51 protein-coding genes (1 of these 51 running past the window's edge) are annotated in these 57,671 nt (G+C 59.8%); 27 read left to right on the top strand and 24 right to left on the bottom strand.

Translation table 11 applies throughout. The features are described 5' to 3' along the window. Window positions 1–254: 254 nt before the first annotated feature. The 4 genes from AC0IXS_RS20640 to AC0IXS_RS20625 all read left to right on the top strand — a co-directional run bounded on the left by AC0IXS_RS20640 (window position 255) and on the right by AC0IXS_RS20625 (window position 2,892). Window positions 255–1,151 carry a chemotaxis protein gene (locus tag AC0IXS_RS20640; protein ID WP_004878620.1) on the top strand — a complete coding sequence of 299 codons (897 nt, stop codon included), beginning with the start codon at window positions 255–257 and terminating at the stop codon, window positions 1,149–1,151. 62 nt (window positions 1,152–1,213) lie between these two features. Further along, a complete protein-coding gene (locus AC0IXS_RS20635) occupies window positions 1,214–1,675 on the top strand; it encodes a GNAT family N-acetyltransferase (protein WP_449121897.1) in 462 nt (153 codons plus the stop codon). A gap of 43 nt (window positions 1,676–1,718) precedes the next feature. Next, on the top strand, window positions 1,719–2,042 hold the full coding sequence (locus AC0IXS_RS20630) for a hypothetical protein (protein WP_057409333.1): 324 nt from the start codon (window positions 1,719–1,721) through the stop codon (window positions 2,040–2,042). 97 nt (window positions 2,043–2,139) lie between these two features. Beyond that, window positions 2,140–2,892 (top strand): YkgJ family cysteine cluster protein, encoded by a 753-nt coding sequence (locus AC0IXS_RS20625; protein ID WP_122669156.1) that lies wholly within the window; start codon window positions 2,140–2,142, stop codon window positions 2,890–2,892. Window position 2,893: 1 nt separating this feature from the next. On the opposite strand, the gene AC0IXS_RS20620 is transcribed toward AC0IXS_RS20625, so the two are convergent. The 7 genes from AC0IXS_RS20620 to AC0IXS_RS20590 form a co-directional block, all read right to left on the bottom strand. After that, complete coding sequence (locus AC0IXS_RS20620) at window positions 2,894–3,124, bottom strand: hypothetical protein (protein ID WP_025995033.1); 231 nt, start codon at window positions 3,122–3,124, stop codon at window positions 2,894–2,896. A 93-nt stretch (window positions 3,125–3,217) separates the two neighbouring features. Next, window positions 3,218–4,222 carry a fimbrial protein gene (locus AC0IXS_RS20615; RefSeq protein WP_122669155.1) on the bottom strand — a complete coding sequence of 335 codons (1,005 nt, stop codon included), beginning with the start codon at window positions 4,220–4,222 and terminating at the stop codon, window positions 3,218–3,220. Window position 4,223: 1 nt separating this feature from the next. Then, a complete protein-coding gene (locus tag AC0IXS_RS20610) occupies window positions 4,224–5,003 on the bottom strand; it encodes a fimbrial biogenesis chaperone (RefSeq protein WP_412778820.1) in 780 nt (259 codons plus the stop codon). Next, window positions 4,994–7,558 (bottom strand): fimbria/pilus outer membrane usher protein, encoded by a 2,565-nt coding sequence (locus tag AC0IXS_RS20605; RefSeq protein WP_191954014.1) that lies wholly within the window; start codon window positions 7,556–7,558, stop codon window positions 4,994–4,996. The genes AC0IXS_RS20610 and AC0IXS_RS20605 overlap by 10 nt, the downstream gene beginning before the upstream one ends. A 79-nt stretch (window positions 7,559–7,637) precedes the next feature. Beyond that, window positions 7,638–8,384 carry a fimbrial biogenesis chaperone gene (locus AC0IXS_RS20600; protein ID WP_057409338.1) on the bottom strand — a complete coding sequence of 249 codons (747 nt, stop codon included), beginning with the start codon at window positions 8,382–8,384 and terminating at the stop codon, window positions 7,638–7,640. A gap of 61 nt (window positions 8,385–8,445) precedes the next feature. Next, on the bottom strand, window positions 8,446–9,030 hold the full coding sequence (locus AC0IXS_RS20595) for a fimbrial protein (RefSeq protein ID WP_057409339.1): 585 nt from the start codon (window positions 9,028–9,030) through the stop codon (window positions 8,446–8,448). Window positions 9,031–9,366: 336 nt separating this feature from the next. After that, window positions 9,367–9,753, bottom strand: a complete 387-nt coding sequence (locus tag AC0IXS_RS20590; RefSeq protein WP_122669153.1) for a hypothetical protein — start codon at window positions 9,751–9,753, stop codon at window positions 9,367–9,369. A gap of 279 nt (window positions 9,754–10,032) precedes the next feature. Here AC0IXS_RS20590 and AC0IXS_RS20585 point away from each other — a divergent pair, with 279 nt between their 5' ends. The 5 genes from AC0IXS_RS20585 (at window position 10,033) to AC0IXS_RS20565 (ending at window position 18,065) form a co-directional block, all read left to right on the top strand. After that, window positions 10,033–11,199: an efflux RND transporter periplasmic adaptor subunit gene (locus tag AC0IXS_RS20585; protein ID WP_137202182.1), complete on the top strand. Its 1,167-nt coding sequence runs from the start codon at window positions 10,033–10,035 to the stop codon at window positions 11,197–11,199. Beyond that, window positions 11,196–14,297 (top strand): multidrug efflux RND transporter permease subunit, encoded by a 3,102-nt coding sequence (locus AC0IXS_RS20580; protein ID WP_004878592.1) that lies wholly within the window; start codon window positions 11,196–11,198, stop codon window positions 14,295–14,297. The genes AC0IXS_RS20585 and AC0IXS_RS20580 overlap by 4 nt, the downstream gene beginning before the upstream one ends. 10 nt (window positions 14,298–14,307) lie before the next feature. Beyond that, on the top strand, window positions 14,308–14,985 hold the full coding sequence (locus AC0IXS_RS20575) for a heavy metal response regulator transcription factor (protein ID WP_057411026.1): 678 nt from the start codon (window positions 14,308–14,310) through the stop codon (window positions 14,983–14,985). Beyond that, window positions 14,975–16,339: a heavy metal sensor histidine kinase gene (locus AC0IXS_RS20570; RefSeq protein ID WP_122419943.1), complete on the top strand. Its 1,365-nt coding sequence runs from the start codon at window positions 14,975–14,977 to the stop codon at window positions 16,337–16,339. The genes AC0IXS_RS20575 and AC0IXS_RS20570 overlap by 11 nt, the downstream gene beginning before the upstream one ends. 199 nt (window positions 16,340–16,538) lie before the next feature. Beyond that, window positions 16,539–18,065, top strand: coding sequence for a sensor domain-containing diguanylate cyclase (locus tag AC0IXS_RS20565; protein ID WP_057411024.1), 1,527 nt, complete (start codon window positions 16,539–16,541; stop codon window positions 18,063–18,065). A 65-nt stretch (window positions 18,066–18,130) separates the two neighbouring features. On the opposite strand, the gene AC0IXS_RS20560 is transcribed toward AC0IXS_RS20565, so the two are convergent. Next, entirely contained in the window at window positions 18,131–18,601 is a 471-nt protein-coding gene (locus tag AC0IXS_RS20560) for a PA2169 family four-helix-bundle protein (RefSeq protein WP_025995021.1), read from the bottom strand. 218 nt (window positions 18,602–18,819) lie between these two features. On the opposite strand from AC0IXS_RS20560, the gene AC0IXS_RS20555 reads away from it, so the two are divergent. Next, on the top strand, window positions 18,820–19,062 hold the full coding sequence (locus AC0IXS_RS20555) for a DUF3820 family protein (protein ID WP_081021882.1): 243 nt from the start codon (window positions 18,820–18,822) through the stop codon (window positions 19,060–19,062). A gap of 306 nt (window positions 19,063–19,368) precedes the next feature. Here the strand turns inward: AC0IXS_RS20555 and AC0IXS_RS20550 are convergent, their stop codons facing one another. From AC0IXS_RS20550 to zwf, 3 genes are read right to left on the bottom strand one after another with little or no spacing between them, the layout of a single operon-like run. Then, window positions 19,369–20,040, bottom strand: a complete 672-nt coding sequence (locus AC0IXS_RS20550; RefSeq protein WP_004878580.1) for a bifunctional 4-hydroxy-2-oxoglutarate aldolase/2-dehydro-3-deoxy-phosphogluconate aldolase — start codon at window positions 20,038–20,040, stop codon at window positions 19,369–19,371. A 17-nt stretch (window positions 20,041–20,057) separates the two neighbouring features. After that, the gene (gene pgl, locus AC0IXS_RS20545) at window positions 20,058–20,771 is read right to left on the bottom strand and encodes a 6-phosphogluconolactonase (protein WP_122669151.1); all 714 of its coding nucleotides are present in this window, start codon (window positions 20,769–20,771) and stop codon (window positions 20,058–20,060) included. Next, window positions 20,758–22,227, bottom strand: a complete 1,470-nt coding sequence (gene zwf, locus AC0IXS_RS20540) for a glucose-6-phosphate dehydrogenase (RefSeq protein WP_004878578.1) — start codon at window positions 22,225–22,227, stop codon at window positions 20,758–20,760. Before zwf ends, pgl begins: the two co-directional genes overlap by 14 nt. Before the next feature lie 227 nt (window positions 22,228–22,454). On the opposite strand from zwf, the gene AC0IXS_RS20535 reads away from it, so the two are divergent. Then, a complete protein-coding gene (locus AC0IXS_RS20535; RefSeq protein WP_170969002.1) occupies window positions 22,455–23,312 on the top strand; it encodes a MurR/RpiR family transcriptional regulator in 858 nt (285 codons plus the stop codon). Window positions 23,313–23,750: 438 nt separating this feature from the next. Further along, window positions 23,751–24,773, top strand: coding sequence for an IS110 family RNA-guided transposase (locus AC0IXS_RS20530; RefSeq protein WP_122667755.1), 1,023 nt, complete (start codon window positions 23,751–23,753; stop codon window positions 24,771–24,773). Window positions 24,774–25,238: 465 nt separating this feature from the next. On the opposite strand, the gene AC0IXS_RS20525 is transcribed toward AC0IXS_RS20530, so the two are convergent. The 10 genes from AC0IXS_RS20525 to edd form a co-directional block, all read right to left on the bottom strand. Next, window positions 25,239–26,114 (bottom strand): D-hexose-6-phosphate mutarotase, encoded by an 876-nt coding sequence (locus tag AC0IXS_RS20525; RefSeq protein WP_122422756.1) that lies wholly within the window; start codon window positions 26,112–26,114, stop codon window positions 25,239–25,241. 124 nt (window positions 26,115–26,238) lie between these two features. After that, on the bottom strand, window positions 26,239–27,600 hold the full coding sequence (locus tag AC0IXS_RS20520; protein WP_471825551.1) for a carbohydrate porin: 1,362 nt from the start codon (window positions 27,598–27,600) through the stop codon (window positions 26,239–26,241). Between the two features lie 127 nt (window positions 27,601–27,727). Further along, on the bottom strand, window positions 27,728–28,888 hold the full coding sequence (locus tag AC0IXS_RS20515) for an ABC transporter ATP-binding protein (protein WP_029241967.1): 1,161 nt from the start codon (window positions 28,886–28,888) through the stop codon (window positions 27,728–27,730). Window positions 28,889–28,890: 2 nt separating this feature from the next. After that, complete coding sequence (locus tag AC0IXS_RS20510; RefSeq protein ID WP_004878567.1) at window positions 28,891–29,736, bottom strand: carbohydrate ABC transporter permease; 846 nt, start codon at window positions 29,734–29,736, stop codon at window positions 28,891–28,893. Further along, window positions 29,729–30,637 carry a carbohydrate ABC transporter permease gene (locus AC0IXS_RS20505; RefSeq protein ID WP_004878565.1) on the bottom strand — a complete coding sequence of 303 codons (909 nt, stop codon included), beginning with the start codon at window positions 30,635–30,637 and terminating at the stop codon, window positions 29,729–29,731. The genes AC0IXS_RS20510 and AC0IXS_RS20505 overlap by 8 nt, the downstream gene beginning before the upstream one ends. A 104-nt stretch (window positions 30,638–30,741) precedes the next feature. After that, window positions 30,742–32,028: an ABC transporter substrate-binding protein gene (locus AC0IXS_RS20500; RefSeq protein ID WP_191954010.1), complete on the bottom strand. Its 1,287-nt coding sequence runs from the start codon at window positions 32,026–32,028 to the stop codon at window positions 30,742–30,744. A gap of 129 nt (window positions 32,029–32,157) precedes the next feature. Next, a complete protein-coding gene (locus AC0IXS_RS20495; RefSeq protein ID WP_194732929.1) occupies window positions 32,158–33,564 on the bottom strand; it encodes an ATP-binding protein in 1,407 nt (468 codons plus the stop codon). A gap of 61 nt (window positions 33,565–33,625) precedes the next feature. After that, window positions 33,626–34,363 carry a response regulator gene (locus AC0IXS_RS20490; protein WP_004878560.1) on the bottom strand — a complete coding sequence of 246 codons (738 nt, stop codon included), beginning with the start codon at window positions 34,361–34,363 and terminating at the stop codon, window positions 33,626–33,628. A 49-nt stretch (window positions 34,364–34,412) separates the two neighbouring features. Then, window positions 34,413–35,378, bottom strand: a complete 966-nt coding sequence (locus tag AC0IXS_RS20485; RefSeq protein ID WP_004878557.1) for a glucokinase — start codon at window positions 35,376–35,378, stop codon at window positions 34,413–34,415. Continuing rightward, window positions 35,375–37,201, bottom strand: coding sequence for a phosphogluconate dehydratase (gene edd, locus AC0IXS_RS20480; protein WP_057409672.1), 1,827 nt, complete (start codon window positions 37,199–37,201; stop codon window positions 35,375–35,377). The genes AC0IXS_RS20485 and edd overlap by 4 nt, the downstream gene beginning before the upstream one ends. Before the next feature lie 219 nt (window positions 37,202–37,420). Here edd and gap point away from each other — a divergent pair, with 219 nt between their 5' ends. The 12 genes from gap to AC0IXS_RS20420 all read left to right on the top strand — a co-directional run bounded on the left by gap (window position 37,421) and on the right by AC0IXS_RS20420 (window position 51,642). Next, a complete protein-coding gene (gene gap, locus AC0IXS_RS20475; protein WP_025995014.1) occupies window positions 37,421–38,422 on the top strand; it encodes a type I glyceraldehyde-3-phosphate dehydrogenase in 1,002 nt (333 codons plus the stop codon). Between the two features lie 201 nt (window positions 38,423–38,623). Continuing rightward, window positions 38,624–39,094 carry a YbaN family protein gene (locus AC0IXS_RS20470; protein ID WP_122669207.1) on the top strand — a complete coding sequence of 157 codons (471 nt, stop codon included), beginning with the start codon at window positions 38,624–38,626 and terminating at the stop codon, window positions 39,092–39,094. 81 nt (window positions 39,095–39,175) lie between these two features. Beyond that, window positions 39,176–39,532 (top strand): DUF5064 family protein, encoded by a 357-nt coding sequence (locus AC0IXS_RS20465; RefSeq protein WP_057409670.1) that lies wholly within the window; start codon window positions 39,176–39,178, stop codon window positions 39,530–39,532. Between the two features lie 265 nt (window positions 39,533–39,797). Beyond that, window positions 39,798–41,306: a sigma-54-dependent transcriptional regulator gene (locus AC0IXS_RS20460; RefSeq protein WP_057409301.1), complete on the top strand. Its 1,509-nt coding sequence runs from the start codon at window positions 39,798–39,800 to the stop codon at window positions 41,304–41,306. A 185-nt stretch (window positions 41,307–41,491) separates the two neighbouring features. Further along, the gene (locus AC0IXS_RS20455) at window positions 41,492–43,207 is read left to right on the top strand and encodes a PAS domain-containing sensor histidine kinase (protein ID WP_161987276.1); all 1,716 of its coding nucleotides are present in this window, start codon (window positions 41,492–41,494) and stop codon (window positions 43,205–43,207) included. Then, entirely contained in the window at window positions 43,192–43,581 is a 390-nt protein-coding gene (locus tag AC0IXS_RS20450; protein ID WP_057409299.1) for a response regulator, read from the top strand. Before AC0IXS_RS20455 ends, AC0IXS_RS20450 begins: the two co-directional genes overlap by 16 nt. Window positions 43,582–43,590: 9 nt before the next feature. Beyond that, window positions 43,591–45,708 carry an EAL domain-containing response regulator gene (locus AC0IXS_RS20445; protein ID WP_471825546.1) on the top strand — a complete coding sequence of 706 codons (2,118 nt, stop codon included), beginning with the start codon at window positions 43,591–43,593 and terminating at the stop codon, window positions 45,706–45,708. A 298-nt stretch (window positions 45,709–46,006) separates the two neighbouring features. Further along, entirely contained in the window at window positions 46,007–46,390 is a 384-nt protein-coding gene (gene gcvH, locus AC0IXS_RS20440; RefSeq protein WP_191957193.1) for a glycine cleavage system protein GcvH, read from the top strand. A gap of 10 nt (window positions 46,391–46,400) precedes the next feature. Then, window positions 46,401–49,265 carry an aminomethyl-transferring glycine dehydrogenase gene (gene gcvP / locus AC0IXS_RS20435; protein WP_471825544.1) on the top strand — a complete coding sequence of 955 codons (2,865 nt, stop codon included), beginning with the start codon at window positions 46,401–46,403 and terminating at the stop codon, window positions 49,263–49,265. A gap of 74 nt (window positions 49,266–49,339) precedes the next feature. Beyond that, complete coding sequence (gene gcvT, locus AC0IXS_RS20430; protein WP_471825542.1) at window positions 49,340–50,464, top strand: glycine cleavage system aminomethyltransferase GcvT; 1,125 nt, start codon at window positions 49,340–49,342, stop codon at window positions 50,462–50,464. Window positions 50,465–50,858: 394 nt separating this feature from the next. Continuing rightward, entirely contained in the window at window positions 50,859–51,071 is a 213-nt protein-coding gene (locus tag AC0IXS_RS20425; RefSeq protein WP_003237709.1) for a cold-shock protein, read from the top strand. Window positions 51,072–51,156: 85 nt separating this feature from the next. Continuing rightward, complete coding sequence (locus AC0IXS_RS20420) at window positions 51,157–51,642, top strand: RDD family protein (RefSeq protein ID WP_449117262.1); 486 nt, start codon at window positions 51,157–51,159, stop codon at window positions 51,640–51,642. Between the two features lie 58 nt (window positions 51,643–51,700). On the opposite strand, the gene lptG is transcribed toward AC0IXS_RS20420, so the two are convergent. After that, window positions 51,701–52,762 (bottom strand): LPS export ABC transporter permease LptG, encoded by a 1,062-nt coding sequence (lptG, locus tag AC0IXS_RS20415; RefSeq protein WP_025994659.1) that lies wholly within the window; start codon window positions 52,760–52,762, stop codon window positions 51,701–51,703. Further along, window positions 52,755–53,876 (bottom strand): LPS export ABC transporter permease LptF, encoded by a 1,122-nt coding sequence (gene lptF / locus AC0IXS_RS20410; protein WP_122669199.1) that lies wholly within the window; start codon window positions 53,874–53,876, stop codon window positions 52,755–52,757. Before lptF ends, lptG begins: the two co-directional genes overlap by 8 nt. Before the next feature lie 318 nt (window positions 53,877–54,194). On the opposite strand from lptF, the gene AC0IXS_RS20405 reads away from it, so the two are divergent. The 3 genes from AC0IXS_RS20405 to AC0IXS_RS20395 are packed head-to-tail and all read left to right on the top strand — an operon-like array spanning window position 54,195 to window position 56,628. After that, window positions 54,195–55,685: a leucyl aminopeptidase gene (locus tag AC0IXS_RS20405; protein ID WP_471825539.1), complete on the top strand. Its 1,491-nt coding sequence runs from the start codon at window positions 54,195–54,197 to the stop codon at window positions 55,683–55,685. A gap of 57 nt (window positions 55,686–55,742) precedes the next feature. Further along, entirely contained in the window at window positions 55,743–56,171 is a 429-nt protein-coding gene (locus AC0IXS_RS20400) for a DNA polymerase III subunit chi (protein WP_004887984.1), read from the top strand. Window positions 56,172–56,178: 7 nt separating this feature from the next. After that, complete coding sequence (locus AC0IXS_RS20395; RefSeq protein WP_057409290.1) at window positions 56,179–56,628, top strand: hypothetical protein; 450 nt, start codon at window positions 56,179–56,181, stop codon at window positions 56,626–56,628. Window positions 56,629–56,674: 46 nt separating this feature from the next. Here the strand turns inward: AC0IXS_RS20395 and AC0IXS_RS20390 are convergent, their stop codons facing one another. Then, window positions 56,675–57,671 carry the 3' portion of an RHS repeat-associated core domain-containing protein gene (locus tag AC0IXS_RS20390; RefSeq protein ID WP_057409289.1) on the bottom strand. The gene runs 104 nt beyond the window's last position, so 997 of the gene's 1,101 nt are visible here — the last part of the coding sequence; its start codon lies off the right edge, out of view; its stop codon occupies window positions 56,675–56,677.

Raw genomic sequence — 57,671 nt, 5'->3', positions numbered from 1 at the left:
ACGTTGCCGCCGCATCATGCAGACGGTTTCTGCGCAGCGATCGAATCTCTTCCTTATATACAGAAGCGTGCGTCAGTTTGTCGCACCCCCTCTATATATAGAAGGGCGCGGTATTTTGTCGCACCTCGGGTTTTGACCCTGTGAAGCGCTATCCTTTAAAAATCCTAAAGCCACACCGACGCGGGTCGATAACCTCTCAGAGAAAGATGTTTGTCGCCTCCAGGCGACGAAACACCTATAGCCAGAAGGTTCATATGTCCAAGAACGTCCGAGCAGATTCACTTTCGCTGCTCCTCTTCACGTTGCGCAGCGGCAAGCTGATGGCGATCAACCTGCTCAAGGTCAGCGAAATCATCCCCTGCCCTGCCCTGACTCACCTGCCGGAATCGCACCCGCACGTCAAAGGCATCGCAACACTGCGCGGCTCATCGCTATCGGTCATCGACCTGAGCCGGGCCATCGGCGAACGGCCGCTGGCCGATCCGGATGGCGGCTGCCTGATCGTCACCGACGTCAGCCGCTCCAAGCAAGGTCTGCATGTGCAGGCGGTCAGCAAGATCGTGCACTGTCTGACCACCGATATCCGCCCGCCGCCCTACGGATCGAGCAGCAAGTCGTTCATCACTGGCGTCACCCAGGTCGACGGCGTGCTGGTGCAGGTCCTGGACATCGAAAAAGTGATCCACGGCATCGCCCCCGCACAGATCGTCGTGCAGTCGACCGAACTGGCCAGGGAAGACGCCGAAGTACTGGCGCAAGCGCGCATTCTGGTGGTCGATGACAGCCAGGTCGCCCTGCAGCAGTCGATCATCACGCTGCGCAATCTGGGCATCAACTGCCACACGGCCCGCAGCGCGAAGGAAGCCATCGATGTCCTGCTGGAACTGCAAGGCACGGCAGCGCAGATCAATGTCGTGGTGTCCGATATCGAAATGTCGGAGATGGACGGTTACGCCCTGACCCGGACCTTACGCGATACGCCGGACTTCAACGACCTGTACATCCTGCTGCACACGTCGCTGGACAGTGCGATGAACAGCGAGAAGGCCAGGATCGCCGGCGCCAACGCCGTGTTGACCAAGTTCTCTTCACCCGAGCTGACCAAATGCCTGATCGAGGCCGCCCGCACGGTCGTGGCTCAGGGCATCTGATCCACAGACCGCTCGCCACTGCGCCGGGTCCCGACGATGCCTCGCCAGACCATTGCTGGCTGATGCGTCGGGATCTGACCGTAGCGCTACCGCTCGCGCCCTGGCCGCCGGGCGTCACTTGCGTCAGCCTGACGCCCCTACACAGTCTTCAGGCTCACAGCCTTCTGACGCTGGGTCATCTGTTGGAAGACGGGCAGTGGCTGCACCACCAGGACTGGCTCGGTGCTTTCGAGCACAACCCGGAGTTCGACCGGTCACGCTGTTTTCTGGCGATCGACAGCGATCAAGTCGTAGGGGTTATTACCTGCTGGACCAGTGCCTTCATCAAGGATCTGGCCGTGCACCCGGATTACCGGAACAGAGGGATTGGCGCAGCGCTGCTCAACCATCTATTCGTCCATCTGAAGCGTTGTGGCGAGGCGGCAGTCGATCTGAAAGTGATGGAAAACCATCGGGTCGCAAGGCGTCTTTATGAAAAATCAGACCTGTCCTACGTCGCTCGTCTGGCAGCTATGCGGAACTGATCTGGCATAATTTGCGCCCGAAACATTTCACGTGGAGACCGAGATGAAAGCATCCCTTCTGTTGCTGGCAGGTCTGGCCGTTGTCGCCACTCAAGCCAGTGCCTCGACACCACAAGCCTGGAGCGCGTTGGACAAGGCGATGCTCGACAGTTGCCTGAAAGCCAGCCAGCTCAAGAACGTTTCAGCCGTCGGCAACAGCGCCCAGTTTGATGACCGGGTCGGCTACAGCGCGCTACTGTTGAAAGGTCGCTATCCACAAAAACACATGAACAACCGCCCCGGCACCGAGCTGTGTCTGTACAACCGTAAAAGCAGGCAGGCCAGCGTGACTGAGTGGGACAGCATCACCCCGTCGCCTGCCCGCTAGACCTGTGGCGCGCAACTTGCTTCATGGCCTGCATCAGTCGGAACGATGACAGCCTTGTCGTCACCCCGGCGCCCGTCATGGACAGGTTACCGACCCAATGAACACCCAGTTTTCCTGCACAGGTTGCGGCGGCTGCTGCACCGATCATCACGTACCGCTGACACTCACCGAAGCCACGCAGTGGGCGGCGGACGGCGGCACGGTGATCATCCTGACCGAAGCCTTTCTCGGTAACGGTTATGGCGTTCCCGAAGCGCAACTGACGCACGCCACCCGACGCTCGACCGAAGTGAACAGTGGCCTGACCACGGCGTACGTCGCCATCACCTTCGCCGCCTACAACGTGGGCCGCTGCCGGAATCTTGACGAACAGAACCTCTGCGGCATTTACGAGCGTCGCCCGCTGGTGTGCCGGATCTACCCGATGGAAATCAATCCGCACATCCCGCTGCGTCCTGAAACCAAGGGCTGTCCGCCGGAGGCCTGGGAACAGGGTCCCGATCTGATCGTCGGCAACACGCTGGTCGATACGCAACTGATGGCGCTGATCGAGCAGTCACGCCAGGCAGACCGCGATGAAATCGAGGCCAAGCGGGCGATCTGTCAGACGCTGGGAATTCGCACCACGGCCCTCAAGGGCAACGGGTTCGTGGCGTATCTGCCGGACATGGCCGCCTTCGCGGCAGCCATCGAGCAGGTTGCCAGCCACGAGAGCGAATTATCGGCAAAAGCCAACTGGGAATTTCATGTCGCAGGCCAGACGGTCATCGACACGCTGAAGGCGGCAGGTGCCGACGTGACACTGAGAGAACCGGTTTCCTACCTGTTCATTCCGCTGCAGGCAGCCTGACTCAGCGCTTGCCCATGGAACGACGGGTTCCGGACGGCGCGGCACCTGGCGTTTTGTGATGGCCGGATTTGTTCGACTTCTGATACCAGGCCTGATCCTTGTCTTTTTTGGCCTGTGCGAACTCCGACGGCTTGAACGGAAAGCTGAACGGGGCAATCGCAGCCTTCTTGTCGGCAGCGTCTACGGAGTCGGTTGCGGCTTCTTGAACAGAGGGTTGTTCAGGAGTGGTCATGGTGTCACCAGAAAGTCGAAATGGCCGGGCGAACGCCCGCGGTCGCGCAGCATACAGCAAACCTCGAACGCCCGCCCGAGCCTCCTGTCGCCCTTACCGATAGAACAAATCAACCATGATTTGCGCATCAAAGGGCCCGACTTGCGGCCGAGTGCTGTTCCAGACCAGTTCGGCATTGAAATCCGCTCTTGAAGCCTGGGTATCGCCCAGCAATTCAGCCATGTGGAACGGTTCGTTGTAGCGCAACGCCTTGCCTCCCAACGCACCGCTGATGCGGATGCCCAGCGACTGATTGTCGGCTGGCAGCAACAGATCGCCCGCGCCCGAAATCATGCCGCTCACCGGACGAAAACGCGCATTGATGCTGAAAGGTGAATCGCAGTTGCGACGGGTCAGCAGTGAAAATGGCTGAGTGGCGAAAACCTTGCCAACGGCGACGTTCTTGATGGGTATCGCACCGAACTCCACGGTCTGTGGTATCACTTGCAGATCGGCGTCGCAGGCCACGAAGCGCAGACCGGTGAGGCTGTCGATCACATAACTGAGACTGCGCCCCGGCAACGGTTGCAGACCCGCACCGCTGTCGAGCTGGAAGAAACGGTAATCGAGCAGAGTGCTCGCAACACCCGATGGCGGGGTTGCGCCGAACTTCTGGATGAACACCGAAAACGGCAGATTGAAACGGATTTTGGGGCAATCGTCGATGTTCGCATCGCCTTCATGGCACGCAGGCAGGTACTGCCCGGTGGCAACCCGTCCGCTGCCTTGCACATAATCAATTCCCCTGTAGGTCAGACCCGCACGAATGCCCTGTCCGATCATGATGTTGTCCGGGTTCAGGTAGAGGGCAATCTCCTCCTGAAGTGCCTGTTGACCATCCTTGGCACACTCGACCTGGACGTTCATAGGCTCGGAGCGCCAGACCACTTCGCCGTTCGGGACCGTGGCGGGAATGGCCACCGTACTGCTCAACTGACCATGAACGAGGGTTTCGCCCGCACCCTGTGTCTTGCAGACCAGCGCAAACGCGGGCGCAGGGCTCAGCAGCATCAGCAATGCGGCAGCGCTGAACCGGCGGCGCACGAAGAAAGATTTCATATCAACAGGATTCCTGAGGAGAGTGGTTTTCCAGAAGACGGGCGCGGGCCGATGCCTGGCCGTTCAGATGCACGCAGTAGCCACGCAGGCCGCCGTAGTCGGTCAGCGCCTTGAACGCGAGACGGCGCAGGACGGACCGTTGCGTGCTCGCCGGGACCGGCAATTCGATCCGCGCGCCGGGGGCCAGCAACAGGTGGTCGCTGACCTGAACACCCTCCAGGCTCAGGGATTCAAGGGAGACGTGGTAAGCCGTAGGGTTGCTGACCTGCAACTGCGTCATGCCCGTTCCGTTATGCGTCATCGTCCAGTTCAGTCGCTCGGTGGACTCGGCCGGATCGCCCGGCAGCCCGACGGGTCGGTAAAACACGTTGATGCGCTGACGTACGGCGATCGTGAGTTGTCGGTTGCCGCTTTCACGCCTGGGAATTTCAAGCACCGACAGGTGCAGCAGGGATTCCCGGTCATCCGGCATCCCTGCCCCTTGATACAACACACGCAAATCATGCCTGCCGCCCGCACCGACCCGCGAAAGAGGTGGCGTCACCACAAAGGGCAGAAGCCGGGGCGACACCGATGACGTTTCATCATCCGAAGGATCACTGAGCCAGGCCTGAACAAGAACCTCTTCCTGCCCGGGGTTGCGCATCTCCAGGCTGACTTCCCGGTACCGGCCATCGAAGATGAGCCGCGTCCCGGTCAGCGACAGTGCACCCTGCGCGCAGACACTGATCAGTGACAGCACCGCCAGAAGCAAGAGTCGGTAAGCGCACGTCATTGGCAGATCACCTTGAGCCGTTCATAGGCCCGTGCCGGGTCTCTGGGCGGCAGCACGAAAGGCGCTTCGCAACGCTGATCAGACCAGCGAACGTGCAAACGGCCACTGTCCTGATCACTCAACACCAACGCCTGACTGCTCGGGTCCACCACCGCGAGCGCCCTGCCCTGCCCGTCCTCGACACTGGCCCCCAGCGGCACCTTGCTGCCATCGGCACGCACCAGTTCAAACTGCACGCGGCGACCCACCGCCGCTTTGAAGCTCACCAACGGTACGGCTCCGCGTCGAGGCACGATCTGGGTGATGGCGCTTTCCAGATCGATGTCGGCACCCAGTTGCCGGGTGTCCAGGCTGACCCAGTTGGTGCGATAGGGCTGCGCATAGGGCATCACCGCATAACCGTTGGCGGCGGTGGCCACGTTGTTGAATGACCTGAGCCGAGCCCCGCTGACATCCGGCACATGCACCAGCGCGAAGGTTTCGCCCAGCGGCTGGCCCAGATTGATGCCGCCAGCGTGAGCGACGACAGAACCGGTAGCACTCAGGGTCAACGCGTCATAGTCCTGGCCCTGGCTGTAACCGGCTTCGAACCGGCCGTAAGGCAGAGTGGTATTGACCTTACCCGCACCGTAACTCCCGGAACTGCTGTCACGTCCGGTCTGCACGGAATAGAACGTGTCGCGGTCATCAAGCACCTGACCATTGAGGCCCGCCTGCACGCTGTAATCGCCAGCACTGCTGCGCACCCCATTGAACGAAAGACGTGACGAACCCGGACTCGTGCCCAGCGGCAGGGTCACACTGAAAGCGATCCGAGTGTCCGGGGTCGCATCGCCCGAACGGCTGAAGTCCTGATTACGCTCCACGGACAGGCTGTAATTGATACTGCGCCAGGCCGCGTTGTACGACAGATAAAGCTGCCGGGTCTTGCCGGGCAGGTTCCAGTAGCGCTGCTCGGAAGCCGTCAGGCTCAGGGAGGCATTTTGCGCAGGCAGCACCTGAGTGACGTTGAGCTCCAGCCGGTCCCTGGGCTGGCCGCCCGGGAGTCCGTTCACTGGATCCCCCGTCTCGCTGACGTGCTGATTGAGCGTCCGGTATTGTTCGGTGGAATAGCGATACCCGGCGATGGCCAGGGTGGTGTCCGTCACATCCAGTGTATTGGCATAGCGAACCCGCAGGCTCTGGCCCGCGAGCGTCTGCGGCTTCTGCTGACTGACCGAATGGGTGATATCCAGAGAGACCGCGCCGACACCGGTGTTCACCCCGGTGCCGATGTTCGTGGCCTGATAATCCTCGGCCAGTTGCAGTCCGCCAAAGCCGGTCATTCGCTCTGACAGACCGTAGATCAGCGCGGCGCTGGTGAAGGCCGGAGAATCCTGACCGTCGTTGTCGACCTGCCCGGCAGCCAGGCTGAAGCGCAACGCACCTGCTGGCACCATGATCGGCAGCGACGCATACGCCTGGGTGAATGAACGTCGGCGGCCATCGGCTTCAATGATCGTGACATCAAGATCGCCGTTGGAACCGCTGGGGTAAATGTCCGTGATTTCGAAAGGGCCGGGTGAAACATTGCCGCTGTACAGCAGGAATCCGTTCTGGCGAACCTCGACCGTGGCGTTGGTCTCGGCGGTTCCGCGGACGACCGGCGCATAATTGCGCTCACTGTCAGGCAGCATGCCGTCATCCGAGGCAATCGACGCGCCTCTGAAGCGAACGCTGTCGAACACCTGCGAATCGCTGAACGTCTCACCCAACGTCAACTGGCTTTTCAGGGCGGTGATGTCGCGCTGAGCGAACGTACGATTGCCCCGATAACGCCATGAGCGATCTGCGCCATACAGCAGTGAAGACTCGTTGCGCAGCCGCCAGGCGCCCAGATTCACACCGTTGCGCAGTCCCATGTAGTACTGGTCGGTATCGAGGTTCTGATTGCGCCGTCTGACGGCATTGGCGTTGTAATTGACGAACGCTGCAGGCTCGCCCTCGTCCCACAACTGCGGTGAGACATAACCTCGGGCACTGCGCGCCATAACCGCCTGCGGAACGCTGATGTTCAGGCGCAAGGCGCCTGGATGGTATTCGACCCTTGCAAACTCGACCTGCGCGGGCAGATCGAAACACGCTTCGTCCGGCTCGCCGGTGGCAGGCAAACGGGCCGGATCGAGTCCGAAACCCTGCAACATCTCAAGCGTCAGACAAGGCTCGATCTGGCCGGAACGCCGGTTTTTTGAAAATGCCACATCACGCCGTCCGCTCAGCGTCCGGTTCACGTAGATGTCCACACGGTAGATACCCGGCAGAACGCTGTTGGCGCGCAGGAACTCTTTCAGGTCCGGGGGCTGCTCGCTGCCCTGAATGAACGCGGTATTGAACTTGACCGGGGTCGTGATGGCCGGGCCATCCGGTCCGGCCGCGAAGGCGGTGCAAGAACAGCTCAGCACCAGACTGATACAGACCCGACTGCGGCGCGATACCCACGTGGTACCGGGTCTCGAGCAATGTCCGGGATACAGGCGAACAGACTGTGCAATGACGCCCATGTCTTTTTTGTGCCATTCCATAGCGATCTTTACTCTACTTCGGATATATCGCACGCCGCGCAATCCTTCGCACAGACGCAGGGCGACAGGACCGGCCCGGCTAGCGCGCCGCAGCCTTGCTTGCGTAAATGACTCCGCCGTCGTCGAGTCGGGCCTGATAAGGGTCCTGTCCGCCGAAATCGTTGATGCTGATAAAGCTCAGATCCAGTGGCACCGCAGCGCTCTTGCCCCGCAACGGCAGGCTAAGGCTCTGATGAGGCGCAAGCATCTGGCGGTCCAGACTGGCCAGTTCGGCGCCGCGCTGACGAACCGAAACCCGCAACATCGACACGTGATAGGGCCCTGGGTTTTCAATGGACAGAACATCACCTCCGGCCCAGCGCCAGCGCAGTTTTTCGGGTGCCTGCAACGGATCACCGCCCAGTCCCTGGGGCCGAAAAAACACTTTGATGCGCTGGCGTATTGCGATTTGCAGCGTGTTTTCTGCGGCGGTCTGGGGTATTTCCTGAACATTGAGCCAAAGCACCGACTCGCGGTCGGTCGGCAGACCGGCGCCGGAATGGATGATGCGCAGCAACTGTTTGCTGCCACCGGCCATACGCGCCAGGGCTGGCGTGACGATGAAAGGCAGATCCGGAGTCGCCTGTGCACCGACCGCGCCAGGCGTCTCAAGCCAGGACTGCAGAAGAATTTCTCCACCGCCGCTGTTCTGAACCCCCAGGCTCGCCTCCTTGTCGCCTCCCTGATAAATGACGCGCGTCGTATTCAGCACGATGCCCGCCTGAACGGAAGACATGGTCAATCCCATCGCAAGCAGCACGATGTAACGAAAAAAGTCGAGAAGCATACTGGGCACCCGCCTCTGATGAGCATGAAACAGGGCGAGCGAAGCCCGCCCTGTCAGGCCGTTACTCGTAATCCATTACGAACGGCATGAAGCCATCGGCGTTACCAGGATTGGTCGGCGTGCCGTTGAGCACGTAGACCGCGCCAAAGTTGATCTCGGCGGTTGCGCCACCGACACCATCCTTGACCAGCGACGTGTCGATGGTTTCGCTGCCACTCAGGTCCATCAGCACACTGGAAGCATTGAGCAGACCGATACCGACACCGTCCGCCGCACCGGTGGTGCGCAACAGTTTCGAATCGTTATTGTCCAGTCCACTGCCGTTGCGAGCGGTGAACCGCATCTTCACCATGTTGTACTGATCGGCCCCTGCACTGCAGTTGACCAGTAACTGAATAGGTGTGGCGGTTTCATATTTGGTTTCGCTGGAGAGGCCGATATCGGAAAACGAAACGTTGCCCAGATCGACATTGATCTCACCCGGATTATTACCAGCGCTCACGCCGGTCCCCGGCGCCACATCGCAAGAGATATTGGTGAGTGTGCCATTGAAGATCAGTTTGCCGTTGTTTGCCGCATTGGCGGTGCCCGTCAGACCCAAACTTATAGCGCCCATGACTGCCAGTGTCAGAGAAAGCTTTTTCATGCTAACTACCTTCCTTGTGTTATTTCGTGTGTGCCCATGTTCGGACGGCGAGCACTATAGGTCCCGAACTTTTTGACCGCTGTCAGGGGGATTACTTTGAATGAGCGGACACGACCACACGGCACGCAGGATGCATCTGTAGGAATAACCAGAATAACCGTACAGGCCACGGTTTCAGAGCGTTACAGGTAATACCCAAGCACATACATCAACCAAATGATTGCCGCAGGCATACTGAATAACAAAAAAGGGAAGTGCGCAGAAAAACTGCATTGTCGGACAATAACCTGTCGCCGCTGAAGAGGCGACAGGTTATTTGATAAGCGCCAGGGGATTTTATTGATACGTCAGCGTTACCAGGCCGGCACGTGCCGCCACCGTCGGTTGTCCGGCTGTCGATGAAACAGGCAAGGCAGGCAACTCCTGATACACGGCGACAAAGGGAGCGCTGTTATCGGCGCACGCATCTTTCACTGCACTGATCTGTATCGTAATGCCCGGCGAAACTGTCAGTGATCGCAGGTCCTTATTTGCCGAGCCCGGTGCGGATGCCGACACTTCGCAACTCGAATTGACGACACTGCCATGGAAACTCAGGGTACCGTCACGCGCGAGCGAAAGACTGGAAGCCAGCAGCAACGGAATAAACACGGTCGCCGCCCTACCGGAAGGCGTGGACAGGATTTGCAGAACGCTCTTGACGGCTGATGCCTTGCTGTTCATGCCACACCTCATGGATAAAATGCTTGATAACAGTTAAGTCGAAGAAGAATCAGGGGACAGAAGTTAGCGCATGAACAAGGTAGGATTTATCTGAGGACTCACTCATGATCCGATACGTCATCCCCTCTATCGTTGTATCGCCCCGGAGCCGGATTTCTTGATCGGTGTTTCCTGACATTCCTGACAGCTGAAAGTCATTTTGCTGACCGTGTTTGCAGGCTATAAGTAACACTTGAAACTCGCTGCCTTTCACATTGACTCTTCCGGCGCCTTCCCCGCATGCGTAAACAGAACCTGACCGTTACAGCCGTCGTCATCCTCGCTGCCCTGGTCGCGATTGTCGGCTGGAACCTGCTACGCCCTGCAAAGGCCCACAAAAGCGCGCCAGCCGCCGTTCCGGTCAAGGTCGTGACCGTCGAGGTCGCAGACGTGCCGCGTTTCGTGACCGGCATCGGTTCGGTGCTGTCGCTGCAAAGCGTCGTGATTCGCCCGCAAGTGGACGGCATTCTGACCAGAGTGCTGGTCAAGGAAGGCCAGCAGGTCAAGGCCGGAGAGCTGCTGGCAACGCTGGACGACCGTTCGATCCGCGCGTCAATGGAGCAGGCCCGTGCGCAACTGGCGCAGAGCAAGGCGCAACTCGATGTTGCGCAGCTGGACCTCAAGCGCTATCGCCAGCTCACTGAAGACAACGGTATTTCGAAGCAGACCTACGACCAGCAACAGGCCTTGGTCAGGCAGCTCAGCGCCACAGCGCAGGGTAACGAAGCAAGCATCAATGCCGCGCAGGTCCAGCTTTCTCACACGCAGATCCGCTCGCCGGTCAGCGGCCGGGTCGGCATTCGCAATGTCGATGAAGGCAACTTCATGCGGGTGACGGATGCAGCCGGGCTGTTTTCCGTCACCCAGATCGATCCGATTTCCGTGGAGTTCTCGTTGCCGCAGCAGATGCTGCCCACCCTGCAAGGGCTGATCGCCGACCGCACGAGCGCGGTGGTCAAGGCCTATCAGGGTGACAGCGCTGCCAACGGCCTGTTGCTGGGCGAAGGCACGCTGTCGCTGATCGACAATCAGGTGTCGGCCACCACCGGGACGATCCGCGCCAAGGCGCAGTTCAACAACCCAGGCGAGCGGTTGTGGCCGGGACAACTGGTGACGGTGAAGATCCAGACCGGCATCGAACGCGATTCGCTGAAGGTTGCACCTCAAGTCGTACAGCGCGGCATGGACCAGCATTTCGTCTACCGGGTCACGGCGGATAAAAAGGTCGAAGTGGTGCCCGTGAAAGTGCTGTATCAGGACAGCGAGCAAACCCTGATCAGCGGCCCGCAGGCAGGAGACACACTGGTCAGTGACGGTCAGTCCCGACTCAAGCCCGGCACCGCCATCGAAGTGGTGAAAGGGGCGGCAGAGGAAGACCGCACCGCACAAGTGGAGCGCGCGCAATGAAAGGCCGGGGTTCGGTGTCCGCATGGTGCATCGACCATCCGGTCGCCACTTTACTGTTGACCTTTGCGCTGGTGTTGCTGGGTGTCATCGCCTTTCCGCGCCTGCCGGTCGCGCCATTGCCGGAAGCGGAATTCCCCACGATCCAGGTCAGCGCCCAGCTTCCCGGTGCCAGTCCTGAAACCATGGCCTCGTCGGTCGCCACGCCCCTTGAAGTGCAGTTCAGTGCGATACCGGGCATGACGCAAATGACGTCCAGCAGTGCGCTGGGGTCAACCAACCTGACGCTGCAATTCACTCTGAACAAGAGCATCGACACGGCCGCGCAGGAAGTGCAGGCGGCGATCAACACCGCCGCCGGACGCCTGCCCGCTGACATGCCCAACCTGCCGACCTGGCGCAAGGTCAACCCGGCCGACAGCCCGGTGCTGATTCTGAGTGTCAGCTCCAGCCTGATGCCAGGCACCGAACTGAGCGACGTGACCGAAACCATTCTGGCGCGACAGCTCAGCCAGGTCGAAGGTGTGGGACAGGTGTTCATCACGGGTCAGCAGCGCCCGGCAATCCGCGTGCAGGCCGCGCCCGAGAAACTCGCCGCTCTGGGCCTGACCCTCGCCGACATCCGCCAGGCCGTGCAGCAGACCAGCCTGAACCTGGCCAAGGGCGCGCTATACGGCAAGGACAGTATTTCGACCCTGTCCTCCAACGACCAGTTGTTCAAGCCGCAGGACTACGCGCAACTGATCGTGTCGTACAAGGATGGCGCACCGGTGCACCTGAGTGATGTGGCCCGGGTGGTCAACGGTTCGGAAAACGCTTACGTGAAGGCGTGGTCCGGCGACCAGCAAGGCGTGAACATCGCCATCTTCCGCCAGCCAGGCGCCAACATTGTAGACACGGTGGACCGCATTCAGCGCGAACTGCCGCGCCTGCAGGAAATGCTCCCCGCCGCTGTCGATGTGTCGGTGCTCAACGACCGGACGCGCACCATCCGCGCCTCGCTGCATGAAGTGGAGCTGACCCTGCTGATTGCCGTACTGCTGGTGGTTGCCGTGATGGCGCTGTTCCTGCGCCAGCTCTCCGCGACACTGATCGTCAGCGCCGTGCTGGGGGTGTCGCTGATTGCCAGTTTCGCGATGATGTACCTGCTGGGGTTCAGCCTGAACAACCTGACGCTGGTGGCAATTGTGGTCTCCGTAGGCTTTGTCGTGGACGATGCAATCGTCGTGGTGGAGAACATCCACCGGCACCTGGAAGCCGGACAAGGCATGCGAGAAGCGGCGATCAAAGGTTCCGGCGAAATCGGCTTCACGGTGGTCTCGATCAGTTTCTCGTTGATTGCAGCGTTCATTCCGCTGCTGTTCATGGGCGGTGTGGTCGGGCGTCTGTTCAAGGAGTTCGCCCTGACCGCCACGGCGACGATCCTGATTTCGGTGGTGGTTTCGCTGACCCTGGCGCCGACACTGGCTGCGTTGTTCATGCGTGCCCCGTCGCACGCCAAGCATTCACGACCGGGCTTCGGCGAGCGCTTGCTCGCCACTTACGAGCGAGGCCTGCGCAAGGCACTGGCGCACCAGCGGATCATGCTGGGCATATTCGGCCTGACACTGGCCCTGGCCGTGGTCGGCTACATCGTCATTCCCAAGGGCTTCTTTCCGGTACAGGACACCGCCTTCGCGCTGGGCACCACTGAGGCGGCGGCCGACATTTCCTACCCGGACATGGTGGAAAAACACCTCGCGCTGGCGAAGATCGTCGGCGCCGATCCTGCGGTCCTGGCGTTCTCCCATTCGGTCGGCGTGTCAGGCAGCAACCAGACCATCGCCAACGGGCGTTTCTGGATCTCGCTCAAGCCCCGCTCGGAGCGCGATGTGTCGGTCAGCGAGTTCATTGATCGCCTGCGTCCCAAGCTGGCCAAGGTGCCGGGTATCGTCCTGTATCTGCGTGCCGGACAGGACATCAACCTCAGTTCCGGCCCGAGCCGCAGCCAGTATCAGTACGTACTCAAGAGCAACGACGGGCCGCTGCTCAATACCTGGACCCAGCGCCTGACCGAAAAGCTGCGTGAAAACCCTGCCTTCCGCGATCTGTCCAACGACCTGCAACTGGGCGGCAGCGTGACGCACATCGACATCGATCGCAGCGCAGCAGCACGTTTCGGGCTGACCACCGCAGACGTGGATCAGGCGCTCTACGACGCGTTCGGCCAGCGGCAGATCAGCGAATATCAGACGGAGGTCAATCAATACAAAGTGATCCTCGAACTCGATGCCCGGCAACGTGGCAAGGCGGAGAGTCTGGCGTACTTCTACCTGCGCTCGCCGCTGACCAACGAAATGGTGCCGCTCTCGGCACTGGCCAAGGTCGGCGCGCCGCAAATGGGGCCTTTGTCGATCAGCCACGACGGCATGTTCCCGGCCGCCAACCTGTCCTTCAACCTCGCCTCCGGGGTCGCACTCGGCGATGCCGTGCGCATGCTGGACGAGGCCAAGGCCGAGATCGGCATGCCGGCGTCGATCATCGGCAGCTTCCAGGGTGCGGCGCAGGCGTTCCAAAGCTCGCTGGCCAACCAGCCCTGGCTGATCCTCGCGGCACTGGTGGCGGTGTACATCATTCTGGGCGTGTTGTACGAAAGCTTCGTGCACCCGCTGACCATCATTTCGACGCTGCCGTCGGCGGGCATCGGCGCGCTTCTGTTGCTGTGGATGATGGGGCAGGATTTCTCGATCATGGCGCTGATCGGCGTGGTGCTGTTGATCGGCATCGTCAAGAAGAACGGTATTCTGCTGGTGGATTTCGCCCTGCAGGCGCAGCGCGAGCAAGGGCTGACGCCACAGGAAGCGATTTACGAGGCCTGCATGACGCGCTTCCGGCCTATCATCATGACGACTCTGGCGGCACTGCTCGGCGCGCTGCCGCTGATGCTGGGATTCGGCGTCGGTGCGGAGCTGCGCCAGCCTCTGGGTATCGCCGTGGTCGGCGGCCTGCTGGTGAGCCAGCTGCTGACGCTGTTCACCACCCCGGTCATTTACCTGCAACTGGAGCGGCTGTTCCACCGGCGTCATCCCGCGCCTGCGCCCGCACTGGCCATTCACGAGTGAGAGTCGCTTCATGCGCGTGCTGATCATCGAAGACGAAGAAAAAACCGCAGACTACCTGCGTCGAGGCCTGACCGAGCAAGGCTACGCCGTGGACGTGGCCCGAGACGGCATCGAAGGGCTGCACCTGGGGCTGGAAAACGATTACGCCGTCATGGTGCTCGACGTCATGCTGCCGGGGCTGGACGGGTTCGGCGTGCTGCGGGCGTTGCGGGCTCGCAAGCAGACACCGGTGATCATGCTCACCGCCCGCGAACAGGTCGATGATCGCATCCGCGGGCTGCGTGAAGGCGCCGACGACTATCTGGGCAAGCCGTTCTCGTTTCTTGAACTGGTGGCGCGCCTGCAAGCGCTCACCCGGCGCAGCGGGGGTCATGAACCGGTGCAGATCAGCATTGCCGACCTGTGGATCGACCTGATCAGTCGCAAGGCAACCCGTGCCGGAGCGCGCCTGGAACTGACCGCCAAGGAGTTCTCCCTGCTGAGCGTGCTGGCCCGACGTCAAGGGGACATCCTGTCCAAGACCGCCATCGCCGAGATGGTCTGGGACATCAATTTCGACAGCGACACCAATGTCGTCGAGGTGGCGATCAAACGCCTGCGCGCCAAGCTTGACGGCCCGTATGAGCAGAAGTTGCTGCACACCATCCGCGGCATGGGTTACGTGCTGGAGAACCGCAGTGCGGATTGACTCGATTGCCCTGCGGTTGGGCGGCCTTTTTGCGCTCGTGGCGCTGGGCGTTTTCCTGTTGATCGGCTGGGCGCTGTACCTGCAGGTCGACAGGAGTCTGGACCTGCTGCCCCGCGCTGAAGTGGATGCGCGCTACAGCGTGCTGGAGTCGGCGGTCAATCGCTATGGCACTGAAGAACACTGGGCCAAGATCAGGACCAAGCTCAATCTGCTGAGTGAAGAGGACAAGCGTCTGCGGTTCTGGGTCGTCAGCGATGATCCGCGCTTCGAGTTTGGCGAGCCCGACGCGGCCATTCGCCGGTTTGCCGGCGGGCCTCTGGGCATGCGCGACCTCAGACTGAACGATCACCCGTTCGCGTTCAAAGTGCTGGTCAGTGAGTTCGCCCCCAGGGATCAGCGCCCTGCCCTGCGCTTTCTTACAGCCATCGACACCGAGACGTTCTGGCATGCGCAGCACTCGCTGCTGATCGCGCTGGTCAGCTTTGCTGCGCTGGGCATTCTGTTGGCATCAGCGCTGGGCTACTGGGTTGCGCGCATTGGCTTGCGCCCGCTGGCAACGCTGTCTCTTGAAGTGCAGAAACTCGCACCGCCAAGGCTGTCAGGGCGTCTGCAACTGTCGCCATTGCCGCCCGAGCTCGAGCAGTTCGTGGCTTCATTCAATTCAACCCTTGAGCGCGTCGAGCAGGCGTATTCGCGGCTGGAGTCGTTCAACGCCGATGTCGCCCACGAACTGCGCTCGCCGCTGACCAACCTGATCGGCCAGACTCAGGTCGCCCTGACCCGGGGCCGTTCGGCCGAGCATTATTTCGAAGTGCTGCAATCGAACCTCGAAGAACTTGAACGCCTGCGTTCGATCATCAACGACATGCTGTTCCTGGCCAGTGCCGATCAGGGCACCAGGGTTCAGGAACTGACGCGCGCTTCGCTGGCACAGGAAGTCGCCACCACGCTGGATTATCTGGATTTCATCCTTGAAGACGCACAGGTTCAGGTGATGGTCGAAGGTGACGCCAGCGTACCCATTGAAAAGGCCCACCTGCGCCGGGCACTGATCAACCTGCTGCACAATGCCGTACAGCACACAGAGGCCGGCGAAAGGATCCGCGTGAATATCCAGGCGCAGGATGATCACGTCAGCATTGGCGTGGGCAATCCGGGCGCCCCGATCCCGGGAGAACACCTTCCCCGGCTGTTCGAACGCTTCTACCGGGTGGATGCCTCACGCGCCAACAGCGGTGCCAACCACGGTCTGGGACTTGCCATCGTCAAAGCCATCGCATTGATGCACGGCGGCTCGGTGTTCGTGAACAGCGAATACGGCATCAATACATTCGGCATCCGTCTTCCGCGCTGATTATCCGTTTGCCAAACTTAATATTGACGCTCGGTATTTGACGGTCTTGAATGATTTAAAAAACAGTCTTTATTCTTCAGGCGCGCTTATTAGAGCTGCAACAGGCGTGCTATATATGCTGGCCTTTACAAGACTGCCAATAAAGTTAATGACCCACATCAATTATCAAGAATCATTCGTTTGCAGGTAGTACCCACCAATGCCGTTGTCTGCATCCACACAAGCCGCGTCTTACAAGTGGTCCCGGTCAGAGCTCATGCTCATTTTCGGCAGCTCGCTGTCGGTCCTCTCGATTCTGACCATCGTGGCGTCACTGTTGGTGCGCGAACGCAGTGATACCGCGCTCTCCGCAGCACGCACCGCCTCCAACATGGTGCAGTTGATCGACGCTGACGTGATGCGCAACGCCGAACTGTATGACTCTTCCCTGCAAGGCATGATAAAGGCCTGGCAACGCCATGACCTGATGAGTCTCTCACCGGAATTGCGTCAACTGGTACTGTTTGATCGTTCCACTGCCGCGCCCTATAAAGGCGATTTGGTCCTGCTCGACAACCGGGGGGAGATATTGGCAGACTCGTTATCGGTCATACCGCGCGACGATAACTTTTCGGACCGTTCCTATTTCAAGGAACATGCCACCGACCCGTCACTGGAGTTGCACGTCAGTCCGCCTTACAAGACCCGCTGGGGTTACAAGGATTGGTGCATCGGTTTCAGCCGAAGAATGTCAGGACCCCATGGCGAGTTCATGGGTATTGCCAGTGCTGCCATGCGTCTGGTGTATTTCAAACAGTTGTTCATGAGTCAGAAGCTGGGTAATGACAGCAGTATTAACCTGATCAATACCAAAGGTATTTTGATTGTTCGCCACCCCGACAGGGACGGGCAGGAATTGATCGGCAAGGACTTCAGCCAGACTGCCAACTTCCAGCGCATGCTCAAGGAGGGCGAAGGCAGCTTTTCTGCCTGGTCGACCCAGTTCAATGCACAGCGGTTCTACACCTTTTCGAGGGTCGGCAATCTGCCCTTGATTGTAGTGGTCGGCCAGTCCGAAGCAGAGGTGTACGCAGTCTGGCGGCGCAATGCCTGGCTGGTCGGCTCGGCCACCAGTGTGCTGTGTCTGGGGATACTGTGGCTGACAGGCCTGCTGTGCCGCGAATTACGCAGACGCCAGCGAGCCGAAGACCAACTGGCCTGCCTGGCGGCTACCGATGGCCTTACCGGGCTGGATAATCGACGCCAGCTCGACGCTGCGATGGAAACCGAATGGTCGCGTGCACACCGCTCGGGCAAGCCGCTGTCGATGCTGATGATCGACGTTGATCACTTCAAGGCATTCAACGAGCGCCATGGGCACCAGGGCGGCGATCAGGCGCTGCGCAAGGTGGCTCAGACCATTGCAGATAACATAAGGCGCCCGGGTGATATGGCGGCCCGCTACGGGGGCGAAGAGTTTGTCGTGGTGCTGCCGGAAACCGACAGCAACGGCGCGCTGATACTCGCTGAAAACGTACGCAAGGCCATCGAATCCATGCCGCCCTTCCCCGGCGATGAACAGCCAATCACGGTCAGCATTGGCGTTGCGTCGCAGATGGTTCATTCAGGTGACAAGCTGGCGGCGTTCTTCGGCATTGCCGACAAGGCGCTCTATCAGGCCAAGAACAATGGCCGTAACCGGGTCGAGCTGCGTGTGGCGGCGGCGAACATTGCAGGTCTGGCCTGAGAGATTGGAGGCATAAAAAAACGCCAGACTGGCTGGCGTTTTCTTAGTACCGCTGAGCTACCGGATTACGAGGCGGCGCGGGCTGCGTCACGAAGTGCTTTGACTTCGTCGTGGTTCTTCAGAACGCCCTGATATTGCTTTTCGATAACAGCGATCACTGCCGGGGAAACGCCCTTCTCGCGGGATTTCTCCAGAGCCTTGCTGTAAGCTTTTTTGGCGACATCTTCGCCACGCTCTACTTCTTCCAGCACAGCCTTGTCATCGCTGCTGGTGAATGCTGTTTTCAGCTTGACCCATGCCTGGTGCAGGTCGGCCGATACGCTGGACGAATCTTCTGGCTTGCCGCCCAGTTGTTGTACGTGCTGCTGAAGCTCTCGCACTGCAGCGCCGACTTCAGTCGAACGACGTGCAAGGAAGGATTTCACCTGTGGGCTTTTCGCATTCTCTGCACTGGTCTTGAAACCTTCTTCGCCGTCAATGCTGGTTTCGATCAGGTCATTGAGGATAGAGATCGTTTCTTTGTTGATATCAGTCATTTGATAGTTTCCTAATGGGAGGTTGATACGAAAGTTGCTTCTGCCTTGAATATTGCAGTCGTCATGCCAGCTTTTTTAAAAATTTTATTCGTTTAAAATCAATAGCTTACGAAATTTTCACAAAGTGATTATCGTGATTTCTGCATGAACCGCACCTTGCCTGCATGCAGAATGCACGTATCGTGTTGGTTCAAGCGAAACGACAGAAGGTCCCGTCCGTGAATCCTGAAAAACTCAAGCTGCTGGTCACCCAGGAAATGCCATTTGGCAAGTACAAGGGACGGCTGATCGCCGACCTGCCCGGCCATTACCTGAACTGGTTCGCCCGTGAGGGCTTTCCGAAGGGTGAACTGGGTGGCCTGCTGGCCCTGATGCAGGAGATCGATCACAACGGCCTCAGCGATATACTGGACCCGATCCGCACTCGCCCGCGTCAGTCCTTCAAGGACCGCGGTGCTTGAGCGGAGGCAAAAAAAAACGGTGCGCCGGACCAGGGCGCACCGCAAAGCCATACAACAACCAACAACAACTTCTTTGAACGGGGCCAGACGCCTGGCCTCGCATTGATCGTGCTCATCGCGGCACATGCAACCCGTGAAGCTGCGTCATACCCGAGAGCGGACGCGGAGCGTGAGGAACGATCAAACATCACTGATCGTGTCCATGCTCCGCGCTCATCGTTACTCACAACATCCAAAAGACGCGCCGCCACCCACAAGGCCGTGAACAACTCAACCGGAGCGGCGGGCAAGGCTCCTGAAACTTACTCAGTCAAACAACGCCAACGCCTGCGCAGTCGCTTCCTGAATGCGACCCCAGTCGCCATTCTTGACCCAGGCGTTGTCGATCATCCAGGTACCGCCAACGCACATGACGTTTGGCAGGGCCATGTAGTTCTTCAGGTTCTGTTCGTTGACACCGCCGGTTGGGCAGAAGCGCACTTCGTTGAACGGGCCGCCCAAGGCCTTGATCGCCGCTACCCCACCGCTGATTTCAGCCGGGAACAGCTTGAATCGGCGATAGCCCATGGCGTAGCCGATCATGATTTCCGAGGCACTGCTGACACCTGGCAGCAACGGCAGCGGGCTGTCGACGGCGGCCTGCAGCAGATCCTGCGTGCTGCCGGGGGTGACGATGAACTGCGAACCTGCGGCTTCGGCATCGGCCAGCATCTTGCGATCCAGGATCGTGCCTGCGCCCACGCACAATTCCGGGCGCTGTTCACGCAGGATGCGGATCGCGCTCAGGCCGAACGCCGAACGCAGGGTGACTTCCAGAGCGGTCATGCCCCCAGCGGCGAGAGCGTCGGCCAGTGGCAGAACATCCTCGTCGCGGGCGATGGTAATGACCGGCAGAATCTTCGCTTTCGCGCAGAGCTCATCGATCTGGGCAATCTTGTTCGCCATGCTGAGCGGCTGATTATTTTCGTTCTGTGTCATGGCGACGTTTCCTTTGCTTATGGGCACCAGTAAATCTCAAGAGACGGTTCTAGAAAGGCACGGACCGGCATTTCGGCGAGATCATCGCCCGCCAGCGCCGCGCGCAGCGTATCGAGTTTGGCCTGCCCGGAAACCGACAGGATCGGTCGCTTCGCCGACGCCAACAGGCGACGGGTCAGGGTCAGGCGCTGATGCGGCACGCTGGGTGCCAGCATCGGCAGGCAACGGCGCTCGCCATCCAGGCTCAAGGCCTCGGTCAGGTTCGGGCTGTTGGGGAACAGCGACGCGGTGTGACCGTCATCGCCCATGCCCAGAATAAGTACATCAATGGGCGGCAACTCGGCCAGCGCCTTGTCGGCCGTCAGCGCGGCCTCTTCAACGCTGCCCGCAACGTTGTACAGACCGAGGAATTTCGCCTTGGCCGCAGGGCCTTGCAGCAGATGACGCTGCAACAGACCCGCGTTGCTGTCGGCATGCTCGGTCGGCACAAAGCGCTCGTCAGCCAGGCTGACGACTACCTTGCTCCAGTCCAGCGGCTGTTGCGCCAGGCTCTGGAAAAACGCTACCGGACTGCGGCCGCCGGAGAGCACCAGAGTCGCCAGGCCGTTCTCGCCAATGGCCGCTTTCAGTTGACTCGCCACATTCGCAGCCAGCGCGTCGGCCAGTTGCTGCGGGTTGTCGAATTCACGTGCTACCAGCCCTGCTGGCAGCTCAAGGTCACATATCGCCATACCAGGATCTCCCGTCGCGAGTAATCAGAGCAATGGAGCTCATGGGTCCCCAGGATCCGGCCGCATAAGGCTTGGGCGCATCGCCCGCCTTCTTCCAGCCTGCGATCAACTGATCACACCATTGCCACGCGTACTCGATTTCATCTTTGCGGACAAACAGGTTCTGATTGCCACGCATGACTTCCAGCAACAACCGCTCATAGGCGTCGGGGACCCGAGCGCTGCGGTAGGTGTCGGAAAAATTCAGTTGCAGAGGACCGCTGCGCAGTTGCATGCCCTTGTCCAGGCCCTGATCCTTGGTCATCACCTGCAGGGAAATGCCTTCATCCGGCTGCAGGCGGATGATCAGCCGGTTGCTGATCTGCAAGCGCTGCTCAGGGGCGAAGATGTAGTGCGGCGGCTCTTTGAAGTGGATCACGATCTGCGACAGTTTCTGCGGCATGCGTTTGCCGGTGCGCAGGTAAAACGGCGTGCCCGACCAGCGCCAGTTGCGGATGTCGGCCCGCAAGGCGACGAAGGTTTCGGTGTCGCTCTGGGTGTTGGAGTTTTCTTCTTCCAGGTAACCGGGCACCGCCTTGCCTTCGCTGTAGCCGCCGGTGTACTGACCGCGCACCACCTGGGTCGCGAGACGCTCGGGCGTGAACGGCGCCAGCGCCTTGAGCACCTTGACCTTCTCGTCACGAATACTGTCAGCCGACAGGTCGCTCGGCGGGTCCATCGCGATCAGGCAGAGCAGTTGCAACAGGTGGTTCTGGATCATGTCGCGCAGCTGACCGGCCTGATCGAAATAGCCCCAGCGGCCCTCGATACCGACCTTCTCGGCCACGGTGATTTCCACGTGGGAAATGTGATTCTGGTTCCACTGGGTTTCGAACAGGCTGTTGGCGAAACGCAGCGCAATGAGGTTCTGTACCGTGTCCTTGCCCAGATAGTGGTCGATGCGATAGACGCGATTTTCCGGAAAGAACTGCGCGACGGCATCGTTGACGCGACGCGAGGACGCAAGGTCGTGGCCGATCGGCTTTTCCAGCACCGCGCGGGTGCGGTCTGCCAGATTGACCGAGGCCAGGTTCTCGCAGATCGCGCCATACACCGATGCGGGTGTGGCGAAGTAGGCGATCAGGGTTTCTGCGTCACCCACGCGCTCTGCCAGTGCAACGTAATCCTCGGCCTTGAGGAAATCGACGTGCAGGTAGCTCAGGCGTCCCAGGAAACGCGAAACGTGTTCGTCTTCAAGCTGCGCCTCGGAAATGAAGCGACGCATGGATTGTTCGATGTAGGCCAGATGCGACGGTGCGTCGCCCGGCTCTCGCGCCAGCGCAAGAATTTTTGTGTCTTCATGCAGGAGTCCAGCGCGATCAAGCTGATAAAGAGCCGGGAACAGCTTGCGAACTGCCAGGTCCCCCAAGGCACCAAACAGGGCAAATGTGCACGGTTCAACCGTAATCAAGGGCATAATGTTGGTTCTTTTATCAAGTTAGGCTACAAATACCTTTTTTAAAGGCGTTACTCAAGGCCATATGTAGTAATAACCACAACATTCTGCCTAAAAGCATATTCCAGTGGTGATCAACACAGGCCCTCAGTACGATAGGCCACCTTTGCTACAGGCTAAAGGGCTAATAAAAGCTCGAGCGAAAACCGTTGGTGAATCAGCCCCGACAAGGATTTTGAATGGACCGCATTAGAAACCTCCTGGAGCAAATCCAGGGCCGACTCGATGAGCTGAACAAGGCCGAACGCAAGGTGGCCGAAGTGATTCTGCTCAACCCGCAGATGGCGACGCGACTGAGTATCGCCGCGCTGGCGCAGGCTGCGAAAGTCAGCGAACCGACCGTCAATCGTTTCTGCCGCTCGTTCAATGTCAGTGGTTACCCGGAGCTCAAGCTGCAACTGGCCCAGAGCCTGGCCAGCGGCGCGGCTTACGTCAGCCGTGCGGTCGAAGCCGATGACAATCCCGAGGCTTACACGCAGAAGATTTTCGGCAGCGCCATCGCGTCGCTGGACAGCGCCTGCCAGCAACTGGACCCGACACTGATCAGCAAGTCGGTGGACATGCTGATCCAGGCGCGCCAGATCCATTTCTTCGGTCTGGGGGCTTCGGCGCCTGTCGCGCTCGACGCGCAGCACAAATTTTTCCGCTTCAATCTGGCGGTGACGGCACATGCCGACGTGCTGATGCAGCGCATGATTGCGTCGGTGGCGCACACCGGTGAGCTGTTCGTGATCATTTCCTACACCGGCCGCACCCGCGAACTGGTGGAAGTCGCGCGCATCGCACGGGCCAACGGCGCTTCGGTACTGGGCCTGACCGCTGCAGGATCGCCACTGGCCCAGGCCAGCACCGTCAGCCTGAACATCCCGCTGCCGGAAGACACCGACATCTACATGCCGATGACCTCAAGGATCATTCAGCTAACCGTTCTGGACGTGCTGGCGACCGGCATGACCCTGCGCCGTGGCGTCGACTTCCAGCCGCACCTGCGCAAGATCAAGGAAAGCCTCAACGACAGCCGCTATCCGGTCGAGGATCAGGGCTGAGCGTCAGCCCGAAAGCGGACGCGGACGTCCCGAGAGGCATTCCCACGCGGAGCGTGAGGAACCATCAACCCTCACCGCGCACTGATCGTGCCCACGCTCCGCGCTCGCCGTTATACACAAGTCATCTGGCTATCCGGAGAGACAGCGGCACTGATGCGCTTTTGTACCGCGATGTCATGAACACCGCAGATCGCGACGTGGGTGAAGGCTGAGTCCTGGCGCTGATTCGGGGGGCAATCGGCATGGATGCCGATTGAGCTGCACTGGGCCATGGATGGCCCATTTGCAGCGACCCCCGAATCAGTGTCAGGACGAAGGAACCCCGGCGAAGCCGGGGCCGGAACCGGAGCATGGGGGTAATGAGATGGTCAGCCCGATCCGAGAAACCCGGAGTGTCTACACTTTCCGGGTTTCTCTCTAACGTCGAGGAGATCGCTCATGAACAACGGCCTCAAACTTTTAGGCATCGACATTGGTAAAAACAGTTTTCACCTCATAGGTCATGATGCAGGCGGCCACCAGGTACTACGCAAGTGCTTCAACCGCAATCGCCTGCTGCAGTTTGCGGCTCAGATTGAACCTTGCACCATTGCAATGGAGTCGTGCGGTGGCTCTCACTGGCTTGCCAGAAAACTCGCCTCGCTGGGGCATCGGGTGAAGTTGATTGCTCCGCAACATGTGAAGCCCTATGTGACGGGCAACAAGAATGACTTCATTGATGCCGAAGCCATTTGCGAAGCGGCCTCCAGACCACGTACCCATTACGTTGCCGTCAAGACTGCAGAGCAGCAGGTACTTTCTGTACAACATCGTCTTCGCGAGTCACTGGTTTGCCACCGTACTGAAGCCATCAACAGGGTGCATGGTTTTTTGCTTGAGTTTGGAATTGCCTTGCCCGCCACCAAGGCAGCGATCGCCAAAGTGCCTGAGCTGATTGACAATTCACGTAGCGACCTGCCGCTTCAGCTCAAAAGGATAATGGAGCATTTACTGGAGGATATTCGGCGTCTTGATGCAGAGATCAAGGCGTGTGATGTGCAAATCAAGCAGCAACTGGCGCAAGACGATGCCGGCACACGGCTGATGACTATTCCTGGCATTGGACCTATCACCGCCAGCGCACTTGTAGCGGATCTGGGAGACGCTTCCAACTTCAAGACTTCACGAGACCTTTCCGCTTTTCTAGGACTGGTTCCCAGACAGTTCTCTACAGGCGGGAGACCCGTATTGCTGGGTATCAGCAAGCGCGGTGACAGGCGCATGCGAACCCTGCTGGTGCAAGGGTCTCGAGCGCTCATGATTCGAATAGATCGACGCGAGGATGCCCTTGGGCAGTGGGTAAGAAACTTGTTGGCACGCAAGCATCCGAACAAGGTGGCATGTGCCTTAGCGAACAAGCTGGCAAGAATCGTATGGGCGGTGCTCAGACGAGGCGGCACCTACAACGCGTCAATGATCTGAGTAAAACGTAGACATACCGGCTTTTGCTACGCAGTGATGATGACGATAAACAGCTCATGGCCTGACTGAGAACCTGATAGGCAAAGCAGCCTTCGAGGCTTTAGGGGTTTTTGAGGACAGTTGGGCGGCGAATACTCATCAAGGGCCGGGCAGCGAGATTGCCCAGAATGAGCCCGGATACATTAGCGCAAGCATGCTTTACCGCTCATCGAACTGCGATTGCAGGAGGTGGGCTGACCATACATTTGCCTACTTTGCCCCGTCAAAGTAGGTCGCCGAGGGGCGAAAAGGTGACTGAAGCCATGCGCTCGGCTCACTGAGTCCGCAGTCTGTGCAATTTGTGACGCGGAGCGTCACGGGAGGCATGCCCACGCGGAGCGATGGGCACGATCAGTGTTGAGGCAGACTTGTGTATAACGATGAGCGCTCCGCGTGGGCATACCGCCCGTGACGCTCTGTTTCAGCTCAATACGCCAACTGCGCCTGTAGCTTAAGCTGCGCGTGCTGCCCCGGTGCGAGGCTGAAGCTTTCGCCGCTGCCTGATGCCGCTTCCACCCGAACGAAGCCTGCGGTTTCGCTGCCACACACGCCCAGCAATGGGCGGCTACCGGGGTGCCAGACGACGGTATTGGTGCTGTCGCCAGTGTCGATGTTCAACTGTCGCGCCCAGGCCGGGTCCTGAAGCTGTAACGCGCCCTCGTGCTCGAAGACTCGCTGGCAGCCGCCTGCCACCCGCAGCGCTCCGTGTTGCTGGCACGCCTGGCGACTCAGTTCGTCATAGCCCGGCGCACCGTCCAGACCTTGCAGCGCCACCTCGGCGACGTCGCTGATGCGCCAATACGCGTGCAGTGCATGACTGAAATGACACGGCTCGCTGTCTTCATGGCAGGTGCTCAGGCTCAGTTCCATGCCCTGCCCCAGCTCGGCATGCAGGTCGGCCTGCCAGTCACAGAGCTGCAAGCGCCAATGCAGGCTCACGCCCGCCTCGCTTTCGCTGCTGTCGATCAGCTTCCAGTCCAGCAAACGGCCCCAGCCATGGGCCGGCCAGCCGTTTTCGCCCGGATGTCGCCCGTACCAGGGCCAGCAAACCGGCACTCCGCCACGAATCGCCCCTACCTGCGGCCATTGCGCCGCGCACCAGAGCCAGGGCTTCTGGTCGCGGGGCTGAAAGTGCAATAACTGTGCGCCCTGCCGACTGAACACCGCCTGACACTGCGGATGGTCGATCACCAGCACGTCGCGCAACTGGTAGCGCTCCCACTCGAACGTCGGCCGGGCGCGCCGCGATCGGAAAAAGCGTTGCAGGGGGTGCTCGGAAATCTGCGCGTCGTCGGAAGTCATCGCCAGTCGCGTCCTGAAAAAAAGGGAATTCAAGCCAATAAAAAACGGGCAGCCAGGCTGCCCGCAAAGCACACACGACCCTTGATCGCTCTATGCGTCATTCATGATTCATGTCAGCTCTGAATCAGAACTTCGACTGAATCTTCAGACCTGCCACGATGGCATCGTCAACCTTGTCAACACCGCCCGGGTGCTTGACGTACTGCAGGTTGGGACGCACGGTCAGCCAGTTGGTGACGTGGAAGCCGTAGTAGATCTCGGAGTTGTATTCGGTCTGCTGCACTGGCAGGAAGCCCGGATTGTCGTAGTCGTTGATGTTGTTGATCTGGTTCTGCAGACGGCGGCGATCCTGAACATCATCGTTTACGTGGATACGGGCGAAGCCGATGCCGATGTCATCCTTCGGACGGGAATCGAACGGACCTTTATAGGTGAAACCGATCTGCTGGTAGTTGTCGACAAAGTTGGTTTCCTTGTCGTGCACGGTGGCGTTGGCGAAGATGCTCAGACCGCGCGAGGCATCGCCGTTGTGTGCAGTCAGCTGTTGCTGAGCGACGACCCACCAGCCTTTCTTGCTGTCATGCGACTTGAACGCAGCGCCGGTAACAGCCTGAGGCTGACCGTTGACGTCTTCATAGACATCGTCGGCATTCGGCGTGCTCTTGTAGAAGCCGACACGGTATTCACCCGGCAACGAATTGACGGTAGGTGTCCAGACCAGTTCCACCGGCAGGATCATGCCCTTGGTGCCGCTGCCGCTGAGCTTGAAGCCGTTGCCGGTTTCCAGGTTCGACGGGTTCTGCTCGTACACGCCGACCTGCGCATACACTTTAGGCGTGATGTTGTATTTCACGCGCAAGGCCCACTGGCTGATTGGCCAGTTGTACCAGGTGTTCACGTAGTTACCGACCTGCGAGCCGCAGAACGACAGGTTCTGGAAATCGCACGGGAAGCTGTTGAAGTCTTCGCCCGGTCCGAAACGACCGACCTTGACGTCCAGCGCGCCGTCGAAGTATTTCTGCTTGACCCACATTTGCGTCAGACGCCAGGTCTGACCACGACCCCAGACTTCCTGCGAGGAGCTGAGGGTGCCGGCGCGAGGATCGCCGATGCGGTCGTTAGAGATGTTGCGGCCACTACGCTCGGTGATCGCCAGCTTGAATTCAGCGTCGTTCCAGCCCAGCACCTTCTCCAGATCGACCTTCATGCCCAGCGCGAACTGATCGCTGTAACGGCCGGTCTTGTCATCGTTGTAGCCGCCCTTGATGTTGCTGGCCATCTCGGACACGTATTCCAGCGAGAAGTCGTAACCCTTGTCGAGCAGCTCGGTACGCTTTCCGCCCCAGTCACCGGTCATCCATGGTGAGTCGTAGGAAAACGCATCTGCCGCATGAGCGCTACCTGCCAGGCTCATTGCACCAATAACGGACAGCTTGCCTACCAACTGCAGCCGGGAATGCGATTTAGCCTTGTTGATCTTCTTCATCCCATCAATCCTCGTTTTATTGTTATTAGCTTTGGTTTACGTCTTACATCACTGCTTCGTGTTCGCTGGTGGGTCGCTTGCCTGAGCGAAAGGCGACCCGCCAGCTGTGCTCGGGTGGATCAAGCTATCACTTGCGGCTCAACTGGGAAACATTGTTGACACGCTCAGCCGAAGGCTGGCTTCCCAGCACGCCCAGACGCTCACCGCTCTTGGCGTCGAACAGCAATACCTTCGAAGGATCGAATTGCAGGGTCAGGCTTTCGCCGACCTGTGGCGCGACGTCCGGCGCCAGACGGCAGCAGACTTTACTCTGATTCAGCGTGACGAACACCAGCGTGTCCGGACCGGTCGGTTCAGTAACCTGAACTTCGGCCCGTATGGTCGGCAGCGCGGTAGGTTCGCCGCTCGCCAGGGTGATCTGCTCGGGACGGATGCCCAGAATGATTTCCCGATCCTCAAGCCCTGCGTCGCTGACGCCAACCGGCAGTTCGCAGCGCGCCTGACCGCTGTCGAGCAGCGCCACCAGACGGCCGTCCTGGCGTTGCAGGCGCAATGGGATGAAGTTCATCGGCGGCGAGCCGATGAAGCTGGCCACGAACAGGTTGGCCGGGTCGTTGTAGATCTGCTTGGGCGTACCGAACTGCTGGACGATACCGTCCTTCATGACCGCAACCTTATCACCCAATGTCATGGCCTCGATCTGGTCGTGGGTCACGTACACAGTGGTAGTCTTCAGACGCTGGTGCATCAATTTCATTTCGGTACGCATTTCGACACGCAACTTGGCGTCGAGGTTGGAAAGCGGTTCGTCGAACAGGTAGATCTTCGGACGGCGTGCCAGGGCACGGCCCATGGCCACACGCTGTTGCTGACCACCGGACAGCTGACCCGGCTTGCGGTTGAGCAGGTGCTCGATCTGCAGCAGCTTGGCGACCCGTGCCACCTCTTCTTCAATGGCGGCAGGCGCCATCTTGCGTATCTTCAGACCGAACGCGATGTTCTCTCTCACGCTCATGGTCGGGTACAGCGCGTAGGACTGGAATACCATCGCGATGTCACGATCCTTCGGGCTGGTGCCGCTGACGTCTTCGCCGTCGATCAGGATCGCGCCGCCAGTGATGTTTTCCAGGCCCGCGATGCAGTTCATCAGGGTGGATTTGCCGCAACCGGACGGACCGACCAGGATCAGGAACTCGCCGTCCTTGATCGACAGTTCGATGTTCTTCAGCGTGTCCGGCAGGTTGGTGCCGTATGTCTTGTTGACGTTGCGTAGCTCGAGAGTCGCCATGATTACCCCTTGACCGCGCCGGCTGTGAGCCCACGCAGGAAATACTTGCCAGCCAGTACGTACACCAGCAGTGTCGGCAGCCCGGCGATCATCGCCGCCGCCATGTCAACGTTGTATTCCTTGGCGCCGGTGCTGGTGTTGACCAGGTTGTTCAGCGCCACGGTGATGGGCTGCGATTCGCCACTGGAGAACACCACGCCGAACAGGAAGTCGTTCCAGATCTGAGTGAACTGCCAGATCAGGCAAACCATCACGATCGGCGTCGACATCGGCAGGATGATGCGGCCAAAGATAGTGAAGAACCCTGCGCCGTCCAGGCGTGCAGCACGCACCAAGGCATCCGGCACGCTCACGTAATAGTTACGGAAAAACAGCGTGGTGAACGCCAGGCCGTAGACCACGTGAACGAACACCAGGCCCGTGGTGGTGTTGGCCAGGCCCATCTTGCCCAGCGTGAAGGACGCAGGCAGCAGAACGGTCTGGAACGGCAGGAAGCAGCCGAACAGCAACAGGCCGAAGAACAGTTGCGAGCCGCGGAATTTCCACATCGACAGCACGTAGCCGTTGAGCGCCCCGATGGCGGTGGAGATGATCACGGCCGGAACGGTGATGCGCAGCGAGTTCCAGAAATAGCCGTCGACGATGTCCCAGGCCTTGACCCAGCCGATGACGGTGACGACGCTCGGCCAGCTCAACAGGTTGCCGGTGCCGATGTCTTCCGGAGTCTTGAAGCTGGTGAACAGCATGACCACCAGCGGTACCAGATAAATCAAACAGGCCAGCAACAGCACGGCGTGAATCACCACGCGGCTGAAGCTGATGCCTGGCTTGCCTACAAGACTAGTCATTGCGCTTGGTCCTCAGCTCGGAATACAGGTAAGGCACCAGAATCGCCAGGATCGCGCCGAGCATCAGAATCGCACTCGCCGAACCCATGCCCATCTGGCCACGGCTGAAGGTGAAGGAATACATGAACATGGCGGGCAGGTCCGAGGAGTAACCGGGGCCACCGGCCGTCATCGCCGCCACCAGGTCGAAGCTCTTGATCGCGATGTGCGCCAGGATCATCACCGCACTGAAGAACACCGGCCGCAGGCTTGGCAGCACCACACGCCAATAGATCATCGGCAGGCTCGCGCCATCCATCTGCGCAGCACGGATGATCGATTGATCGACTCCGCGCAGGCCGGCCAGGAACAGCGCCATCACAAAGCCGGACGACTGCCAGACAGCGGCGATCACCAGGCAATACACCACACGGTCAGGATCGATCAGCCAGTCCAGGCGGAAGCCTTCCCAGCCCCAGTCGCGCAGCATCTTGTCCAGGCCCAGGCCCGGGTTGAGCAGCCACTTCCAGGCCGTACCGGTGACGATCATCGAGAGCGCCATCGGGTACAGATAAATAGTGCGGATCGCGCCTTCGCGACGGATGCGCTGGTCCAGCAGAATCGCCAGAAAGACACCGATCACCAGACTGATGCCGATGAACATGCCACCAAACACTGCAAGGTTCTTGCTCGCGACCCACCAGCGGTCGTTGTCCATCAGGCGCGCGTATTGCGCCAGACCGACCCACTTGTAGGACGGCAGGAACGTCGAGTTGGTGAACGAAAGGACGAACGTCCACAGGATGTAACCGTAGAAACCAACCAACACGATGAACATGCTTGGCGCCAGCACCAGTTTCGGTAGCCAGCGTTGCAATGTATCCAGTGGCGAGGCTTTGCTGAACACAGCGACAGAGCTCATCGGGAGTATCCCATTCGGTGTATCGAATTCAGGCCACAGGCACGGGTGAAATCGTTTTCCGATTCCACCCGCGCAGACTGCAGCGGTACGTCAGGTTATGCGGATTACTGGGCTGACTTGACGGCGGTGGCCAATTGCTTGGCGGTCGCGGCCGGATCGGCTGACGGGTTGTTGATGTAATTGGTGATCACATCAAAGAACGCGCCCTGAACTGCCAGCGAGGTGGCCATGTTGTGCGCCATGCTCGGTTGCAGACCGCCGGTTTTCGAATCCGCCAGGAAGTCCTTGGCTGCGGTTTGCGCGCAGGAATCGAAGCCGTATTTGGCCATGTCGTTCAGCATGTCTTCGCGAACCGGAATCGAGCCCTTGTTGATGCTGAAGACCTTCTGGAAGTCCTCACCCATCGCAACCTTGGCCAGGTCCTGCTGGGCAGCGGTCGTGCCCTTGTCCTGCTGCTTGAACACAGCCAGCGAGTCGATGTTGTAGGTGAACGCCTTGTCGGTGCCCGGGAAAGCTACGCACTGGTAATCCTTGCCCGCGACTTTCTTGGCGGCGGTCCATTCACTCTTGGCCCAGTCACCCATGATCTGCATACCAGCCTTGCCGTTGATGACCTTGGCCGCTTCCAGGTTCCAGTCCTGACCCTTGCCGTCGGCGTCCATGTAGGTCGCGACTTTCTTGAGTTCGGTGAGCGACTTGACCATGCCTTCGCCAGTCAGCGCATCCTTGTCGAGATCAACCAGGGCTTTCTTGTAACCGTCTGCACCCATGACCGACATCACGACCGCTTCGAACACCGTGCTGTCCTGCCATGGCTGACCGCCGTGAGCCAGCGCAATGAAACCGGCTTTCTTCAGCTTGTCGCCAGCGGCATAGAATTCTTCGAGGGTGGTCGGCGCCTTTTCAATACCGGCTTTCTTGAAGACCTCAGGGTTGATCCACAGCCAGTTGACGCGGTGAATGTTCACCGGCACGGCGACGTAATCACCGTCGTACTTCACGGTATCGGAGACTTTCTTGTCCAGCAGCGAGTCCCACTTTTCAGCCTTGGCGACGTCTTTCAGCGCGTCGGTGTCGAGCAGGCCGGTGGACGCCCATTCCTGAATGTCCGGGCCTTTGATCTGCGCAACGCCAGGCGGGTTGCCGGCAACGGCGCGGCTTTTGAGCACGGTCATGGCAGTGGAACCACCACCACCGGCCACGGCGCCGTCTTTCCAGGTGAAGCCGTCTTTTTCAACTTGCGCTTTCAGGACATCAACCGCAGCTTTTTCGCCACCCGAGGTCCACCAGTGCACGACTTCTACAGTGCCTTTGGCATCAGCAGCATGGGCGCTCAGCGGGAACAGGGAGGCGAGGGAGATGACAACGGCGAGGCGTGACATTGAATTCATCGAATTGACCTTTCTTGTTGTTATGCATGAGCAAGTCTGGTGCTTGCGCTTCGTGGGAGTCTAACCAAGCGAATCGCGAGGACGGTAACGAAGGGATGCGCGAATGTCACCGGATGGTTACATTCGATATCACTCTGATGTACGCGGCAGGTACAGCGTGACGCGCAGCCCGCCTTCGCGAAGATTCTGCAGGCTGACTTCCCCGCCATGGCTATGGGCGATATTGCGCGCGATGCCCAGCCCCAGGCCGTAGCCTTGCTGATTGCCGCCCGCCAGACGGAAATGCGGCTCGAACACATGCTCCAGCCTCTGTTCGGGGACGCCCGGCCCTTCGTCATCGACATGCAGCACAAAGGCCAGCGCGCTGTCCTCGACCTTGAGGTGCGCCCGGTCGCCGTACTTGAGGGCGTTGTCGATCAGATTGCCGATGCAGCGCCTGAGGGCCAGCGGCTTGCCGGGATAGCAGGACAGGGCTGCGCCGGTCTGAGTGACACGCCCTTCTCCGTCGGGACGCAGATAGGGCTCGACGAGACAGTCGAGCAGCACGTTGAGGTCCACCTGCTCGATGTTTTCGTGGATGTCGGTGTCCTTGACGCACTGCAGCGCGCCCTTCACCAGCAGCTCCAGTTCGTCGAGATCGCGTCCGAACTTATATTGCATCTGCTCGTCTTCCAGCAGCTCGACACGCAGTCGCAGGCGAGTAATCGGTGTGCGCAGGTCGTGGGAAATGGCGCTGAACAATTGGCCGCGCTCGGTCAGGTAGCGACTGATCCGGGTGCGCATGGCATTGAAGGCACGGCTCACTTCGACCACTTCACTGCCGCCGCCCTCCACCACCGGCTCGACATCCGCGCCCAGTGACATGTCCCGCGCAGCGCGTGCCAAGCGTTTGAGCGGCCGGCTTTGCCAGTGCACCAGCAGGCCAATGAACAGCAGCAGAAACGCGCTGGTCAGGCCGATGAACCAGACCTGTTGAATCGGCAGATCCTGCTCTTCGAGGGTGGTGTAAGGCTCGGGCAGCAACGAGGCGATGTAGAACCATTCGCCGGGCGCCATTTCAATCTGCGTGACCAGCACCGGCGGGTTGACCGGCTCCAGGGTCAGTGCGTAATGCGCCCAGGAACGCGGCAACTCGTCGAGCTTGAGCCCGCTGTTGAAAATTCGCAGATCATCGGGTTTGACGAACCACACGGCAATGTCGGGATCGTTGCCCAAGTGCTGACGAAGCACCTGGCCGACCACATCGAGCACCGCCTGTTTGCGCGGCGTGGGTTGCAGGATCTGCATGTCCAGCGGGTGATCGTTGAGCGACACCACGAAGCGCGTGCCGCCCATGCTGCGCAACTGATCCAGCACCAGCGGGCGATAGGCGAGCGGCAGGGAACGGAAGTAACTGACGCTGGCCGCCATCGAATACGCCAGGCTGCGCGCACTGGTCACCAACCCTTCCATCTGGGTGGCTCGCAGTTGCGACAACCAGATCACGCTGGACAGCGTCTGAGCGATCAACACCGCCAACAGGGTCAGTAATAGCATTCGCCCGAGCAACGAGCGCGGTAGCGGCAGGCTGCGTTTTTTTGGGCCTGCCACCGGCGTGTTAATAACCGCTGCCCGCTTGAGCGTTGACGTTGGCGGCCAGCAGATATCCGCTGCCGCGCACGGTCCGGATCAGACGCGGCGACTTGCCTGTGTCACGCAGCCGCTGACGCAGGCGGCTGACCGCCATGTCGACGATGCGCTCCAGCGGCATCAGCTCACGGCCACGGGTGGCGTTGCCAATGGTGTCGCGATCAAGAATCTGCTGAGGGTTATCCAGAAACAGCTTGAGCAAGGCGAAGTCGGCGCCCGACAGGATCACTTCTTCGCCGTCGTTGTGAAACAGCCGGTGACTGACCATGTCCAGACGCCACTCGTCGAACAGGATAACGTCGCCACCGGGACGTTCCTGACCGAACTGCGCGCGGCGCAACAACGCCTTGATCCGAGCTTGAAGTTCGCGCGGGCTGAACGGCTTGCCCAGATAATCGTCGGCGCCCAGCTCCAGACCAATGACCCGGTCGGCCTCGTCGGAACTGGCGGTGAGCATGATGATCGGCACATGCGGCTGACGCGGATGCTGGCGCACCCAGCGGCACAGGCTGAAGCCGTCTTCGTCGGGCAGCATGACGTCGAGAATCAGCAGGTCGCTGGACGCCTCGTTGAACGCCTGACGAAAACCTGCGCCGTCGCCGACCGTGCGAACCTGAAAACCGGCACGGCTCAGGTAGGTGTCCAGCAACTCCCGAATCTCCTGGTCGTCATCCACCAGCAGGATCGATTTACTGACTGAACTCACGTGAAGGCGTCCTCGTTGGCTGTTGATTTTTTGTTGTTATGGCCGCGGTTCAGATGTCTGAACCGAAGGCCTGTTGCAGCGCAACCCCCGCGCCCATCAGGCCGGGATATTCGGCGGTGACCAGCCAGACGGGCAACCCCTTGAAATAATCGCTCATCACGCCCTTTTCGGCGAGTGCGCGCTTGAAGCCGCTGTTCATGAAAAAGTCGGTAAAGCGTGGCACCACGCCGCCAGCGATGTAGACACCGCCCAGGCCGCCCACCGTCAGCACCTGATTGCCGACCACGCGGCCCAGAAACACACAGAACTGGTCCAGTACAGCCGCAGCCACCGGGTCGCCTGCAAGCGCTGCTGTGGTAATGGCGGCCGGTGACTTGAGCTCAGGCTCGATGTCATCCAGCGCGCAACTGACCTGATACAGCAGCAACAGGCCTGCACCGCTGAGCACCACTTCCGCGCTGACATGCTCGTGCTCGGCCATCAGCCGCGTCCACAGCAGCGCTTCACGTGCCGTCCCGATCGGCAGGTCGACATGACCACCCTCGCCCGGCAACGCCAGCCAGCGCGTGTCACTTTCCTTGATCAGCGTGCCGACCCCAAGCCCGGTGCCCGGCCCGACCACGGCACGTGGGCGATCCGGCTTGCCGACACCGTGACAGACCGTCAGGTACTCGTCGTCCTTGAGCCGGGTCATGCCCAGCGCCATGGCGGTGAAGTCATTGATCAGCAGCAGGTGGTCGACTTTCAGGTCTTCGCAGAACGCCTTGCGGCTCAGCTCCCAATGACTGTTGGTGAACTGGAACAGATCGCCATCCACGGGTCCGGCAACCGCCAGACAGACGTAGCCGATGTCGCCACGCTTGAGTTCGAGGTCCTGCAGGTAGACCTCGATGGCTTTTTCCGGACCGATGTAGTCGATGGTCGGGAATACGCGGACAGAATGCAGCGTGTCGTCTTCCCAGATGGCAAAACGAGCATTGGTACCGCCTATATCACCGACCAGGGCCAACTTCACTTAAGCGTCTCCAGACTAGAGGTAAAGGCGCAAGCGCCCTGCTCTGCGGAGCTGAAGGCCATGCGCATGAATCCAAACAGCTCCCGACCGCAGCCGACGCTGTTGTCGATCTGGCAGGTGGCGGGTTCTCTGGTGGCCAATTCTGACGCTTCGACCAGAACTTGCAACGTTCCTTTCACGCCATCGACGCGAATCACGTCACCCTCTTGCACAAGCGCAAGAGGACCGCCCACGTAAGCTTCCGGGCAAACGTGAATGGCCGCAGGGATCTTGCCCGAAGCGCCGGACATCCGTCCATCGGTTACAAGAGCGACCTTGAAGCCACGGTCCTGCAGCACGCCGAGGAACGGCGTCATTTTGTGCAATTCGGGCATGCCGTTGGAGCGCGGCCCCTGGAAACGCATGACTGCAACGAAGTCACACTCCAGCTCACCGGCCTTGAAGGCATCGGCCAGTTCCTGCTGATCCTGAAACACCTTGGCAGGCGCTTCGACGATCTGGTGCTCAAGAGCCACGGCGGACACCTTCATCACGCCACGGCCGAGGTTGCCCTCCATGACGCGCAGACCACCTTCCGCAGAAAACGGACGGGACACCGGACGCAGGATGTTCTCGTCCAGACTTTCCAGCGGGCCTTCGCGCCAGACCAGCTTGCCGTCTTCCAGAAACGGCTCCTTGGTGTAGCGGCTCAAGCCATAACCGGCCACGGTGTTGACGTTTTCGTGCAACAGGCCGGCCGCCAGCAATTCGCGGATCAGGAACGACATGCCGCCCGCTGCCTGGAAGTGGTTGATGTCGGCCTTGCCGTTCGGATAGACGTGGCTGAGAGTCGGCACGACTTCCGACAGGTCGGCCATGTCCTGCCAGGTCAGTTTGATACCGGCTGCCATGGCGATGGCGGGCATGTGCAGGGTGTGGTTGGTCGAGCCGCCGGTAGCGTGCAGGGCCACGATGGAGTTGACCAGCGAGCGCTCGTCGACGATTTCGCCGATCGGCATGAAGCTGCCGCTCTGCTTGGTCAGGCGCGTAACCTGATGAGCAGCCTCAGTGGTCAGCGCGTCACGCAGCGGGGTGTACGGGTTGACGAACGAAGCGCCGGGCAAGTGCATGCCCATCACTTCCATCACCAGCTGGTTGGTATTGGCAGTGCCGTAGAACGTGCAGGTGCCGGGGCTGTGGTAGGACTTCATCTCCGAGTCCAGCAGCTCCTCGCGGGTCGCCTTGCCTTCGGCATAGCGCTGTCGAACGTCTGCTTTCTGCTTGTTGGAAATGCCGGACACCATCGGCCCGCCCGGCACGAAAATGGTCGGCAGATGACCGAAACGCAGTGCGCCCATCATCAGGCCCGGCACGATCTTGTCGCAGATGCCCAGCATCAGCGCGCCATCGAACATGTTGTGCGACAGCGCCACGGCCGTGGACATCGCGATCACTTCGCGGCTGGCAATCGCCAGTTCCATGCCTGGCTCGCCCTGAGTCACGCCATCGCACATCGCCGGCACACCACCAGCAAACTGACCGACCGAACCAATGTCACGTAAAGCCTGTTTGATCTGGTTGGGGAAGTGTTCGTAGGGCTGATGCGCGGAGAGCATTTCGTTGTAGGAGGAGACGATGGCGATGTTGGCGGCGTTCATCATCCGCAGGCTCTGCTTGTCTTCCGGACCGCAGGCCGCGACGCCGTGAGCGAAGTTGGCGCATTGGAGTTTGCCGCGCATCGGGCCTTCGCTGGCTGCGCCGCGGATCAATTGAAGATAGCGCTCGCGGGTATCACGACTGCGAGCGATCAGCCGCTCGGTTACTTCAAGAATGCGGGGATGCATGTGATGAACTCCAGGCTAACGTCTATGGTCACCCGTAAAGACGGTTCCGATGATCGGGGCCGAATGCTGTCGCGCAAAGGCCTGGTTTCGATCAATGGGGCATGCCTTTCAGGCTTGTAGTTGTAGATAAAACAAAATATTGCCACTAAAAAGGCTTGTTTTCTATTTCTATGAGAATAATCTTGTAATTCCAACAACAAATTTATGAAGGACGGCTGTATGACTCTTCGTATCGCAATCAACGGTTTTGGCCGCATCGGCCGCAACGTCCTACGCGCACTGTATACCCAAGGTTACCGACAGGACCTGCAGGTCGTCGCCATCAACGATCTGGGCGACAGCGAAATGAATGCGCACCTGCTGCGTTTCGACACTGTACACGGCCCGTTCAGCGGCACCGTGGAGTGTGACAAAGAGAGCCTGACGGTCAATGGCGACCGTATCGCCGTGAGCGCGATCCGCAACCCTGCGGAGCTGCCATGGAAGTCGCAAAACATCGATGTGGTGTTCGAGTGCACCGGCCTGTTCACCAGCCGCGACAAAGCCTCCGCCCACCTGACTGCCGGTGCGCGCAAGGTCATCATCTCCGCTCCTGCCAGTGGCGCAGATGCGACCATCGTCTATGGCGTGAACCACGACACGCTGCGTCAGTCGCACCAGATCATCTCCAGCGCTTCCTGCACCACCAACTGCCTGGCGCCGGTTGCCCAGGTGCTGCACCGTGAACTGGGTATCGAAAGCGGCCTGATGACCACCATTCATGCCTACACCAACGACCAGAACCTGATCGACGTCTACCACACCGACCCGTACCGCGCGCGCTCGGCCACGCAGTCGATGATCCCGAGCAAGACCGGTGCCGCCGAAGCGGTCGGCCTGGTGCTGCCGGAACTGGCGGGCAAGCTTACGGGTATGGCGGTGCGGGTTCCGGTGATCAACGTGTCGCTGGTGGATCTGACCGTCACCCTGAAACGCGAAACCACTGCTGAAGAAGTCAACGCGCTGATGAAAGAAGCCAGCCAGCACTCCAAGGTACTGGGTTACAACACCCTGCCGCTGGTCTCCCACGACTTCAACCACAACCCGCTGTCGTCGATCTTCGATGCCAACCACACCAAAGTGAGCGGCAAACTGCTCAAGGTGCTGTCCTGGTACGACAACGAATGGGCGTTCTCCAACCGCATGCTGGACAACTGCCTGGCGCTGCATAACGCCGAGTAATGCATCCGGCTGATCGTGCCGATGCTTTGCGTCGGCATGCAGCTCTTGGCGCTCCGACAAGACCGCCAAGGCGCATACCTCGTTCGTCCTCACGGGCAGTAACGCCCGTTTCCTGATTGCGCAATGCCTGTTTCTTGCCCCTGACGGCCGAACGCCAGGGCGTGCCTGCGTCAACTCGCCGGCAGGTGAAATGGCGCACGCATGAAAAAGTGTCAGGTGCTGTTAAGCTGGCCGGGCTTTTCGAACCTGCCTGTAGAGACCATGACGTACAAACCACCCGGCTCCAGACTTTCACGCTTTCTGTTTGGCATTCTCGCGTATGCCAGCCTGGGCATCGGCATTGCCGCGATTTTCATCCCCGGCCTGCCGACCACCGAGTTCATTCTGCTGGCCGCGTGGGCTGCGACGCGCAGTTCGCCGCGCCTGAACGCCTGGCTGGAGAACCACCGCGTGTTTGGGCCGATCCTTTACAACTGGCGCAACGGCCGACTGGTCACCCGGCGCGCCAAGATCAGCGCCACGGTCAGCATGCTGTTCTGCGCGGTGATGATGCTGAGCCTGCTGACCCATGTCTGGTGGCTGTACCTGGCGATAGCCGGAATGGCGCTGGGCAACCTGTGGATCTGGTCGCGACCCGAGCCAGTGAAGGCCGAGCGCCCGCCTTCGCGCTGAAGAGTGGTCCGACATCCGGCTGAACCGCCCTGACGCGAACAGTGTCCTACGTGGACACTCAATTTCAATGGGGCAATCTCCATGTTCGAGCCAGGCCATCTGCACATGACTCACGCGGCGTTCCAGCCATCGGATGTCGCCTACGACATTCATCTGCGTTACGAAGTGAGTCAGGATCCCAACGAGGGAACCGGCATTCATTTCACGATGCAGGGCGAGATTGATGGCAAGAGCTTTTCCGAAGCGTTCGACCTGCCCCGCGATCTGGCTTTCAACTTTGCCCACGACGCTGGACGCATCGCCCTCAAGCATGGTCTGCCCCACAGCGATTCCCTGCCGATTGCCAAACATCCGGATTACGACCGCATGTTCGAAGACATCCGCGACAAGCTGGACGCCAAGTCCGGCGATCCGGTAGAGCCTGAACATCTGGTGTAAGGCATCTACCGGACGCAGAGCGTCCTGAGCGGCATTCCCACGCGGAGCGTAGGAACGATCAGCGTAAGGTTGATGATCGTGCCCACGCTCCGCGCTCATCGTTATACATAAGTCCGCCTCAACACTGATCGTGCCCATCGCTCTACGTGGGCACGCCGCCCGTGACGCTCCGCGTCACATTCTCGGGTCATCACGCTGAATTTCACCAAACGCCGCGCCACAGGGCATACTTGCCAGCCTCTCGTTTGCGAACCCGCTCTGCCTCATGCGTATCCATGTCAGTTTCATCGACCGTGTCGGTATCACCCAGGAAGTGCTGGCGATTCTGGGCGGGCGCAATCTGAATCTGGATGCCGTCGAAATGGTGCCACCCAACGTCTACATCGACGCGCCGACCCTGAGCCATCAGATGCTCGAAGAGCTCAAGGACGCGTTGTTCAGGGTGCGGGGTGTCGAGGCGATCACAGTGGTGGACATCCTGCCCGGTCAGCGTCGTCACCTGCAGCTCGATGCACTGCTGGCGGCGATGACCGATCCGGTTCTGGCGCTGGACAGTGCTGGTCATGTGTTGCTGGCCAACCCGGCACTGATCGCGCTGATCGGCCGCGAGCCTGCGGGTGAACCCATTGGTGAATTGTTCGCCGACCCCAGCCTGCAAACCGCATTGCTGGACAATGGCTTTCGTCTGCCGCTGCGCGAAATCACCCTCAATGGCGAAGCGCTGTTGCTCGACGCTACGCCGATCACCGAAGCGGGCGCGCTGATCACCTTGTACCTGCCCAGCCGGATCGGCGAACGCCTTTCAGCGTTGCACCACGACCACGCCGAAGGCTTCGATGCGCTGCTGGGCGAGTCACCGGCCATCCGCACCCTCAAGGCGCGTGCCCAGCGAATTGCCGCACTCGATGCGCCTCTGCTGATTCAGGGCGAAACCGGCACCGGCAAGGAACTCGTCGCCCGTGCCTGCCACGCCAGCAGCGCCCGGCATGGCGAGCCGTTTCTGGCCCTGAACTGTGCGGCGTTGCCGGAGAATCTCGCCGAAAGCGAGCTGTTCGGCTACGCCCCTGGCGCCTTCACCGGCGCCCAGCGTGGCGGCAAGCCGGGCTTGATGGAGCTGGCAAACCAGGGCACGGTATTTCTCGACGAGATTGGCGAAATGTCGCCCTATCTGCAGGCCAAACTGTTGCGTTTTCTCAACGACGGCAGCTTTCGGCGGGTGGGCGGCGACCGCGAGGTCAAGGTCAATGTGCGCATCCTCAGCGCTACCCACCGAGACCTTGAAAAGATGGTCAGCGAAGGCACCTTCCGCGAGGACCTGTTCTACCGCCTCAACGTCCTGAACCTGGAAGTGCCGCCCCTGCGCGAACGCGGCCAGGACATCCTGCTGCTGGCACGCTACTTCATGGAGCAGGCCTGCGCGCAGATCCAGCGTCCGGTCTGTCGTCTGGCCACAGGCACCTACCCTGCCCTGCTGGGCAACCGCTGGCCGGGCAATGTCCGGCAACTGCAGAACGTGATCTTCCGCGCGGCAGCCATCAGTGAAAGCGCAGTGGTGGATATCGGCGATCTGGACATCGCAGGCACAGCTGTGGCTGGCCAGAACACGCTCGAGATCGACAGCCTTGAGCATGCCGTAGAGTCGTTCGAAAAGGATTTGCTGGAAAAGCTCTACGCCGACTATCCCTCCACTCGCCAACTGGCCGCACGACTGCACACTTCACACACTGCCATCGCCCACCGGCTGCGCAAGTACGGAATTCCCGGCAGGTCTTGAACGCCTCTTGCCCGCACTGACAAACGGCCGATCTGAAGCAAACCTTTGGTAGCTATTTAATGGCAAACGACTGATAGTCAGTGTGTAACTGGCAAACACTTTCTGGAGTGGCCGGTCGCTAGACCAACGGTCGCAGACGGTATAGCCTCGTCCTCAGGCTGGTTCACGAAGTCACGGGAGCAATGATGCAAACCCCGCCAGTAGAACCTGAGTCTCGCGACGAAAGGAGCACGGAATCACGTCGTCAGAAATCCCTGCTCAAGACAGGCGCGCTGCAGGACGCGATTTTCAACAGTGCCTACTTTTCAAGCATCGCCACCGATGAGCACGGCGTCATCCAGATTTTCAACGTGGGCGCCGAGCGCATGCTCGGCTATCAGTCCGAAGATGTGGTCGACAAGATCACCCCGGCAGATATTTCCGACCCCACCGAGCTGATCGCCCGTGCGGCGGCACTCAGTTACGAACTCAATACGCCTATCACCCCCGGCTTCGAAGCGCTGGTGTTCAAGGCGTCTCGCGGCATCGAAGACATTTACGAACTGACCTACATCCGCAAGGACGGCAGTCGACTGTCGGCCATGGTCTCGGTCACTTCATTGCGCGACAGCAACGAAACCATCATCGGCTATCTGCTGATCGGCACCGACAATACGGCACGCAAGCAGGAAGAAGAAACCCAGGCCCTGCTCGACCAGCGGCTTCGTGATCAGCACTTCTATACCCGGTCGCTGATCGAGTCGAACATCGATGCACTGATGATGACCGACCCGCAGGGCATCATTTCCGACGTCAACAAACAGATGATGGCGCTGACCGGCCGAACCCGTGATGAGCTGATCGGCGCGCCGTGCAAGAACTTCTTTACCGACCCGGCCAGCGCCGAAGCCGCCATCAAGCGGGTGCTCAGCGAACACACCGTCAGCGATTACGAGCTCACTGTGCGCGCCTACGATGGCACCGAAACCGTGGTGTCCTACAACGCCGCGACCTTCCACGACCGCGACCGCAAGCTCAAGGGTGTGTTTGCCGCCGCCCGCGATGTCACCGAGCGCAAGCGCTTCGAACGCACCCTGGAAGAGAAGAACGTCGAGCTGGAACATGCCAGCCACATGAAGTCCGAATTCCTCGCCACCATGTCCCACGAGTTGCGCACGCCGCTCAATGCCGTCATCGGTTTTTCCGAGGCACTGCGCGACGGCATGGTCGGCGACATGACCGACACGCAACGCAAGTACATCGGTGACATCTTCAACAGCGGCCAGCACCTGCTGTCGCTGATCAACGACATTCTCGACCTGTCCAAGGTCGAGGCCGGCATGATGGAACTGGAGCTGGAGCCGGTCGAGCTGAGCGAGCTGCTGAGCAATAGCCTGCTGATCGTTCGTGAGCAGGCTGCGCTGCAGAGCATTCAGCTCAAACTGGAGTCCGAAGCGGATTTCGGCCTGATGGAACTGGACCGGCGCAAGACCAAACAGATCGTCTACAACCTGCTGGCCAACGCGGTGAAGTTCAGTTCACCCGGCGGCTGGGTCACGCTGGCTGTACGGCAAGTGCCCCGTACACTGGCTGGCACGATCAAGGGCGACTGGCCGACTTATGGCTTCGAGCTGCCCCTCAGTGAACATGATCAGTTCCTGGAACTGAGCGTCAGCGACACCGGGATCGGCATTGCACAAAGCGACATGAGCAAGCTGTTCAAGGCCTTCAGCCAGATCGACAGCAGCCTGTCACGCAAATTCGAAGGCACGGGGCTGGGGCTGGCGATGGTCAAACAACTGGCCGAACTGCACGGCGGCAGCGTTGCGGTCGCCAGCGTCAAGGATCTGGGCGCTCGTTTTGTGGTCTGGCTGCCGATTCGCGCCCACACACCTGTGGAGGCGCCATGGCCCAAATCCTGATCATTGAGGACAACCCGGCCAACATGCGTCTTGCCGAATTGCTGCTGACCAGCGCCGGGCATGGCGTGACCGCTGCAGCCGATGCCGAGACCGGTCTCAGACTGGCGCAGGAGTGTCAGCCGCAGTTGATTCTGATGGACATTCAATTGCCCGGAATGGACGGCCTGCAGGCCACCTCATTGCTCAAGAGCGATGCCAGGACCGCGACCATCCCCGTCATTGCCCTGACCGCCATGGCCATGAAGGAAGACGAAGAAAAAATCCGTCTGGCCGGCTGTGATGCCTACATCACCAAGCCCCTTCGTTACAAGGAACTGTACCGGGTCATCGAGACCTTGCTGGAAAAGAATCCGCCCGAACGGCCAACCACCTGAGTACTCGTCATGCCCGAAACCAACGCAACGATATTGATTGTCGATGACGACGTCCATGTACGCGATCTGCTGGAAGTGCTCCTGCAGAATCAGCACTATCGGACGCAGACGGCGGAGTCCGGCGAGCAGGCGCTGGAGATGATCGAGAAGCATGCACCTGACCTGATCCTGCTGGACATCATGATGCCCGGCATGGACGGCTATGAAGTGGCCAGTCGGCTAAAGTCCGGGAAGACCACTTCCAATATCCCGATCATCATGCTGTCGGCACTCGACGAGCGCAGCGCGCGCATTTCCGGGCTGGAGGCGGGCGCAGAAGAATATCTCAACAAACCGGTGGACAGCGGCGAGCTGTGGCTACGGGTGCGCAACCTGCTGCGGCTCAAATCGTTCGGCGACTACATGAAAGACCACAACCTGATCCTCGAGGATCAGTTGCAGCAACGGACCATTGACCTGGAGCGCTTTCGCTCGGTGATGGACGCCTCGGACGATGCGATTTTCCTCATCAACCGCAACACCATGAGCCTGATCGAATTCAATCGGCGGGCCTGCCAGTTGCTGGGGTATACCGCCGACGAGTTGCAGCGCAAGACACCTGCGGAACTGGGCGAGAGTTCCATGGAACAGCTGGAAGTGGTCTATGACCAGATCATCGCCGGCAATGGCCCGAGCGAACCACTGGAAACCCTGATCCGCGACAAGAGCGGTCGGGATGTGTCGGTCGAGATCCACCGCCAGGCCTACCAGGCGGGCGACGACTGGATCATCGTCGGCATCGTGCACGACATCACCCGGCGCAAGGAGTCCGATCAGCGTCTGCTGAAAATGGCTCACTACGACAGCCTGACCGGCCTGCCCAACCGCGACCTGTTTTACACCAGCCTGCAGATGGGTCTGACCCAGGCCGCCGTCAGCCGCTGGAAGCTGGCGGTGATGACCGTCAACCTGGACGGCTTCAAGAACATCAACGAAACCTGGGGCCACGTGCTCGGTGATCAGACCCTGCTCGAAGTCAGCAAACGTCTGGCGCGGTGCCTGAATGCCAGTGACACGCTGGGCAGGGTGGACGGCGACGAATTCGCGCTGATTCTGATGATCCGCGAAGGTCAGGCCGATACTCACCAGATACTGGAGCGCATCCGCACCACCTTGCGCACGCCCTTCCAGATCGAAGACCAGCGGGTGGTGATGACCGCCAGTATCGGCGTCGCGCTGTTCCCCGAGGACGGCGAGGACGCCCGTGAACTGGTGCGCCACGCTTACACGGCGATGAACAACGCCAAGAAGAAAGGGGTGGATGGCTATCGGTTCTACACCGCCCAGATGAACACCGAGGTCTCGGAGCGTCTGGACCTTGAAAACGCACTGCGTGAGGCCGTCCAGCAACGCGCTTTCGAAATCGCCTACCAGCCCAAGGTCAGCCTGGAAGACGGCAGCATCTGCGGACTTGAAGCCCTGCTGCGCTGGCCGCGCCCGGATCAACCCAGGATATCGCCCGCCGTGTTCGTCCCGGTGCTGGAAAGCCTAACGCTGATCAGTGAAGTGGGCAGCTGGATGATCGACAGCGTCTGCGCCCAGATTGCCCTGTGGCAACGTTCAGGACTGGGATCGTTTCAGGTAGCGGTGAACGTCTCCGGCCAGCAGATCGAGGGCAGCGGCCTCATTGCCGACATCAGTCAGTCCCTTGAGCGTCATCAGATTGATCCACGGTGGCTTGAAGTCGAATTGACGGAAAGTTCGCTGATGGAGAACACTTCGCACACCATCACGACCTTGCAAACCCTCAAGAACATGGGCGTGAGAATTTCCATCGATGACTTCGGCACAGGCTACTCGAGCCTGGCTTACCTGCGCCGGTTCCCCATCGACAAGCTCAAAATCGATATCGCCTTCATCCGTGAAGTGACCAGCAACCCGCAGGACGCCGCCATTGCCCGAGCGATCATCGAGCTGGCGCACAGCCTGGACCTGAAAGTTATTGCAGAAGGTGTTGAAACGCCCGAGCAACGAGCCTTCCTGACCGAGAACCACTGCGATCAGATTCAAGGCTATCTGGTCAGCAAACCGTTGCCGCTGGACGAACTCGAACTCTATTTGCGGTCGCGTCAGGGTGTGCCTGCATAACGGAAAATCGACTGTTGCAGAGGACAACCGTCAGGCAGGCATCTTTCGTAATGAAATCATTCCATTGTAATGATTTCATTCCAGAATGGGCTGACCCTGTGCAATCAAGGCCTTGATCGGCAGGGATTTTTCTGGAACGCAGTGACTGTAGCGATTTCGCTACACCTGCTGATTTCAAGGACGATCACAAAACGCCTTAACCATTGATTCAAAAAGACAAACACAAAGTGGCAACGATATTGCTTTGCTTCAGGGATAACGTCGCGCCCAGCGCGAGAATCTGTCCCGAGGAGTTTTTATGAGCGAGTTGCGCTTCACTGTCGATCACGAATGGCTGCGTGCCGAAGACGATGGCAGTGTCACGGTCGGTATCACACCCTATGCACAGGAATCGCTAGGGGATGTGGTATTCGTACAGCTCCCGGAACTGCAGGCCTACACTCAACACGCCGAAGTGTCGGTCGTGGAATCGGTAAAAGCCGCAAGCAGCATCAACATGCCGCTGGACGGTGAGGTGGTCGATGTCAATTCGGCCCTCGACGCCACGCCGGAACTGGTCAACGAAGACGCCCTCGGCGCCGGCTGGTTCTTCCGCTTCATTCCGCAAGACGCCACCGCCATCCACGGCCTGATGAATCAGGACGCCTACGACCGCCTGATCAAAGCCAACGCCGAAGCCTGAGGAGCGAGCCATGACTGACCGTATTCAACTGAGCACCGCCAACGAATTCATCGCTCGCCACATCGGCCCGCGCGCCGACGACGAGCAAGCCATGCTGCAAATCCTGGGTTTCGATTCCATCGAAGCGCTGAGCGAAAGCGTGATCCCCGAGAGCATCAAGGGCACCAGCGTCCTCAACCTGCCAGCCGGGCAAAGCGAAGCCGACGCACTGGCCTCGATCAAGGCCATCGCCAGCAAGAACCAGCTGTTCAAGACCTACATCGGCCAGGGTTACTACAACACCCACACGCCCGCACCGATCCTGCGCAACCTGCTGGAAAACCCGGCCTGGTACACCGCCTACACGCCGTATCAGCCAGAAATCTCCCAGGGTCGTCTGGAGTCGCTGCTCAATTTCCAGACCCTGATCAGTGACCTCACCGGCCTGCCGATTGCCAACGCCTCGCTGCTGGACGAAGCCACCGCTGCTGCCGAAGCCATGACCTTCTGCAAACGCCTGAGCAAGAACAAGGGCAGCCGGCAATTCTTCGCTTCCAGCCACTGCCATCCGCAGACCCTCGACGTGCTGCGCACCCGTGCCGAGCCGCTGGGCATCACCGTTGTCGTGGCGGATGAAGCGGAACTGGGTGACGTGAGCGACTACTTCGGCGCTCTGCTGCAATACCCGGCCAGCAATGGTGACGTGTTCGACTACCGTGAGCTGGTCGAGCGCTTCCACGCCGCCAATGCACTGGTCGCCGTCGCCGCTGACCTGCTGGCCCTGACCTTGCTGACGCCTCCGGGCGAGTTCGGCGCGGACGTGGCCATCGGCACCGCACAACGCTTCGGCGTGCCGCTGGGCTTCGGCGGTCCGCATGCCGCCTACTTTTCGACTCGCGATGCCTTCAAGCGTGACATGCCGGGCCGTCTGGTCGGCGTGTCGGTGGACCGTCATGGCAAACAGGCCCTGCGTCTGGCCATGCAGACCCGCGAGCAACATATCCGCCGCGAGAAAGCCACCAGCAACATCTGCACTGCGCAAGTGCTGCTGGCCAATATCGCCAGCATGTACGCCGTTTACCACGGACCGCGCGGCCTGACGCAGATCGCCAACCGTGTGCATCACCTGACCGCAATTTTCGCCGACGGCCTGAAGCAGTTGGGCTACAAGATCGAGCAGGAATACTTTTTCGACAGCCTGACCGTGCAGACCGGTAGCAAAACCGCTGCCCTGCACACTGCGGCCCGTGCCCAGCACATCAATCTGCGCGAAATCACCGATTCACACCTGGGCCTGTCGTTCGACGAAACCACCTCGCCGTCCGCCGTTGAAACGCTGTGGTCGATTTTCGCGACTGACGGCCAGAGCGTGCCGGACTTCGCCGAGCTGTCGGCCAATGTCCAGCCGCGCCTGCCTGCTGCGCTGACACGTCAATCGGCTATCCTCAGCCACCCGGTGTTCAACCGTTATCACTCGGAAACCGAGCTGATGCGCTACCTGCGCAAGCTGGCCGACAAGGATCTGGCACTGGACCGCACCATGATCCCACTGGGCTCGTGCACCATGAAACTCAACGCCGCCAGCGAAATGATCCCGGTCACCTGGGCCGAGTTCGGCAACCTGCACCCGTTCGCACCTGCCGAACAGAGCGCGGGTTATCAGCAACTGACCGACGAGCTGGAAGCGATGCTCTGCGCGGCGACCGGCTACGATGCCATCTCGCTGCAGCCCAATGCCGGTTCGCAGGGCGAATACGCCGGCCTGCTGGCGATTCGCGCCTATCACCAGAGCCGCGGCGATGAACACCGCGACATCTGCCTGATCCCGTCCTCGGCTCACGGCACCAACCCTGCAACTGCCAACATGGCAGGGATGCGCGTGGTGGTGACGGCTTGCGATGCACGCGGCAACGTGGACATCGAAGACCTGCGCGCCAAGGCGTTGCAACACCGCGACCAGTTGGCCGCGCTGATGATCACCTACCCGTCCACCCACGGCGTGTTCGAGGAAGGTATTCGCGAGATCTGCAGCATCGTTCATGACAATGGCGGCCAGGTGTATATCGACGGCGCCAACATGAACGCCATGGTCGGCCTCTGCGCTCCGGGCAAGTTCGGCGGTGACGTCTCGCACCTGAACCTGCACAAGACCTTCTGCATCCCGCACGGCGGCGGCGGTCCGGGCGTCGGCCCGATCGGCGTGAAATCCCACCTCGCGCCCTTCATGCCGGGCCACGCTCGCATGGAACGCAAGGAAGGCGCGGTCTGCGCAGCGCCGTTCGGCAGCGCCAGCATCCTGCCGATCACCTGGATGTACATCCGCATGATGGGCGGCGAAGGCCTCAAGCGCGCCTCGCAACTGGCGATCCTCAACGCCAACTACATTTCCCGCCGTCTGGAAGATCATTATCCGGTGCTCTACACCGGCAGCAACGGCCTGGTCGCGCACGAGTGCATCCTGGACCTGCGTCCTATCAAGGACAGCAGCGGCATCAGCGTCGATGACGTCGCCAAGCGCCTGATCGACTTCGGCTTCCACGCCCCGACCATGTCGTTCCCGGTGGCCGGCACGTTGATGATCGAGCCGACCGAAAGCGAATCCCGCGAAGAGCTGGACCGCTTCTGCGACGCCATGATCAAGATCCGCGAAGAAATCCGCGCAGTGGAAAACGGTACGCTGGACAAGGACGACAATCCGCTGAAGAACGCCCCGCACACCGCCGCCGAAATCGTCGGTCAGTGGACGCATCCCTATAGCCGCGAACAGGCGGTTTACCCGGTTGCCTCGCTGATCGAAAACAAGTACTGGCCACCGGTTGGCCGCGTGGACAATGTATTCGGTGACCGCAATCTGGTCTGCGCCTGCCCGTCCATCGAGAGTTATCAGCAAGCCTGATCACTCATGCCCACACACTGCCCGCACTGACGGGCTGTGTTGTCCCGCACGGCCCGTTCTACAAGGAATCGAACATGTCCACAGAATCCCTGCTGACTACTCCGCTGCACGCTTTGCACCGTGAACTGGGCGCAAAGATGGTGCCGTTCGCCGGTTACGACATGCCGGTGCAATACCCGGCAGGCGTCATGAAGGAACACTTGCACACCCGCGCTCAGGCCGGTCTGTTCGATGTATCGCACATGGGACAGATTCGCCTCACCGGTGCCGATGCCGCCAAGGCGCTGGAAACCCTCGTCCCCGTAGACATCGTCGGCCTGCCGGTCGGCATGCAGCGCTACGCAATGTTCACCAGTGAAACCGGTGGCATTCTTGATGACCTGATGGTCGCCAACCTGGGCAACGAACAACTGATGCTGGTGGTCAACGCCGCCTGCAAGGATCAGGACCTCGCTCATCTGTGCGAACACCTGGCCGGTCACTGCAAGATCGAACCCCTGTTCGAAGAGCGCGCCCTGCTCGCCCTGCAAGGCCCTGCGGCGGTGACAGTATTGGCACGACTGGCCCCTGAAGTGGCGACCATGACCTTCATGCAGTTCGCCACCGTCAAGTTGATGGGTGTGACGTGCTACGTCAGTCGCTCGGGTTATACCGGCGAAGACGGTTATGAAATCTCGGTGCCTTCCGACAAGGCGGAAGCCTTGGCCCGTCGCCTTCTGGAAGAGCCCGAAGTTGCACCCATCGGCCTCGGCGCACGCGACTCGCTGCGTCTGGAAGCCGGTCTGTGCCTTTACGGGCACGACATGAACACCGACACATCACCCATTGAGGCCAGTCTGCTGTGGGCCATCTCCAAGGTCCGCCGTGCTGACGGCGCTCGCGCAGGGGGTTTCCCGGGCGCGGAGCAGATTTTCGCCCAACAGCAAGCCGGGGTAGACAAAAAACGTGTCGGCCTGGTGCCGCAGGAACGCACGCCGGTGCGCGAAGGCACACACATTGTCGATGCAGAGGACACTGTGATCGGTACAGTCTGCAGTGGTGGTTTCGGCCCGAGCCTGGGCGGTCCGTTGGCCATGGCCTATCTCGACAGCCGATACACTGCCCTGGACACCCCTGTCTGGGCGATGGTGCGCGGCAAGAAGATTCCGATGCTCGTCGCAAAAATGCCTTTTGTTGCACAGCGTTACTTCCGCGGCTAAATGCAGGCGTCAAAAGACAGCCACTATAAAAAGTGTATCAGGCACTGTTTACGCACCCTCTTTCGGGGGTGCGCACGACTGTCTGGATGGCTCGGAAATGCACCGACGAAGTGCAGAAAAACGCTGCAAAACATTTACTGCACTGATTCAGGGAAACAGTGCCCTGCAGGCTTCAACCCCCTGCAAACAGGGTGTCAAGCGGGGGCTTGTTTTTGTAACGAGACTTGGCGTAGAGTTTCTGAACTGTGTTTGCATAGGTCGCTGAATCGGGACCTGGGCAGTAGCTCTAGGTTTGCTACATCCCGCTCTACGTTTCTTACTTCCTGCAACCAGCCCCAGTACTCTTTCATGTGAAAGGGACTGTCATCAATTCAAGCGTCAAGGAAATAAGCAAATGTCCACACGTCAGAGCGGTACCGTCAAGTGGTTCAACGACGAAAAGGGTTTTGGTTTTATCACTCCAGAAAGCGGTCCGGATCTGTTCGTACATTTCCGCGCGATTCAGGGTAACGGCTTCAAAAGCCTGAAAGAAGGCCAGAAAGTCACCTTCGTCGCAGTGCAAGGTCAGAAAGGCATGCAGGCTGACGAAGTCCAAGCCGAAGGCTAAGCGAAACCCGAAAGCCTCTGGCAGCAATGTCAGAGGCTTTTTTGCAGGTCAAGTCGCGACAATCATCGTGATCGAGAGCCGCCACATGCCCCGACACGTACTCCGGCCACAGGGCGATTTCCCACCTGCAAGCCTGCCTCGCCGTCTGGCTGCCATCAGTTACGACGCCCTGCTCATCCTCGCACTGCAACTCATTACAACATTCCTCTACAAGCTGGCGCAGATGGCCTTTATCGGCGAAGCGCGCCTGCGCGAATTGTCAGAATCTGGCGCACTGGATGGCGATCCGCTGCTTTCGTCACTTCTGCTGGTGGTAACGTTCGCCTTTTTCGCGAAGTTCTGGACGTACGCGGGTCAGACCCTCGGCATGCAGGTCTGGGGCATACGCGTACAGAACGCTGACGGTACCGCCATTTCCCTGATGCAGGCGTTGCTGCGCTTTTTCAGCGCGATTGTGTCCTGGCTGTGCGTCGGGCTCGGTTTCATCTGGAGCCTGTATGACAAACAGCGTCTGACCTGGCATGACCGCTTCTCCGGCACCCGGCTGGTGCGGATCCCCAGACGCAGGTAAAAACAATCGCCCACAAAAAAAGCCGACATCGCGTCGGCTTTTTCGATGCAGCGGATCGTCAACCGGCGCGGCGCAGCAACCACAGACCGGCGATGGCACAGGCCGTTGCCGGAACCAGCACCGCCAGCAATGGCGGGAAGCCAAACACCAGACTGGACGGCCCCAGCAGGTCCTGCACGATGCGGAACGTGAAGCCCACCAGTACACCCGTGAACACACGCTGACCGAGCGTGACCGAACGCAGCGGACCGAAGATGAACGAGATCGCCATCAGCACCAGCGCCACGGTCACGAACGGCTGCAACACCTTGGTCCAGAACGCCAGCCAGTAACGGCCGTTGCTCAAGCCCTGATCAGCCAGATAGTGCGAATAGCTCCACAGACCAGTGATCGAAAGCGACTCCGGCGGCATGACCACCGTGCTCAGCAACTGCGGGCTCAGGGCAACGTCCCAGCGCTCGATCGGCGTATTGACGACCTCGGTCTTGCCTTCACGGAAATAAGTGGTGGCGACGTCGCTCAACTCCCAGTAATCCGTCTTGAAGTTGGCCTGACGGGCGAAGCTTGCGGTCAGCATGTGACGCTGGTCGTCGAAACGGTAGCGCGTCACGCCATACATCAAGCCGTTGGGCTGGACCGTGTTGATGTGGATGAATTCGTCACCCTGACGATGCCACAGACCGTGTTTGGCGCTCTGCGAGTCGCCCGTGCCCTGTGCCAGCGAACGATTGGCCTGAGCCTGATTCTCGGCGTAAGGCGCTACATATTCGCCTACCAGCACACCAGCCACCATCAGGAACAGCATGGGTTTCATGACCGCCCACACGATACGGCCGACGGAAACACCTGCCGCCCGCATGATGGTCAGCTCGCTGCTGCTGGCCAGACTGCCCAGACCGATCAGACAGCCGATCAGTGCCGCCATCGGCAGCATGTCGTAGACACGTCGTGGCGCGGTCAGCAACACGAAGCTGCTGGCATCCATCAGCGTATAGCTGTCCGAGATATCGCCCATCTCGTCGATGAACGCGAATAACGAAGCGAGCCCCAGAATGATCCCCAGTACCGCGAGGATCGCCATGAAAACGCTTTTACCGATGTACCTATCGAGCTTAACCACGAGCCACCCCCGCAACGCTATGGCGACTCGCCATCTTCAGCCTCAAGGGCTCCCAGTAGAACAGCCCCAGACCGATCACCAGGAACAGACCGTGGACCCACCACATGCCAAGCGCCAGCGGCAGCTTGCCCTTCTCCAGCGCACCGCGGACTGCGATGAGGATGGTCAGGTAAGACATGTACAGCAGAATCGCGGGCAACAATTTCAGATAACGGCCCTGACGCGGGTTCACCCGAGCCAGCGGCACAGCCATCAGGGTCACGATGAAGACCAGAATCGGCAGCGAGATGCGCCACTGCAGCTCGGCGACATATCGTGGCGTGTCATTGCCGAAAAGTTCGCCGCTGGGAATCGCTTCACGATCACTGACATCGTTACTGATATCCGGCTTGGGCAGCTGTGCGCCGTAAGTGTCGTACTTGATGGCACGATAATCGGCCTGGCCCGGATTACCGTCGTAACGGTAGCCGTTTTCCAGAATCAGAAAGCGACTGCCATCGGGCCGCACTTCCTGACGCCCCTTCTCGGCCACCAGAACCGTAATACCACGGTCCTTGCTCTTGTCCGTGGACATCCGTTTTTCGGAGATGAAGACCCCGCTCAGTTCGGAGCGGTCTTCCGTCATTTCCTGGGTGTAGGTGATACGCGTCCCGTCACGCAGCGCCTGAAAACGGCCCGGCACCAGCGTGTCGAACTCGGTCATGGCGTCCTGCTTGTTGATCAGCAGCGAGAATTGCGTCGCGCCCTGGGGTGCAAGGCTGAAACTCAGCCAGGCCACCAGAAGCGCAACCAGTGCAGCCGGGGCCATGGTGATGGCCAGCAGACGCTGCTGACTCATGCCGGTGGCGGCAAGCACCGTCATCTCGCTTTCCAGGTACAGGCGACCGTAGGCCAGCAGGATGCCCAGAAACAGCCCCAGAGGCAGAATCAGCTGCAGGAACCCTGGCAGGCGGAAGCCCATGATCATGAACAGCACACCCGGATCCAGTGCGCCAGAGGCGGCCTGGGCCAGGTATTTGATGAAGCGTCCGCTCATGATGATGACCAACAGCACAGCACTGACTGCGCTCAGGGTAACCAGCACTTCTCGGGACAGATAACGAAAGACAATCAAACCAGACACTCCAGAGTTGTCAGGCTCAGGCAGCCAAACAAGGAAAATTGTGAGCCACGGCAACCGGATATTCACGCCCGCAGAAACGCAGGCCACCCAAAAATATGCGGCATTATCCTGTGAATGTACGTTTCTGTCACTGCGCACTCGGGATAGTTCGTACAGACACAGTCGACAAGCGGCCTTACGGGGTTGTCAGCAGTCATGCGCCGGGGTCAAACTGCGAGACTTGTCGCAGGCATTGTCCTTGAAAAGACCGCCGTCATGCCGCGTACCTTATTCGTATAGCGAATCTCATCGCTCAGCCGGGGACCCCACATGGAATTGGTTGTTAAAAGCGTAAGCCCAGAAACCTTGAAGACCGCAACGCTGGTTGTCACCGTGAGTGAGAACCGTGTGCTGGGCAATGCCGCACAGAACATCGATACCCTCAGCGGCGGTGCCATCGCAGCCGTTCTCAAACGCGGCGATCTGGCAGGCAAGGTCGGCCAGAGCCTGCTGCTGCACAACCTGCCGAACCTGAAAGCCGAACGCGTGCTGCTGGTCGGCGTCGGCAAGGAAGCCGAACTGACCGATCGCCAGCTCAAGAAAATCGCTGGCAGCGTGCTTTCGACCCTCAAGGGTCTGGGCGGCACCGATGCGACGCTGGTTCTGGACGATCTGTCGGTGAAAAATCGCGACACCTATGGCAAGGCTCGCCTGCTGGTCGAGGCCCTGGCTGACGGCGAATACGTATTCGACCGCTTCAAGACCCAGAAAGCCGAAGTCCGCGCGCTGAAGAAAATCACCCTGCTGACCGCCAAGGTCAGTGTGGCCGATGTCGAGCGCGCCGCCAACCACGCTCAGGCAATCGCCACTGGCATGGCCCTGACCCGTGATCTGGGCAACCTGCCACCGAACATCTGCCATCCGACCTACCTGGGCGAAGAAGCCAAAGCGCTGGGCAAGGCACACAAGAATCTGAAAGTGGAAGTCCACGACGAGAAGAAACTCGCCGAACTGGGCATGGGCTCGTTCCTGGCCGTGGCACAGGGCAGCGCCCAGCCACCGCGTCTGATCGTCATGAACTACCAGGGCGGCAAGAAAAGCGATAAACCGTTCGTGCTGGTCGGTAAAGGCATCACCTTCGACACCGGCGGCATCAGCATCAAGCCGGCGGCCGGCATGGACGAGATGAAGTTCGACATGTGTGGCGCCGCCAGTGTGTTCGGCACCCTGCGCGCCGTACTGGAACTGAAGCTGCCGATCAATCTGGTCTGCATCCTGGCCTGCGCCGAGAACATGCCGAGCGGCACCGCAACCCGTCCGGGCGACATCGTGACCACCATGAGCGGCCAGACTGTCGAAATCCTCAACACTGACGCCGAAGGCCGTCTGGTGCTGTGCGACGCGCTGACCTATGCCGAACGCTTCAAGCCGCAGGCCGTGATCGACATCGCGACCCTGACCGGCGCCTGCGTGGTTGCACTGGGTGGCCACACCTCCGGCCTGCTGGGCAACAACGACACGCTGATCAACCAACTGCTCGACGCGGGCAAACTGGCTGACGATCGCGCCTGGCAATTGCCGCTGTTCGACGAGTACCAGGAACAACTGGACAGCCCGTTTGCCGACATCGCCAACATCGGTGGCCCGAAAGGCGGCACCATCACCGCGGCCTGCTTCCTGTCGCGCTTCACCAAGGCGTATGACTGGGCTCACCTGGACATCGCCGGCACGGCATGGCTGAGCGGCGGCAAGGAAAAAGGCGCCACCGGCCGTCCTGTTCCCTTGCTGACCCAGTACCTGCTCGACCGCGTCGGGGCTTAAGCAAAGCGCTGTGGCGTATCGATCAATGATCGATACGCCACACCTTGCGGAACAGACATGACCCAAGTCGATTTCTACATTCTTCCCAGCCCGGATCCGGCAGCTCGTCTGGATTTCGCCTGCAAGCTCACTGAAAAAGCCTGGCGTCTGGGTCACAAGGTCTACCTGCACTGCAGCGATGCGGCGCAACGTGAGGACCTCGATGCCCGTCTCTGGCGTTTCCGGGGCGAAGTCTTTCTGCCCCACGGCAATGCCGAGAGCGATCACGATGCACCTGTAGTCATGGGTCTGGGCGATGACGCTGGCACACATGAAGACCTGCTGATCAATCTGGACCTGCGCATCCCGCCCTTCTTCAAACGCTTCGCCCGTGTGGCGGAAGTGGTTGTCGAGGACCCGGCCATACGTCTTGCCGCACGTGAGAGTTTCCGTTCTTACCGCGAACAGGGCTATCCTCCGCAGGATCACCGACTGCAGCGTCTTTGAGGACACGATGGATACTTCAAAAAAAGCTGAATCCGCGCACTTGCTGGACGACCTCGAGTCGATCCGTCAGCTGCTCGGCGACGACTCCCTGCAGCCACCGCTGCTGACCGATACCGTCCACCGCGAAGGACAGATTCCCTTATTGTTCGACGTGGTCGGAAACAGAAATTCGAGTTCGCATGACGACGACGATTTCGACGAAGCGCACATCCCGACGCTGACTGCGGATACGCCCGTGGTTACAGAACAACCTGTCGCGCCACTGCTTCAGGCACCTGCACCCATCGAAGCATTGCCCAATCCGGACGCCCTGCTGCATCTGGATGCCGAGCTTCGTTCCGCTGCACAGCTGATTCTGCAGGACGTGATCGACGACTTCGCGCCGCACATCGAGACTGAGATCAAGCGTCGGCTTGAGGCGAGACTGGAGCGGTTGTTGGCGCAGCAGCAGAAGTGAGATCGTGACCCGGGACATCGTTTGGGCGTGCTCAAGGGCGTTGCTCTCAATAATTAAGATTGCGGCGAATCTCGTCTACCAATCGCCCTTGATCTGCACGCTGATGGATCAGCGAGTTCGCGCGGGCATCCAAAGTGCGATAGTCTCTGGCGGCCTTATCAATACCTCGCAGATTAGCGGGGTTATCGGCGTAAATACGCCGGTCACGTGCAAGTTGAGCCTCAAATTCGAAATAACTTGCACCCTTCCTGCCCGTGACACGATCAACGAGTAATTGCCGTTGTTCAAGAGCCTCTTCAAATTGGGCAACCATTCTCTTGTCGCCAGCCTTCGCAGCGTATCCAAACTGTACTCTGTAAACGGAATCGCTCTTGAGCTTGGCAGGCAGAACCCCCAACGCCTCACCTTTTAGTTCTCCATGAATTTTTTGCAGTGTCGTTGAGTCGCTGATATTGATTTTAGGCACTTCTGTGATCCCCGATACACTCCCACTCATCCACTTTGACGTCCTACTGAGACTGACCAGATCTTTTCCAGGCAGTTTTTTGAACACCTGCTCCAATACCGCAGCTGGCAGTCGCTCAAATGGAGAAAGCGTCGAAAAAGCCGCCGCTACGGGAATATGCCCACTCGGATCCCTCACGTTAACCGGATCCCCCAAACAATAGGCATAAGCGTTCAAGCCGCCCCTCCCAAACGGGCTTAGCGTATCCGGCTGATTGAAACGCATCAGGACCGGATTGAACGCTCGATAACCATTACCCAGCAAATAATGCCCGGTCACCGGATCAGCACGCTCCCCGTTGAAGCCCGACACCTTCGTGCCTTGCAAGCGATGGCCGTAAGGGCTGTAGACCAGCGACTGACGCTCCTGCGCCGTCACAGCATGCAGCACGCTGCGCTGTACGTCAGTCCCGAGCATATCCACTCGTGAAGCGGAACCCTCCATGCTGTGCTCAGCCAACAAATGGTCTCCGCTTTGAAAGATGCGGCGGCGCACCGCGCCTTGTATCTCGACCGTCAAACGACTCTTTTGATAGAAG

It is taken from the genome of Pseudomonas sp. AC016 (assembly GCF_979253365.1).
Note: the sequence above shows the minus strand (reverse complement) of the source record. Positions and strands in the feature narration are given on the sequence as shown.

What these genes read in the sequence shown, in the direction of transcription:
- AC0IXS_RS20640 (WP_004878620.1), top strand. Translation starts at nt 255, where the DNA reads ATGTCCAAGAACGTCCGAGCAGATTCACTTTCGCTGCTCCTCTTCACG.
- AC0IXS_RS20635 (WP_449121897.1), top strand. Translation starts at nt 1,214, where the DNA reads ATGCGTCGGGATCTGACCGTAGCGCTACCGCTCGCGCCCTGGCCGCCG.
- AC0IXS_RS20630 (WP_057409333.1), top strand. Translation starts at nt 1,719, where the DNA reads ATGAAAGCATCCCTTCTGTTGCTGGCAGGTCTGGCCGTTGTCGCCACT.
- AC0IXS_RS20625 (WP_122669156.1), top strand. Translation starts at nt 2,140, where the DNA reads ATGAACACCCAGTTTTCCTGCACAGGTTGCGGCGGCTGCTGCACCGAT.
- AC0IXS_RS20620 (WP_025995033.1), bottom strand. Translation starts at nt 3,124, where the DNA reads ATGACCACTCCTGAACAACCCTCTGTTCAAGAAGCCGCAACCGACTCC.
- AC0IXS_RS20615 (WP_122669155.1), bottom strand. Translation starts at nt 4,222, where the DNA reads ATGAAATCTTTCTTCGTGCGCCGCCGGTTCAGCGCTGCCGCATTGCTG.
- AC0IXS_RS20605 (WP_191954014.1), bottom strand. Translation starts at nt 7,558, where the DNA reads ATGGAATGGCACAAAAAAGACATGGGCGTCATTGCACAGTCTGTTCGC.
- AC0IXS_RS20600 (WP_057409338.1), bottom strand. Translation starts at nt 8,384, where the DNA reads ATGCTTCTCGACTTTTTTCGTTACATCGTGCTGCTTGCGATGGGATTG.
- AC0IXS_RS20595 (WP_057409339.1), bottom strand. Translation starts at nt 9,030, where the DNA reads ATGAAAAAGCTTTCTCTGACACTGGCAGTCATGGGCGCTATAAGTTTG.
- AC0IXS_RS20590 (WP_122669153.1), bottom strand. Translation starts at nt 9,753, where the DNA reads ATGAACAGCAAGGCATCAGCCGTCAAGAGCGTTCTGCAAATCCTGTCC.
- AC0IXS_RS20585 (WP_137202182.1), top strand. Translation starts at nt 10,033, where the DNA reads ATGCGTAAACAGAACCTGACCGTTACAGCCGTCGTCATCCTCGCTGCC.
- AC0IXS_RS20580 (WP_004878592.1), top strand. Translation starts at nt 11,196, where the DNA reads ATGAAAGGCCGGGGTTCGGTGTCCGCATGGTGCATCGACCATCCGGTC.
- AC0IXS_RS20575 (WP_057411026.1), top strand. Translation starts at nt 14,308, where the DNA reads ATGCGCGTGCTGATCATCGAAGACGAAGAAAAAACCGCAGACTACCTG.
- AC0IXS_RS20565 (WP_057411024.1), top strand. Translation starts at nt 16,539, where the DNA reads ATGCCGTTGTCTGCATCCACACAAGCCGCGTCTTACAAGTGGTCCCGG.
- AC0IXS_RS20560 (WP_025995021.1), bottom strand. Translation starts at nt 18,601, where the DNA reads ATGACTGATATCAACAAAGAAACGATCTCTATCCTCAATGACCTGATC.
- AC0IXS_RS20550 (WP_004878580.1), bottom strand. Translation starts at nt 20,040, where the DNA reads ATGACACAGAACGAAAATAATCAGCCGCTCAGCATGGCGAACAAGATT.
- pgl (WP_122669151.1), bottom strand. Translation starts at nt 20,771, where the DNA reads ATGGCGATATGTGACCTTGAGCTGCCAGCAGGGCTGGTAGCACGTGAA.
- zwf (WP_004878578.1), bottom strand. Translation starts at nt 22,227, where the DNA reads ATGCCCTTGATTACGGTTGAACCGTGCACATTTGCCCTGTTTGGTGCC.
- AC0IXS_RS20530 (WP_122667755.1), top strand. Translation starts at nt 23,751, where the DNA reads ATGAACAACGGCCTCAAACTTTTAGGCATCGACATTGGTAAAAACAGT.
- AC0IXS_RS20525 (WP_122422756.1), bottom strand. Translation starts at nt 26,114, where the DNA reads ATGACTTCCGACGACGCGCAGATTTCCGAGCACCCCCTGCAACGCTTT.
- AC0IXS_RS20520 (WP_471825551.1), bottom strand. Translation starts at nt 27,600, where the DNA reads ATGAAGAAGATCAACAAGGCTAAATCGCATTCCCGGCTGCAGTTGGTA.
- AC0IXS_RS20515 (WP_029241967.1), bottom strand. Translation starts at nt 28,888, where the DNA reads ATGGCGACTCTCGAGCTACGCAACGTCAACAAGACATACGGCACCAAC.
- AC0IXS_RS20510 (WP_004878567.1), bottom strand. Translation starts at nt 29,736, where the DNA reads ATGACTAGTCTTGTAGGCAAGCCAGGCATCAGCTTCAGCCGCGTGGTG.
- AC0IXS_RS20505 (WP_004878565.1), bottom strand. Translation starts at nt 30,637, where the DNA reads ATGAGCTCTGTCGCTGTGTTCAGCAAAGCCTCGCCACTGGATACATTG.
- AC0IXS_RS20500 (WP_191954010.1), bottom strand. Translation starts at nt 32,028, where the DNA reads ATGAATTCAATGTCACGCCTCGCCGTTGTCATCTCCCTCGCCTCCCTG.
- AC0IXS_RS20495 (WP_194732929.1), bottom strand. Translation starts at nt 33,564, where the DNA reads ATGCTATTACTGACCCTGTTGGCGGTGTTGATCGCTCAGACGCTGTCC.
- edd (WP_057409672.1), bottom strand. Translation starts at nt 37,201, where the DNA reads ATGCATCCCCGCATTCTTGAAGTAACCGAGCGGCTGATCGCTCGCAGT.
- gap (WP_025995014.1), top strand. Translation starts at nt 37,421, where the DNA reads ATGACTCTTCGTATCGCAATCAACGGTTTTGGCCGCATCGGCCGCAAC.
- AC0IXS_RS20470 (WP_122669207.1), top strand. Translation starts at nt 38,624, where the DNA reads ATGAAAAAGTGTCAGGTGCTGTTAAGCTGGCCGGGCTTTTCGAACCTG.
- AC0IXS_RS20465 (WP_057409670.1), top strand. Translation starts at nt 39,176, where the DNA reads ATGTTCGAGCCAGGCCATCTGCACATGACTCACGCGGCGTTCCAGCCA.
- AC0IXS_RS20460 (WP_057409301.1), top strand. Translation starts at nt 39,798, where the DNA reads ATGCGTATCCATGTCAGTTTCATCGACCGTGTCGGTATCACCCAGGAA.
- AC0IXS_RS20455 (WP_161987276.1), top strand. Translation starts at nt 41,492, where the DNA reads ATGCAAACCCCGCCAGTAGAACCTGAGTCTCGCGACGAAAGGAGCACG.
- AC0IXS_RS20450 (WP_057409299.1), top strand. Translation starts at nt 43,192, where the DNA reads ATGGCCCAAATCCTGATCATTGAGGACAACCCGGCCAACATGCGTCTT.
- AC0IXS_RS20445 (WP_471825546.1), top strand. Translation starts at nt 43,591, where the DNA reads ATGCCCGAAACCAACGCAACGATATTGATTGTCGATGACGACGTCCAT.
- gcvH (WP_191957193.1), top strand. Translation starts at nt 46,007, where the DNA reads ATGAGCGAGTTGCGCTTCACTGTCGATCACGAATGGCTGCGTGCCGAA.
- gcvP (WP_471825544.1), top strand. Translation starts at nt 46,401, where the DNA reads ATGACTGACCGTATTCAACTGAGCACCGCCAACGAATTCATCGCTCGC.
- gcvT (WP_471825542.1), top strand. Translation starts at nt 49,340, where the DNA reads ATGTCCACAGAATCCCTGCTGACTACTCCGCTGCACGCTTTGCACCGT.
- AC0IXS_RS20425 (WP_003237709.1), top strand. Translation starts at nt 50,859, where the DNA reads ATGTCCACACGTCAGAGCGGTACCGTCAAGTGGTTCAACGACGAAAAG.
- AC0IXS_RS20420 (WP_449117262.1), top strand. Translation starts at nt 51,157, where the DNA reads ATGCCCCGACACGTACTCCGGCCACAGGGCGATTTCCCACCTGCAAGC.
- AC0IXS_RS20405 (WP_471825539.1), top strand. Translation starts at nt 54,195, where the DNA reads ATGGAATTGGTTGTTAAAAGCGTAAGCCCAGAAACCTTGAAGACCGCA.
- AC0IXS_RS20400 (WP_004887984.1), top strand. Translation starts at nt 55,743, where the DNA reads ATGACCCAAGTCGATTTCTACATTCTTCCCAGCCCGGATCCGGCAGCT.
- AC0IXS_RS20395 (WP_057409290.1), top strand. Translation starts at nt 56,179, where the DNA reads ATGGATACTTCAAAAAAAGCTGAATCCGCGCACTTGCTGGACGACCTC.